Here is a 54,333-nt window from a genome sequence, read left to right as displayed (position 1 = left end):
ATGTTGAAGCCGGGCTCGACCCCGGGCAGGAAGATCAGCTCTTCGGGTTGCACGCGCCAGGCGTACTTGTTCCAGAGGTCGGCGACCACTGCCTGGCGCAACTCGTCACGGGCCACGCTGTAACCCAGCAGCGGGTGTTCCAGGCGCTGGCGCAGGGCCTGGAGAATGTCCTCGGCCACGGCGAAATCCATGTCGGCGACCCACATCGGCAGGACGTCCTCGGGGTAACGGCTCCACTTGGTGCTGCCGGTGCCTTGGCGGGGGTGCAGGGTATCGAAGTCGAAGCTCATGAGCGGGTCTCGTCGAGTCGCATGGGGAAGGTGCCGCTGATTCTAGCGTTCTCGGGCAGAGGCCGGCATGCCGAATGGGCGAGAGATTGATGGCGGGTGAAGATTGAAGCCGTTGCTTGTTCAAGCCTTTTGCTGTGCTGCTGGTTCGCGAACACCTGGCGCAGGCCCGCTTCGAAGCAGCTTTTCCCTTGCCTGTGCCTCATAAAAACCTCGTTTCGCAATGCTTCGGGTCGGGAAACAATGGCCCCCTGCATTCGCCTGCCCGACTGCCACGGGCGCTGCGGCGCGATGCACTGCCGATCGATTTGTTCTTCCTAGAAAAACAACAGGGAGCAAGCGATGAACTGCCATTCGAGCATGACTGCGTCCGCTTCAGCCGAAGCGCTCGCACACCGATCAAGCGAACGGGGCCGCAGAGCCCGCGACGGTGAGCATCCGCCTGCCCGGCCTGTGCCGCGCGGCAGCGTGCATCGCTGATCAGGATTGGTTGTGCCTGGTGCTGTACCGCCCGTGAACACGGTCGCGTCCAGGCTCCTGCTGTGCGGGCTCGTGCGGGCGAGCCGGCTTTCTTGAGGATGGGTTTCATGTCCAATACCTTGCGTTGCGGCGTTGCGTTGTCGTGGGTCTTGTTGTGCACCGGTGCGGCAGCCCAGCCGCAGAATCTCACTGTGATTTCCTTTGGTGGAGCCACCAAGCAGGCCCAGGAAAAAGCCTATTTCCAGCCCTTTAACCAAAGTGGCGCGGCCCGAGTGGTGGCCGGCGAGTACAACGGTGAGTTGTCGAAGATCAAGGCCATGGTGGATGTCGGCAAGACCAGTTGGGACGTGGTGGAAGTGGAGAGCCCGGAGCTGTTGCGCGGCTGCGACGAGGGGCTGTTCGAGCCCCTGGACCTGGCACGCTTCGGCGACCCTGGGCAGTTCGTTCCCGGCACCTTGAGTGAATGTGGCGTGGCCACTTATGTCTGGTCGATGGTCATGGCCTTTGCGCCGCAGAAGCTGGCCAGGGCGCCCGGCTCTTGGGCGGATTTCTGGAACCTCAAGGAGTTTCCCGGCAAGCGCGGCCTACGCAAGAGCGCCAAGTACACCCTGGAAATCGCCCTGCTGGCCGATGGCGTGGCACCGGCCCAGCTGTATCAGGTGCTGGGCACCCCCGAAGGCGTGACCCGGGCCTTTGCCAAGCTGGACCAGATCAAGCCCTATATCCAGTGGTGGGAAGCCGGAGCCCAGCCGCCGCAATGGCTGGTGGCCGGCGATGTGGTGATGAGCGCGGCCTACAACGGGCGTATCGCCATGGCGCAGAAGGAGGGCATGCAACTGAGCATTCTCTGGCCCCAGAGCCTCTACGACCCGGAGTACTGGGCGGTGGTCAAGGGGTCGCCGAACAAGGCCCTGGCCGAGGATTTCATCCTCTTCGCCAGCCAGCCCGAGGCGCAGAAAATGTTCTCGCAGAACATTCCCTACGGCCCGGTGCATCGCCAGGCCCTGCCATTGTTGCCTGAGGCGGTGCAGCAGCAGTTGCCGACCTACGCGGCCAATCTCAAGGGGGCGCGGGCGGTGGATGCGGCGTTCTGGGTCGACCATGGCGAGGAGCTGGAACAGCGTTTCAATGCCTGGGCGGCCCGCTGAGGGGCGTGGGCGCATGGGATGAACAAGGGCCTGGTACAGGCCCTTTTTTCATCTTGCGGTCAGGCGCTTTTGTGTAGTTGCCGCTCGCCTTGGTGCACGGCTTCGCGACACACCTGACGCAGCCAGGCACAGAACGCGTCGGCCTCGGTCGTGGGGTTCTGCTGGTGCAGCGCGTAGTGATAGGACGGCACGCTGCGAACATCGCCAAGTGGCAACAGGCGCCCTTGTTCCAGCCACGGACGAGCCAGGGACGGGCGCGCCAGGACCACGCCCTGGGCGTTGGCGGCGGCCTCGAGCATCATGCCCAGATCCAGCAGGGCCGGGCCCTGGGTCGGTTCCTCCAGGGCCAGTTGCGCTTCCCGCAACCAGGGGCGCCAGGGCTCCAGCGGTGAACGCAACAAGGGCAGGTGGACGAAGTCCTGCGGCAACTGCAGAGAACCGAAGCGTTGCAGGAGCGCCGGGGCGACCATGGGTTGCAAGCGCTCTTCGAGCAGTCGCTGCTGGGGCGCGACTTCAGCGCTGTCGCCACAGATACTGATGTCCTGCCGGTTGCTGCGGGTCAGGGGCGCGCAGAGCTGGATCTGCAGATCGACCTCCGGATGGGCCAGGCTGTGTTCGGCCAGGCGCGGCACTAGGATCTGCCGGGCGAAGGTCGGCGGACAACTCAGGACCAGACGATGCCTGCGTTGGAGCTGACGGCTGTGCAGGGGCACGGCCAGCAATTGCGCGAGTATCGGTACGATCTGGTCGAGGTACAACTGACCCTCGACGGTCAACGCCAGAGGGCCACCCCGGCGGTCGAAGAGTTGCAGCCCGAGCAACTGTTCGATGGTGAAGAGACGTTTGCGCAAGGCGCTGTTGGTCAGTGCCAGGCACTTGGCCGCTCCTTCGATGTTCATGCTCTGCGCGGCGGTGGCGAAAGCCAGCAGGGCGTCGAGGCTGGGCAGGCGATAGTCGTTGAGTCGCTGCAGGGCGCTGGGGGCCAGCCTGTGCAGGGTGGCTGCGCGGAAGCTTGGGTTGCTGTTCATCCATGACCTCAATCTTGAAAAATCTGACAGCGCCAGAGAAGGCTTGCAGTGCCTGATTGGAAAAAAGCTCCATGGAATGCCGCCTTTTATTCCACCTCCAGGCGCTCATGACTGACTAGGATTGCCGCTTTGGCCTGAGCAACAGGAAAGGATTCCATGTTCAAGACTTACATTTGGGCGACCACCCTGGTTTACGACCCAGAGGCCTTGCCCTGGGTACCGACTCACTGGTCCGACTTCTGGGACCTGGCGGCCTTTCCGGGCCAGCGCGGGTTGCGCCGCAGTGCCCGGCTGTGCCTTGAGCTTGCGTTGTTGGCTGATGGGGTAAAGGCGGGGCAGGTGTATGCCACCTTGCGCCAGGTGGCCGGGGTGAATCGGGCGTTTCGCAAGCTGGATCAGATCAGGTCGCATATCCAGTGGTGGGAGGCCGGGGCCCAACCGCTGCAATGGCTGGCCTCGGGCGAGGTGAGCATGGCGGCGGCCTACACGGCCCGCTCGGTGCATCTGCGTCAGCAGGCGCTGGAATTCCCGCTGCCATGGCGGGGCCGCCTGTACGACATGGACAGCTGGGGTGTAGTCAAGGGCGTGGAACACCAGGTTGCGGCGCAGACTTGCATTGCCTTCGCCGGCAGTTCCCAGCAACAGGCGCTGTTTGCCTGGATCATTCATGGGTGGCCCAGTCATAGCCGAGCCTTGCGGGTCGATCATGGCTTCTGGCTCGATCATGGCCAAGCGCTGGAGGAGCGCTTCAATCACTGGGCCGCCTATTGAGGCGCAATGAGGGTTGCAGGCCGGCTCACTGGATAAGTGCCGGACGCGCCTGGGTCAGCCAGTCGATGAACAGTGAAAACAGTTCGGCCTGGGAGCTGATATCCAGCTTGGTATAGAGGTTCTTGCGATGCATGCGCACGGTCTCTGGCGATATCTGCAGCACCTTGGCCGTGGATTTCACCGAGTGCCCGCGCAGGATCAAATGGGCGATCTCGCGCTCGCGCACGGTCAGCAGCGGGTTGCCGAAACTCATGAAGGCCGTTTCGATCTGCTGGTTGAGGTCGGCCGGGGCCATGCCGGGCAGTACGTTGCTCGGGGGCTGGCGGAACAGTTGCTGCAGACCGCCGGCATTGCCGAAGCGGCGCAGCAGTTCGCGCACCAGTGGTTCCACGGCCCGCAGCAGTTCAAGGGCCGCAGCGGCGAAGCGCCCGCCGCTCAGGCCCTGGAACATGCACAGGGAGATCTTGCTTTGCGGGTCGAGGTCGACGATGTAGTAGCTGTCCTCGGCGCCGCCGGTCTTGAGGTAGTAGGTCTTGTAGTATTCGCTGCTGAAGAAGTCGTCCGGAGCGATTTCCGAGAGATGGTAGAAGCCTTCTGTCAGTCCGTTTTCCACCGCCAGGCAGAAAGGGTCGAGCAGATAGCCCCGGGAGAAATAGCGGATGATGATCTCGTCGCGGTACTCGCCGACTATGCCTTGTTCGAACAGCAGCTGCGGCGGCAGGCCCTTGCGTTCAAGGCTGATCATCATCGATTCGATGGGGGTCAGGGCATTGAGCGCCGCCGCCAGGTGCTGCAGGAATGCACTGTCTTCGACACTGCACAATGCGCTGGCCAGGCCGGCATGCCAGTGCTGCAGGGCCTGGATGCAGAGTGAGGTGCTGGAGGGGCTAGCCGGTAGGGTCATGTGCGGCAGTTTAACTGCCGGGCACGGGCCGGGTAAGACCCGGCCGCGGGGTTTTTCCTGGCCAGGCCCCAGGTTCATCCGCACAGGTACTGACCATCGCGCCGCAGTTCGGCGGCGGCTTCGAGAATGCACTCACGCAGGGTGGTGACTATTTCGTCGACCTGCTGGCGGCTGATGATCAGCGGTGGCGACATCACATTGAGATGGCCGATGGGGCGGACCAGCAGGCCCTTGGCCTGGGCGCGCAGGTGTATGCGCTCGGCGATGTTCAGGGCCTCCGGCAGCAGCGCCTTGGTGTGCTTGTCGGCGACGAACTCGACGCAGGCCATCAAGCGCTTGCAGCGCACGTTGCCCACCAAGGGCAGCTCGGCCAGGGTCTGCAGGCGCTGCTCCATATAGAAGCCAACGTCCTCGACATGGGCCAGGAGGTTTTCCCGCTCGATGATCTCGATGTTCTTCAGTGCGGCCACGCAGCTCACCGGATGACCGCTGTAGGTGAAACCATGGGTGAAGCAGCGGCCCTTGCCCGGTTCGCCTATCACCTGCCAGATGCGCTCGGAGAAGATGCACGCGCCCAGTGGCAGGTAGCCGGACGTCAGGCCCTTGGCGGTGGTGATGATGTCCGGTTGCATGCCGAACACCTCCTGGGAGGCGAAGAAGCTGCCCAGGCGGCCAAAGGACGTCACCACTTCGTCGGCCACATACAGCAGGTCATAGCGCTGGCAGATTTCCCACATGCGCCGGTGATAACCCTCGGGCGGAATGATCACCCCGCCGGAGCCCATGATGGGTTCGGCGAAGAAAGCGGCGACCTTGTCCGGGCCCAGGGTGAGGATTTTGTCTTCGAATTCGGCCACCAGGAAGTCGAGGAACTCCGCCTCGCTCATGCCGGCTGGCGCGCGGTAGTAGTTGGGGCAGGAGATGTGGTGAAAGAGATCGCCCATAAAGTCGAATTCGGGTGCGCGATCGGCGGCCTTGTTGCCGATGGACATGGTCAGGTAGGTGGAGCCGTGGTAGGCGTTGATCCGCGAGATCACATGCTTCTTTTCATGTTTGCCCCGACTGTTCTGGTAGAACTGCACCAGGCGGTAGGCGGTGTCCACTGCGGTGGAGCCGCCGGTGGTGAGGAACACGTGATCGAGGTCGCCCGGGGCCAGGCTGGCGAGCTTTTCACAGAGGCGGATGGCGCTGACGTTGGCCATGTCGCAGAACGGATTGGAATAAGCCAGCTGCCGCACCTGGTCGGCGATGGCCTGGGCCATTTCCTCGCGACCCAGGCCGATGTTGGTGCACCACATGCCACCAACGGCATCCAGGTAGCGGTTGCCGGCGGTGTCGTAGATATAGGCGCCGCTACCGGCGGCGATGTTCAGCGAGCCTTGCTCACGGTGCTCGTCGAACATATGGAAGCCGTGCATGTAATGCGCCTTGTCGGCGGCCACCAGTTGCTGATCGTCGAACTGCTGGAAGAAACCTTCGGGTTGGATCGCCATGGGGGTTTACCTCGGGTCGAAGCGTTGGATAGAAGGTATGCGGAGCTAGGGCCGACAGGTCATTTGCCAATTTTCACCGTGTTCCAGGTGCGGGTGATCAGGCGGGTGCTGGCGGGGGTCTGGATCTTCTGGGTGAACAGTCGCTCGCGGGTCTGGGCATCGGGGTAGATCGCCGGGTTGTCACGAACCTCGGCGGCCAGTAGGGGCGTGGCCTTGAGGTTGGCGTTGGCGTAGCGAATATGGTCGCTGACTTCGGCCATCACCTGGGGCTGCAGCAGGTACTCGATAAAGGCATGGGCATTGGCCACGTTCGGTGCATCGGCGGGAATGTAGAAGTCGTCGAACCAGATCAGCGAGCCTTCTCGCGGAATGAAGTAGCCGAGCTTGATCGGTGCCCCGACCTCATCGGCCCGGGCCTGGGCCGTGGCGTAGTCGCCGGACCAGGTGGCGCTGACGCACAGGTCGCCGTTGGCCAGGCCGTTGAGGTAGCTGGTGGAGTCGAACTTGCGGATATAGGGACGCACGGCCATCAGCGCATCCTGCGCGGCCTTGAGGTCTGCGGGCTCGGCGCTGTTGGGATCGCGCCCGAGCCAGGTCAGCACCAATGGCAGGATGTCGGTGGGGGAGTCCTGCAGGGTAACGCCGCAATCGGCGAAGCGTGAGACCACCTTGGGATCGAACAGCATCGCCAGGGAGCCGATGGGCGCGTCGGGCATTCGTTGCTGGATTTTCTCGATGTTGTAGGTCACCCCGTTGCTGCCCCAGGTATAGGGCGCCGAGTACTGCACGCCCGGGTCGTAGCTTTCCAGGCTCTTGAGCACCTCGGGGTCGAGGTTGTGCCAGCTGGGCAGCCACTGCTTGTGCAACGGCTGGAACACCTGCGCCTTGATCAGCGGCGGCACCAGCGCGGCATTGAGCATCACCAGGTCGTAGCCGGAGCGTCCGGGAAGCAGCTTGCCCTGGACGGTTTCGTAGGAGTCGAAGGTGTCGTAGATCACCTTGATTCCAGTGGCTTTCTCGAACCCGGCGAGGGTGCGCTCGCCGATATAGTCCGCCCAGTTGTACAAACGCAGGGTCTTGCTCGTGGGCTCGTCGGCCTGTCCCGAAGTTGCCGCTACCGTCAGAACCACGCCAAACGCCGCCGATAATGCTGTACGCATGTTGGAATTCCGCCTTGAACCTGATGGAAGAGGCCCGGGTCGAGCCGTTGGCTGCACTGTCCAACAGCGGGTGCGGTGGCGCCATAACCCGATCGGGTAGGTGGGGCCAAGAGCGGGTGAGGGGGAGCTATCGGCCGGTATTTGTGCAATCATCCCGGGCGCTGACGATTTCGAGACGGTTTTCCCCGATCCGGAAACCTGTAGATACAGCCCGGTAGAAAAAATCTCGAATAGGAGTTGCCAGGAATGGAAAACACGTCCATAATTGCGACCATTCCTCAGCGAGGAAACGGAAAAACTCTTTAGAAATCAAAGAGTTACGTGATGAAGTTGATCTCGGAAGCCGTTCCAGTTTGTACGTGTGCAGTGTTGTTTTTCAGGCATTGGACATTTGGGGCCGAGTAGCAAAATGGTTATGCAGCGGATTGCAAATCCGCCTACGCCGGTTCGATTCCGACCTCGGCCTCCACCCTTGAAAACCCCGTAGATTAACGTCTACGGGGTTTTTTATTGCCTGCTTGAAAGGACTGGCGTAGCAAAACTTTCCTAGTGGGGACTTCGGCGGGCGGCTTGCTCTACACGTCCGCCGGCGTTCCCAGCTGTGTTCTTGCGTAGAGGCGGTCAGGCCCCACTCTCGGGCAATGCTGAATGCGTGAGAGAGAGGGTGATTTCTCGATTGGCCCGGACCTTGGCGGTTCTGGCATCGCGGTATTGGGCTATTACCTGGGGGAGCGATTCGATAGGCGCGTTTTCAAAGGTTCTCCTGAGCTCCTTGCGGTTGTCCGACTGAGTGCGGATCGATTTGCCGGGGATGATCTCTTTTTCGTAGCGGTCGAATACGCAGTTCATCAGGTGGTTGGGCTTGGGTGGCAGTCTGCGTTCAAGCCTGGCCCATTCCATCTTGGCCTGATCATGGTCGGTGCCTAGCGGGATTTCCTTGCGTTTGCCAGCGGCGTCCCAGCCGTCGTAGTAGTACGCCGTCCAAATATGGCCGTTCTTGCCCTTTCTGACACGGTGCGCCTTGCGCGGCGGCAGATCGCGGTTGGCTGTGGTTTTCTTGCGCACGGGTCAGCTCACATTCGCGAGGTTAAGGCGACCAGGCTTCAGTCACAGCATTAGCGGCAGAGGGTTTAACCCCGGTTAACTTCATTCTGGTGTAAACCCGGCCCACGATTGGGCTCCGGGCACCGGTCAGAAGAAACTCCCAATGGTGGCTGGTCAGCTAGGGGGCATCCCTCGTAGACGAGGTTTTTCAATGGAGTTTGTGAGCTATGGCGACGACATGCAGAGCGTCTGATGGGGGATCTGCTCGACACCCTGTGTCACCAGTATTACGGGCACCTGAATGGCAGTGTCGAAGCGGTGCTCGATGTCAACCAAGGGCTGGCCGATGAGCTCCAGTCATTCCGGGCTCGGGGCTGATCATGCTGCCGGAGTTGCCTGCCATAACCGAGGTCGTGGTGCCGTTGTGGGATTAGAGTGAATGCTTTGATAGCATTCGGCCGCCTATTTTTAGTATTACGCAGGGATGTGACTGAATGAATAAGAAAATGCTCGTAGGGCTATTGGTTGGGACTGGGATGTTGGGTGTGGCGCAGGCCGCCCCGGAAGGGGTCCGTATCAAAAATAAAAGTAATATCGAGTTTGTCGTGGTTGGGAATAACGCTGATGTTTTAGCACAGCATGACGCTAAACGTGTTGATGCTCGTAAGTATGTGGAAAAATTAAAGCAAGCGATCACGGAAATTCTGGAAATGAAGAAGCTGCCTGAGGGCCCTGCACTTCCGGCGCAACACAAAAAGATTGTCGCTTTAATGAAAGAGGGGGAGGTTTTTGGCCCGTTTTTAGGGCCCCTGGATAAATGCCGTAGAGCGGGTATCGACACGAACTCGTTCTGGGCCGTAATGTCTGGAGGTAACGACAGTTCGACTCCTGACGAGGCGTTAACCAAAGTCAGTGAAAGAATCCACGAGTGTGAGGTTGAGATCAAAAGTCCACCCACGTCAAAAGTTTCACTTGCCGGACCAGTTGATCAAACTAAACCTCCGTTCAAGGGGTGCTTGAGGGTTCTGGAGCTCGGTGACGAGCTTGATTATATTGAATGGACCTGTCCTGCGGCGTCTATTGATTCGTGAGTTAAACTTCTTGGTACCGAGCTGCAGGCGATAGGCTTGGGGTGCAAGAGTTTAGGGCGCTTTAAGAGTTAATTAGTTGCGTAACTGGAGATATAATTTCTATGGAGAGAGTTAGCGAAATCCGGCTTATACAGCGGGGTTTCTGGAAGGAGCTGGATTATCGGTCGAGCTGGCTTATATTCGGGGTGATAGGCTGTGTTTTTCTGACTTTCATTCCTGTTTTCGGCTGGCTGATAGCTTTCAGTGTGTTCTTGATAGTGCTTTGGAAGATATTTGGCTTTAGAGAAAAGAAGTTGGTAGGTGATTGTCCAGTCTGTGCTCAGGCGCTGTGCATTGAGCCCAAGGCAGAGGATATAGATTGCCCCGTTTGCCTAAGCTATCTTCAGGTCACTGATAGTCATTTGATTTTTGAGACCGACTGAACACTTGTGTTCGATATGCAATGTGAGCCCCGCCTTTGAGCGGGGCTTTGTCGTTTATGGGGGGCATATGACTCCAAGCTTTCGGATTGTTGCGGACGGTCGCGACATCGCGGCCTTGATCAATGCCCAGGGCTTCAAGGTCGGCCTCGATGGCGAGTACCTGGTGGACTCAATCGAGCAGGTGTTTACCCAGTCGGGATGGAGCACTACGGTCGAGTGCAACGGTGGCAAGAAGGGCAAGGCGAAAGCCAAGGGCAAGAAAAAGAAAGCAACCAAGCCGCTCAGGGTCGAGCAGCTCTAAATCCCATCACCACTGGAGAAATCACGCATGACCATTACCGCGCAGCAGCTGCTGCAGATACTCCCCAACGCCGGCGCTAAAGCCGGCGTTTTTGTTCCTGCTCTCAACGCGACCATGAGCAAGTACGCGATCATCACCCGGCTGCGGATGGCAGCGTTCATTGCGCAGATCGGCCACGAGTCCGGCCAGCTGCAGTGGGTCCGTGAACTGGGCGGCGATCAGTATCTGAGCAAGTACGACACCGGCACCCTGGCCAAGCACCTGGGCAATACCCCCGAAGCGGATGGCGACGGCCAGAAGTACCGGGGGCGGGGGCTGATTCAGATCATGGGTCGGGCGAACTATGAAGCCTGTAGCGAGGCGTTGTTCTGCGATTCGCGACTGCTTAACACCCCGGAGCTGCTGGAGAGCCCGATTTATGCCGCGCTGTCGGCCGGCTGGTTCTGGCTGTAGGGGCTTGTGATTCTGACACTTTATTCCGAAGATCCTGACCCACTCGCGCTGGTGATTCTGACCCAGCCACTCCAGCGGTTGTGCCCCTCTACGCTGACGATGCTGACCCACCACCCAAGCGCTAAACTGTCTGCTCCCCCTCACGACAGGTCACCGCAATTAAATGACGAAGGGGCCATCGCCCCTTCGTTATCGATGATTACGTCTTGGCAGCTTGTTTACGCAGTGAGTCGCCCTTGAGTCCTATTCGGTGTGACCGGTGGACGATACGATCGAGGATGGCCTCGGCCAGCGTGGCGTCGTTGAACATGCTGTGCCAGTGCTCAGTAGGGAATTGGCTGGTAATGATGAGCGAGCCTGTCTGCATCCGCTGATCGACAATATCCAGCAAGGTATATCCCACCGTGGGCTCCACCGGTGCCAACCCGAAATCATCGAGGATAAGCAGGTGAGCTTTGCTCAAGGCTGTTCGGTACTTAGGTAGAGAGCCGTCACCAATGGCGATTTGCAGCTCTTCATAAAGTTTCGATGCGCTTTTATAGATCACAGAGTAGCCCTGTCGGCAGGCCTGGCTGCCAAATGCGCAGGCGAGCCAACTCTTACCTGTGCCGGTGGCTCCGGTCAGCAGCAGGTTCTGTTGCTGAGCGATCCAGGAGCATCCCGCCAGACCGGCGATCACTTGCTTATCCAGGCCGCGACTGCTGCGGTAATCCAGATCCTCCAGGTGCGCGGCATAACGCAGTTTCGCCTGCTTCAGTAGTCGAGACAGCTTGCGGTTCTCGCGCTCGCTGAGTTCACGATCCACCATCAGGCCTAAGCGATCATCGAAGGGGAGTTCCTGCATGCGCGGCTGCTCAAACTGATCGCGGTAGGCCTTGGCCATGCCGGACAACTGCAGTTGCTGGAGCTTGCTTTGGGTCTGCTGATTCAGCATGTCGAGCGATCCTTTTCATCAGCAAAGTAGTGGGCACCACGCAGGTTCTCGTGAGCGGGTGTTGAGCTGGGCAGAGCTTTCAGACCAGGACGCTTGTCGGGCTGCTCGCGCAAGATGGATTGCAGGCTTTTCAGGGCGAAGGTATTAATGGTCAGCGCATAGGCACAGGCCTCCTCCAGTCGGGCATCGCCATGTAAACGAGCCTCTTTACGCAAAGCGCTGGCAGCCTTGTACCCGTTGGCCACATCGGTACGTTCGGTCAGGTGATATTGCAGGTGACGTAGCAGCGCAGGCCCGACCCTTTCGCCCCAGGCGAGCAATGCGGCGGGCTCACTCTCGGCGTAATACTGGTGGTTGAGCGGCCTGTGCTCCGGCTGCATGCTGATTCCAGAGACATACTGCCGGGGATGACTGCTGACACGCAGATGGTTGTGGAAGACCTCCACGACCTCGCCCGTAGCGCGCACATCCACTTGCTGCTGCACCAATCGGCTCGGTACGGAATAGTGGTGGTTGTCGTACTCCACTAGATAATCACTGCGCACCCGTACCTTGAAACGCCAATCTGCATGCTCATAGGCATGGGTTGGCAGTGGCTGGAGAGCAGGCTGCTCCCCCTCAACGAACAGACTGTGCCGGCTGCAACCAGGCTGTCGCTTGAATGGGCGCTGATTGAATGCCGGTAGCAATTCCAAGATGGCCTGATTGAGTTCTGTCAGGCTGAAGAAGTGACGGTGACGCAGGGCTGCCAGCAGCCAGCGCTGAACCAGTTTCACTCCGGCCTCCACCTTGCCTTTGTCTTTGGGTTTACGCGGGCGGGCCGGCAAAATGATGGTCTGGTAATGCTGGGCCAGTTGCTGGTAGATCAGGTTGAGCTGAACCTCATTCTTGCCATGCTTGATCACGGCCGCTTTGAGATTGTCGGGAATAAGCAGGCGGGGTACACCTGCGAAGAAATTGAAGGCCTGCACATGGCAGTGCATCCAGTCTTCAATCCGTTGACTCCAGACGGCACAGGCGAAGGTGTAGCTGGAGTAACCCAGCACTCCGACAAAGATTTGCGCCATCCGAGGTTCTGATTGACCGTCCAGATAGACCGGCATGGTCTTGCCTGAGAAATCCAAAAAGAGCTTGTCGCCAGGCTGATGCAACTGACGCATTGCCAATGGCTGCTGCTGTAGGAAGCGGCGATAGCTGGACGTGAATTGCGAATAGGCTATGCCGCCTGGCTCGGTAGCCCGCCATTCACGCCATAGCAGTTCCAAGGTGACGCTGGGGTTGCGCATCTCCGCATGCACCCAGTTCCAGTCGGGGCAAGCTTTCAAGCGAAAGCCGCTGAATGGCTTGATCCCCAAATGATCATAAAGCTGTTCGTCACTCCACTCGGCAAGCTGGCCCAAGTCCAGATCAATGCTCTCCAAGTGGCGTTGTAAGCGCTTGAGGCTGTTGCGTGAAAGCCCAGTGCTATGAGCAATTTCGCGCGTTGATAAACTTGTACCATAGTGCAAGCGCACTGCTTCGCGCAGGAGGCGCGGTTCAATCCGGACTCTCATCCATACTCCTTCGTACCCCGTGAGTGGGGCGCTGAACGGCAGGCAATACCTGCCCCTCGGCCTTGACAGCCGATAGAAGGACGCTGAGAATTCACAAGCGTTGAAGGTGCTTATGTCATCTAGAAAAAGGCTTGGAGTTGCTGCTTCGGGCCTTTTTTGCGTCCACAGTTTTTGTTTACCTGTACGACCTAATCGATAACCTGACTCCCTCTGTGAAGCTCAACTGCTGCGGTGATTCGATACGCCAGCCTGGGCTGCAAGCCACCGCTCTACCTCCTGCTTGAGAAATAAACGGCGGCGGCCGACACGGAACGATGGAGGCATCGGCAAGCCCATGCTCAGCCGGTTGCGCGCCGTATGCTCAGAAATCCTGAGAATCTGGCTCACCTCGATGAGTGTCATCGTTTCCACCGTTATCCCCTTGCCTGAGCTGTAATATCCCGATGCCGCATGCTAGGGACTAGGCAGATGCTTAACTACTAGCCAGATTGGACACTTGATTTGCCTCTTTACCTAGACGATGAATTTCTCAGCTCGCTCGCTTACGAGGAGGTAGCTGTTGCCCTCTGGGCGATTCGGCTGCACGCCGCTGATGAAGCAGTGACGCCTACTATCGCGCTGCGACTGATCAGGCAGTATCTGCAACCCCTGATCCCTCCCGAGCACTGCCATTTGCTTTATAAGCAGCGGGCACCGACGTGGAACGGCATTTGGGGGATTTACGCTTCGCTGGGATTTGCTGTTTGCGAGACCAACGACCATCGTTTGCTTGAGGTGACGAAGGCTGTGCAGTTAATACATGCCCACACCACGCTTCCTCCAAGGGAATACATCTTCCCTACAGTCATCGAGGTGACGTACTTCCTTAGCATGTGTGCGCAATTGCAAATCCCGGCTCAGGGTATGATTCGTGCAGAAGACGGATCCCAAATTGACCTTTTCAGCTTTTGCAATTTGTGCTGGCGACAACCACTGACAGGAAGAAAGCTCTGTGCACACCATGCACCGAATGCTCCGCTTCAGGACGAAGTCGGAACGCAGGCAGCTGCCGCGCGCTACAAGTCAGGTGTTCGCCAGAGAGAACGGTTCGATAAGGAAGTAAATCGCATCCTGACCAAGGAAGTGACCGAGTTCCATGAAGGGCTCTTCACGCCCGTCGTGCTGTTCCCCGAACAGGATAGAGTTATCTGGCTGACCGAACGCCGTCCTCTGCTGTGGCGATTGCTTGGTGAGCGGCAGCAAGAACTCAACGATGGAAACGCAGTTAGCATGCTGCTTGATCTACTGCACAGCCCTGACGGACTGCCGCCCAAGGCATGTCAGATTTACCGACAAATCAATCGGCACCTGCAGGGCCATCCGCTTCTGATTTGGCCAATGCTCATACGGGCCGAGGGGTGGTACCGATGTCGAGAAAAAGTGCGGGGGCAATGGGGCGGTAAACGCTCTGGTGCAGGGCGTCCCGTGCAACTAGCCACAGAACCGCCAGCTACCTCCCAGATGCCGGCTAAAACTGGACGCAGGTCACGGTTACGCGACCATGAACCCTGATGAAATGCTGGTAGGTCTTCACATCTGATCATCCCTAATGAGAGCGTTCGCTTTGGGTCTAAATCGCCCCCTCGCGACCGGCAGCAATCGGCTGTGGATTCAACCGGTGGACGCAACGGTCTAAAGGTAACCCAGTAAGAGGAGTGTTTCTTATGAAGCAACGGCCTCGGATCTACTACACCGAAACGCAGAAGGCCCTGATGTGGGATCGTTGGCGTGCGGGAGACTCTCTCCAAACCATTGCCCGGCTGTTTGATCGCAATCACTCTTCGATCCAGCAGATTTTGGCGGAAACTGGCGGCATTCGACCTGCTCCGCGACGTCGTTCCCGCTTGGCACTCAGCAACTCGGAGCGTGAAGAAATATCGCGATCGTTGGTTGCTGGGCGTTCCATTCGAAGTATTGCGGGCACGCTTGGACGGGCACCATCTACCATTAGCCGTGAGATCAAGCGAAATGGCGATTTAAAGTCTTACAGGGCCAATATTGCGGATCAGGCTGCGTGGGATCGTGCTCGCCGCCCGAAGCTGTGCAAGCTAGCGATGAACCCGGTCATTGCGCAAATCGTCGCCAGCAAGCTGAGATTGCTGTGGTCTCCTGAACAAATAGCGGGTTGGCTGAAGCGCGAATATCCCGACGACATGAGCAATCACGTGTCACACGAAACGATCTATCGAACTCTCTATATTCAGGCCCGCGGGGCTCTCAAGAAGGAGCTTTTGGCGCATCTGAGGCGTTCCCGAGCTATGCGTAGATCGAGGCATCACACGCAAAAAACGGATAATCACGGCAAGATAATCGACACCGTTTCAATCAGTGAGCGTCCCGCGTCGATCGCAGACCGGGCAGTCCCTGGGCATTGGGAAGGTGATCTGCTGTTCAGTAGCAAGAACAGCCAGATCGCAACGCTAGTCGAACGGCAGACGCGCTACGTTATGCTGGTTAAAGTCGCCAGCAAAGACACGGTCTCAGTCGTAGGCGCGCTGATCGAAAATGCCCGTCTGCTCCCTCACGAACTCTATAAAACATTGACTTGGGACAGAGGGAAAGAGGTGGCGGCACATGCTCGGTTTACGCTGGCCACAGATATCCAGGTGTACTTCTGCGACCCTCAAAACCCTTGGCAACGAGGGACCAATGAAAATACCAATGGCCTCCTGAGACAGTATTTTCCGAAAGGTATCGACATCTCAATCTACTCGCAGGAGCAGCTCAACGATGTAGCCAGGATGCTGAATCAACGTCCACGAGAGACACTAAACTATGAGACGCCAGCTCAGAGATTCAGCCAATGTGTTGCGTCCACCGGTTGAATCCACAGCCAAAAGCAGACGCTCAAAAGCATCTACGAAAGCAGGGACGATTCAGGGGGGATAGACGTCACTGAGTGCCGTTCACTACAAGAAGGGACGCTATTCCTACGCAGGAGCCAGGCCCAGCATCACCGGAATTTCTCCGGCCTTTTCTAAAATGATCGCTTCGCCCGCAATCAGTGGATATCCTGCTTCCGGCTAGCCCCTGCAAGGAATAAGGTGTCACGCTTTGTGCAGCAAATGTGCCCTGAGCAGCAAAAGGAGTTGCGTGCCGCTAATCCGGTCAATGCAGTCGCATGATTAAACTGAAAATGTACCCCGCCAAGAACGGCGACGCGTTTCTGATCAACGCAAATGATCAGTACATACTGATCGATGCCGGCTATGCCTCTACGTACGCTACTTATATCGCGGAGGAGTTGGCTGAGCTGGCGGTGCGGGGAGAGTCCCTCAAACTGGTGGTTTGCACGCATATCGACGCAGATCACATTGGAGGCTTGCAGGCGCTGTTCACCGCCAACAGTGGCCCCCAACGCCGATTGATTGAGATTGACGCGGTTTGGCATAACAGCCTTCGGTCATTGCCAAGCACGCCCGACCAGCTTAGTTCGCCTGCTAATGCTGGCGTGCTTGAGGCCATCAAGCGCCGCGGCTTCCCTGTGCCGTCAGGGCTTGCCCCGAACCCTATCGGGGCTGCGCAAGGAAGCTCCTTGGCCAAGCTCCTGAGGACACATGGTTACCTTTGGAATCATGGTGATGGTTCCTGCTCTATCGACAGCAACTGTGCTACCTACTCGTTACCCAGCCAGGTACGACTTGATGTTCTAGGGCCAACTCTCGAGCGGCTGGAAGCACTTCGAGCACTATGGTTGAGGGTAATTCGCCGGCTGGGTTACAGAGGCAAGCCGGTTAGTGATGACCTGGTTGATGATGCATACGAGATGTTGTGTAGCCATTCAGCGCAACAGCCCACTGTGCCGAGCGTTCGGCCCATTTCTGCGCGCCGCGATCTCACGCTTGCCGAAGTTTATTCCCCGGATACTTCAGTGGCCAACGGCAGCTCTATTGCCTTGATTCTCAGCGCTGGGTTGGCGCGTGTGCTGTTGCTGGGTGATGCATGGGCAGAGGATGTGTACGCCGAATTGAAACGGCGTAGCCCGGACGCCGAGCAGCTAATTTTCAGTGCCATCAAAATCGCCCATCATGGAAGCATTCATAACACTAGCCCAGCGCTTCTCACGCTAATTGATGCGCCTTGCTACCTCATTTCCACCAATGGTTTACGGCACGCACACCCAGATTTTGAGGTTCTGGCAGCGATCGTTGATCGGCCAGCGGACTTTGAGCGCAAGCTCTATTTCAATTACGAAACTGAGGCCGTCCAACGGATGCGGAGCTATTCGTCGAAAGCTGGGGCTCGGTTCAGTGTTCATGTCGTCAACGATGAATGGATTCAACTAGGAGACGTCAACTGTGACGGATGAAGCAGTCAAACAAGCGACATGCAGGGTGACCAATGTCCATGAAGTGGGCACCGGTTGGCTCGTCACCCCCACACTCGTACTAACCGCTTTTCACTGTGTTGACGCGGCTGTTGAATCAGGTGATGCCCTTACAGTTCAATTCAGTACTGGAGCGGCCGCGGCGCAGTACACCGCTGAGCTTCATGCCCAAGCTGAAGGACTGGACGTTTGCTTACTGCGCTTGCCTGAAGCTGTTCAAGTCGAGCCTCTCACGATTAATACCAAGCTCCCTCGGCCAGGCGAGAAATGGTCCGCTTTTGGCTATGCCGTACACAAACTCGACCTAGGACACGCCCTCAATGGTCTGATCCAGCAAACGTTGGATGAGCTCACTCACGGCGTGGATCTGGATCTCACGGTAAGCCCAGAAACTCATCTTACGAATTATAGCGGTCTCTCCGGAGCGGCCCTTGTGGTCGACGGGGAGTGCCGTGGGCTGTTACGGGTTAGTCTCGATACTGCCGTCGGTGCCATCAGTGCGTTCCAGCTGCGCTCGTTTCTTGAAACCAATGGAGTTCTGAACAAGGTCGAAGAGGACGTAACGCCTGGCGAGCTCTTTGGCACACGTCCGGAGTTTGATCAGCTGTTTGAAGAGCGCCTGACCTCACTTCAGCAAGGGTATCTGCTCCTGGAAGGGGCGCATGGCATCGGTAAGTCGACCTTTTGCAAACAGTATGAGCCTGTCAGTGAATCGGTCGAAGTCTTAGGGGTGTATGCGCTCTCTGAGCGCGGACGGGGGATTACACCCGCGCATCAGGCCCAGCCAGAGGTGTTCTATGACTGGGTCAATACGCTATGGTCGAACGAGGTCAGTGGGAAACCGGCTCGTTTACAGGAGCTCTCATATCCGGAGCTAATCCGGGCCAGCCATAAGCGAATCCATGACCTGGCCAAACGTTGCGCAGCGGCTGGTAAAGTTGGGTTGATCTTCATCGACGGCCTGAATGAAGCCACCGGCGCAGGATCTGAGGCTATTCAACGTCTAGTGGCGCTACTCCCGCCATCTGTGCCCAGCGGATTGATTATCGTAGTCACTGGTGCAGGCCTCACTGCCCATGCCGGGAGCATTGGCCCCGTGTTGCAGGCGGCCGTACGGTTGACGCTCCCTGCTCTGGAGGCGGATGTCCAAAAAGAGCTATGCATAGACCTGCTAGACCAGGAGCTGGTGACCTCAAGTCTCGTTTCACTGTTGTGTGACCGGGCGAAGGGGCATCCGCTGTACCTGCGTTACTTAGCAGACCTGGCTAACAACGGTGCCAGCGAAGCCGAGATCGCCCAAATGCCGGCGTTCAGCGGCAGTATTCGGGACTACTACGAAAGCTTGTGGGGGCAGCTACTGCCTGACCAAGACGCGATCAATCTGTTGGGCATATTGGCCCGGCTGCGCTGGGGAGTTCCTACCAAAGACCTCACCGTGATGCTGCAACCGGCAGAGAGCGCAGTCTATGTCCCTACACTCACCCGGATCCGTCATCTTCTCTCTGAAGCGGACAGCACTGAGATTTACCACTCCTCGTTCTCGGAGTTTATCGAGTACAAAACCTCGACAATAAATGAATCGCTGCATGAGCGCTTGGCAGCATTCTGCTGCTTGGCACAAAGCGGCGACTATGGGCAGTTGAATCGGGTGTATCACGGGTTGCTGGGTGGCGCCGACGCGCAGTTGCAAGCGATCAAACAATGCCAGCAGGCCTGGGTGGACACCTCAGTGATACTCGGGGCTGTGCCAGATGTGCTGCTCGGAGATATTGAAGCGACGCTCGCCTCAGCGACGCGGATCGGTTCTGCTCAGGATACGATTCGCTTGCTGCTGTTGTCGCAGCGCCTGACTTTCCGCTACGGGATCTTGTTTGCTCAAGCGGCAGAGCGAGTTGCTCAAGCCTTGTGTGCGCTGGGCCAAACTGACCAGGCTCTGCGTCATGTGATCCGTAACGGGCGCCTGATCGCCTCTCCGTTTGAGGCCTATGCTGTCGCCCATGTCTTGATTCGGATGGGCAACGCTGAACAAGCGCTACTGCTTCTGGATAAAGTCCAACTGTCTCTGGATTCAGTTTTCGAGCAGTTTGCAGCGACAGGAAGCATCGAGTCCGGTCTGCTTCTCCGAACCATAATGAAACGTCTTCATGGCTTTGCTCTGGAGCACGCAGCTGGTGGAACACCACCGGTAGCCCGGGTATTAGCGGCGGCAATACGGCAGATTAGATCTGCCCCTGAAGTTTTTGGCGAGGGCGATTCAGCTGACATTGTCTCCAGCCTGGTCGGTAGCTTTTATGGGGCCAGATTATGCTTAAGCGGAGTGTATACCCCCGTTGCACAACTGCCTCTTGCTGCTGCTCCAGCGGATTCGCTCCTGTCAATTTTGCTCGGCATCCTTACCCATGCTCAGGCAAGTACGCAGATTCATCAGATGCGTTTGCCTTCGTCTGTAGTTGCGTTGCTGCTGAAGGATCTCGAAGAGGTCAGTGAGCGTCTCGAGCAACCCGCTGAATTGAGATTTGTCGTGCTCAACACGCTAATCGAGACCGGAGCGTCATTGGACTTGATACGTAGGTGTGGAGGGGCCGATGTTGCTCAACCACCGCCACTCGTTATGTATTCATCCAATCGAGCGCAGCCGGATATCCAAGGCTTCCAGGATTCGTATGAGCTCTGGCGGGCTGCCGCCTTCTTTGATGAAAACCTGGCGCAACCGACAATTACCCCTGATCCAAACAACGACTGGGAGGCTTGGCTGGTCTCGCTGGCTGCTGCCGTCGCCTGGGCGGACGGTACCGCCCGAAGGGCGAAAGCAAACGCAGATGAAGTGACGCTTGGCCGAGTATGGGCGTTCCTGTCAGATCAGGTATTGCCAGTCACTACTCGTCCTTTGAGCGTTCGTGTCCAGTGGCAAGAGGCTTATGCCATACCGGAGACTATTTTCCCTCTAATATTCCAGCGCTTAGCCCAGCTTTTGCTGGACTGCCTCCCCCAAGAGGCCTGTCGACTTATAAAACTACTGGATAGCGGGTTTGCAGATCAGCTGGGGTTGTACAACGAAGGATTTCGTCTGGTCCTTGCCTTGGTTGTGACGGAGTTCGTAACGGCGGCATTGGAACCTGCGACAGAGGATGCATTGTTCGAGCTTGTGCTCCGTTGGCGCGACTATGTTCAAGCAAACGTGGAAAACCGCTACGAGCTCATTCCTGAGCTGTTGAGCATCGTCCCTTTGCTGGCGCACTTGGACGCACAGGAGGAGGCTGCGAGAACTTACCAGGCGGTATTGCGTTGTTCGATGGGCCCCAGCTGGTACAAGGAGGATCAGCTGTCATTGATGTCCAGCACCTTAGGGGCATTGCCTGCGGACACGCCGGTACCTACTGGCTCGTTAGTACAAATTGCGTCGTACCTGGAGCGTGCTAGCGGTGAGATGACTTTTCAACGCTATGTGCGAGCGGACAAAGGAACCTTCATTGGGCAACTGTGTCGGCGATCGCTTTACAGTCAGGCTGTTGGTTATTTCAAGCATCAAACGTGCGGGACGCTGTCTCAACTGTATGCCCAAGCGATAGCAGGGGGCTTGGACAGAGTCGCACCACTATCTGGTATGCATTTCCCTGGCGGGGCGCTTGAAGAGCAGGCTGCTTTGCTTGCATTGCTGGAGGAAGTTCCGGTCGCTGTTGATTGGAGGCTGCGTTGGGCTCTCCTTGAAGTCTTTTTGAATGGGGATGACCGCCACCTGACGGACTGGGGGAAGCAATTTGCCCACTTGATCGGTTCAATGGCAGAGGGCACCGATGAGCTCGTCTGGGCAGAGCGTCGAATCTGCATCATTTCGCAAGGGATAAATCCGGAGAGCGGCCGCAGTCTGCTGAAGGGCTTGGTGTCCTCCTTACCCGCGACGCACAAGCCCGCTTTTGAGGAGCTATACGCGTCCATAAAGGGACCGGCAGAATTAGACCTCTTTGAGCAGGTTGTGGCTGACTCGGCTCCCTCATCTTCAACTGAAGAGTCGTCTCCGGTCGACTCTGAGACGACGCCAAAAGCCGAGTGGCCTGGTGCAAAGTCCGTTGAGGAAATGCTGCACCACCCGGGAGTGTTCGGAAGCTTGTCGGTTGACGAGCAAGCGCGTCTCGACTTGCAGTCGGCAGTTGCCCTAAAGCGTCGTGGTAATACATCAGCCGCCGTTCAGGCAGCTGTCAACGTATTGCGGACGTTGCAGGAAGGCGGTTGGTCTATCTGGACGAGCAATCACACAGGCTCTCCCGCGGAGGAGATGATACAAGCAGAGATTCAAGAGGCTGACGCTGTAGCAAGGCTCTATGGCCCCCTAGCTTTAGAGGAGCGCCATGCGCCACGTTGGTTGATAGCGTCACACCTGATCGACAAGGTGGCCTGTAAGTTAGACGCGGAGCAGCAAAGCGCCTTACTCGAAATTGCGATCGAACACGTGGGCCATATGGTTGGACAATCCTCAATCCAGGGGTTCGATTACCTAGGAAGCTCCACAGCGAGTGCATCGGAAGCACTATTCGATTTGCTGCTTTGGTCGCTAGATCACCCTTCATGGGAGCGAAGGGATAGCGCTGCAGCGATGTTGCTGTGGTTAGTCGGTCATCGGGATGATTATTTAGCCCAAATGGCTCGGCTCGCGTTTTCCATGCTTCCCCAGAATCAGTCGGATCTCGCTGCCGCAGTCTTGGATATTCTGTCCAGGCGCAAACCTGTGGAGCTATGGGAGCGTCTTGCTTCGCACGTCGCGATTGGGGAGGTTCTAAGCGAGTGTAAGCACGTATCGCGTCTAGCCATTCTTTCTCGGATTGTCGATCGTGCTGCTGGAAAAAATTCCGCCACGGCAAAAGTCGCACAAGAAGCGCTAGATGCAGCTCTTAAGGACGATGGTTCTCAGCTCTCTGTCGAGGAAGTCGAGCCTCCTGAATATTTCCCTCGGGTTCTCCAATCGCAATGGCAGGAACTGGCTAAGCAAGGTTTGGTCACGCCAGCCATGCGGGACAAAGCTGATGAGGCGCTCGCGCTGATCTGCTTGCCTCTAACAACGGACGTTGTGCAGTTGCTGGAAGAACGCGTCGCAGAAAACTTCAGGCAACGAGTGAATTCCCCAACCGGCCGTTGGGCCAATTTGGGGCGCTTTGTACTTAACACCGCCTTACATCGGCCTATGCGCCGAGAGGATCTGTACGCGATCGAGGACGCGCTGCGCATCTATAACCCTAACAGTTGCTCGACACCTAAGAACGGCCAGCAACTACTTTCAGGCCTGATCGCCGCCTTGAAAAATGGATCGCTACAGGGGTTCCGACCAGAAAGTCAGGGTTTGGTATTTCTAGATGTTCAATGCGTAATTGAGCTCAATGGTGCGGCGACCGTCGTTGAGCTGCTTGCTCACCTTCGATCACATGATCCCCGGCAGCCCCCTTATCAATCCTATGTGGGGTTCACAGCCAACCAAGTCGCCCCAGAATCTCCTGACGGGCAGATGGCAATTTGTGTTCGAGCTGAGCCTACATCGGCGTATTTCGCATCGCTCACACCCGCCGTGCCATCGCGTAAATTCCTCCAGCTTATTGGTGGCAGCGAGTCTGCCACTGTTCGATATCACTGGCTTGATGGCAGCACCGTTACCAGAGGGGAAAACAGTCGTCGTGGCGAGGCCGTGATGCTTGCTATTCACAGAGGTGCATTGACGCTTCCACGTGGCTGGAATCTCGGGTGGGAGCTTCGACTGAACGGCCGTACCATGGCGACTATGGGCAGTTGAAAATACCGGAGATCACGTATGGCTTTTTTTGAAGCACCGGCCACACGGGCTGCTTTTGAAGAACGAATGGGGTTCTTGTTCGACCTGTGCAATACCGATCGGATGCGGTTTGGTTCTGGTGTGGGGGGAGGGGCGATTGAGAGCCTCCGACGGGTAAGAAAGTTACCCAACGGCCGTATCGACCTGCTGAGCATTGACGAGTTAGCTCGTGTGCAAGCGAACACGGCTCATCAGATGCAAAATTTCGCACCTTCGCTCGACTCCGGAGAAGACTGAATCAGGCAGACGGGAAAACTCATGGTGTAACCACGACAAAACTCGTTGCGCCGGTCGTGAAAGCTGACTAATCGGTTTGTAGTGCTGATTCGAACTCTGGTAGTCAATGTCTGCTTCTGGCCGATAGCTGCCCATCATCACCGACGGCAATCGCCCAGAAGCGACTCTCACTCCAACAGAGGTGCAAGGAAATTTCAACGTCTGCTGTCTATGGCTTGGTGGGGCAGGATCGCCGGCGCAGTGGATTACAACCACTGGACTAGCTAGGCAGGACCTGCGGCTCGGATGGCGCACAATCACTGGAATTGGTTGCCGCCATCACTGGAATACACACTGGCAGCGGGGGAGCTTGAATACCCTTGCAGATAAGGGCGACCTTCTCACCATCACCAAGCGCATTAATGGCGGGACCAGCGGCCTGGCGGATCGCGAGGCGCTGTATCAGCGAGCGTTGAAGGTGCTGCCTTGAAGGCCCCGGGCGGTTAGCTGGCCTGGACGTGGCAGACCAACGCCTACGGCAAGGATCTGGCGGACCAGGCCGATTCGTACAGCAGGGACCGCGCGCAGGCCGCGGCTGCGGTAATCAACTGGCAGGAAACCCAGCAGGACGCCCGCCGGGCGCTTGAGGATCGCCTGCAGTTGAACGACGAAACCCATTACAAGGAGCGGCGTGATGCTCAAACGAACCAAGCTCGCCTGCGTGATCGGATTGCTACTGCTGAGCAGCGACTGTCAGTCCTACTCAACACCGCCGCCTCGGGTGGTGGGTTGCCAGCCACCCCCCCGGCACCTGCGGCGTGGTTCATGGAGCGTCGAGCGCCGAACTTGACCCAACGGCTACTCAACGAATTGTCGCCATCGCCGGAGACGGTGACCAAGGATTGATTGCTTTGGCGGCCTGCCAGAGCTACGTCAAAAAAATCGTTTCAACGAAGTGAAAAGGAGCGGCCGGGCCAGATGCGTCAACATCTAGCCCGGCCGCGCTGCAAGGGTCGTGTGATGGTCAGCATCACCGACTATCCTGACATTCGGCGCGTGTTCGAAGGCTTTCATTTCGAAACCTGGGATATCAGATACACCACCACGAATCAGCGGCAGGGCAAGGCCGAAGTGAGCGGTGAATGGGTGGTTATGAACTGGGAGCCAGCAGCCCTAGGAGGGTTATTCTGATGCGGCTACCAGGAGGGTTTCTATAATCGAACCCGCCAGCATTCAACTCTCGGCTATCAATCGCCGATTCAGTATCTTGACCGCTGGAAGCGTGAGCAACATCAGGAAAAGCTGGCTGCATAAAATGCATCGGATGGCAGACGAAGTATCGAGGGAACCTCAGTTCCTATACTTTCAAAAGGAGTAACAAACATGCAAATAGCATTTCAAGAAATTTTTCTCGACAAAAAAAAGAATACGTCAAAGAAAAGTTGCAAGCAGCCTATCAAAACCCATTGCCGGTCGGGGTCCAGCTATCAGATCTGGATTTTGACAGTCTTTCTAACAATGTTGTCGAAAATCTTTCTAATGTGAAGCTACCAATCGCCAGCGCAGAAGAATTTTATGAGTTCACACCGAATCAGCTCATTGAAATCATGGAAAGAAAAAGATCTGCATTAATAATTCTGGAACAAAAATTTCCTCTTATCGAAGGCGAAATTATTGAAGAGGATTTTTTTTCCTATTTGATCGAGCAATTCGGCGATCTGCCTGTCAATACGCCAATTTTGAGGCGAAAAACCAATTATTCAAACCACTGCTATATATTCAGCGACTTGCAATTGAATGGTGGCGGTTTGGAACTGCTGTCACCAGCATTTCCAGAAGACACAGTTGAAATTCAGCTCAATGCTTCTAGCGATAAGGCGGCGACTAATATCGCCCAGTCACTGGGTAATGGATTAGTCTCCGGCTTCGGTGGCAAGATTGGTGCATTGATGTTCGATTCAATCTTCCCACCGGGTGTTCCAAACTATTTCGATCAGGTCTATGAGCAAATAAAAAAAATTGTCAATCAGGAGGTGACTGCAAATACGATCGACCAAATTAACGGCCGAATCAACGGGATGCAGGCCTGGGCGAAAAATACTTACGCGCCGAGAAAAATGCAGGGTATTGCCTCACGCAAAAGTCTGTTTGACGACGTAACGCCCTATGTCAATCTGCTCTATACCGAGGCGGTTCAAACCCTGATGCTGCCCAGATACGCCAAACCAGGATTCAGCGTCTTCATGGTAGCGGCTGGGGCTCATTTAGCATTGCTTCAGGAACAGGCATTGGTCGATCCTGATCACACGAATCCCGATGAATCGTCTTTCGCGACTTCGGTAAAACTCAATGCACAGCAATATAGTGATCATGCCGGAAATATATTCATTGAGTTAATTGACGATAGAAATAGCAAGGTGACGCTGAAGTGCGAGGAGTCCTACGAATGCAATGGCAACATGTGTATCACGAAAAGGTTTTATTTTTGGCATGATGATGTCACCGGCGAAAGCGGCAAAAGATTTAGAGGCAAGGACGCCAAAGAGGACGCACAATCTGATCTCGACAACCATGTGAGAGACGTAATGGGTGCATTGCTTATGACCCTTGGATTCCCGCAAACAACTATATGGAACTGGAAGAGGCTAACTCAAACCCCAATTCCTCAAAATATGCAGTAGTTAATATCTGTATATCACAACAAAAAGGAGGAAGTTTATGGATGAATCCGAACGGCTGAAATCCGTTGTTAGGACTTGCGCAAATTTCATTTTATGAAATGGGCTTTTTAATTGCTGGCGAAGACAGTCATCGAGCAAGCCATGTTTGACGCAATAAATGGTTTGTCCGGTCTTCCTTGCTATCTCAGTCATTCTTATCCAATCCAGCATGGCACACACTTCTTGTGTGTCATGCGTAGAGCCCTGAGTCAGGTCGTTGGTCACGACAAAGTCCGTGTAGTGCGGTGACACCTCAACCCGGAACAGTTTCTCCAGGTCGTTAACGTAGCGATACGGACGGGTCGCAGCGGAGTCATCCACGAGACGATTCGATTTGAGTGGGCAGTAATAGATTATGTGCAGCGAATCGATCAGAAACATGAGGGATTTTGTCGCGTACCAAGTGTCCATGAGAACGGTGCGGAACGGCAGCTGTTTGTCGGCGATGAGCGCAGGTGAAGGGAAGGCGCAAATCAGTTCCGGAATCAAAATCTTTCCCCGCATAGACCGTGGGTTCCAGCCTTCATAGAGATTCACACTTGCGGAACTGATATTTCGCTAACTGATTGAAAAAATTGAAGTTTTATCTGGATTGCGAATCCGCCTACGCCGGTTCGATTCCGACCTCGGCCTCCACCCTTGAAAACCCCGTAGATCAACGTCTACGGGGTTTTTTATTGCCTGGGATTTGGGCAATCGCTTCCGCAAATTTTTGGATCGCTTCCGCAAGTGGCCAGCTTTTAGCGTCGAGTGGAGAGAGCTTTCGCCGTTTTTGTTATGTACGTGACAGCAGCTATGTCTCACGTGAAGCAGCGGGTACTTACACGAGGCCGCAGAACGGGCAACTTGTGCACGCAGAATACTGGGAAGACGTGCAGCATTCAGGCAGTTGCGAAATCATTGTATTCGCCAGCAGCGCGCGACTGCTGCAGAAGGTGCGAACCAAAGGGAGTTGTATAGCGGTGGAGATGGCGCCGGCAGGGTAGGAATGGGCCACTGCTGAGGTCCGATTACGATAGGAAATTACAATTATTAGTGACGCCAATCAGGCTCAGCGGCTCGCACGAACAAGTACGCTGGCACCGTCCAAACCTCCGGACGCGCTCCACCAGCTCCGCCCTTAGACGTTCGGATGCAACTGGGGGCACCAAACCACGCTGCGATGTGCTCCTCGGGGACATTTGGATCCCCCTCAATGCCGACCACGACTGCAAGAAGGCCGTCTAGCTCGACTAAGTCACCACGTTGCCAATTTGTCATGCACAGCACCTTTGAAGGTCTTCGATTTTCAAGTCAGCTCGTTCGTCGCAAGCGCGACACTCAAGTCGGGGATGGCTGTCACCATCCAGCGATTCCGCCTTTTCCTTTTTCTGCTTAATTTTTGCGACAGCAATAGTATCTTTGAATCTAAAGATCTGAATTATAAAGTTTTTATTTTGTGTGCCCGATCCATCATCGGATCGACTGAGGGGGTGAGGGAGGCGGCGTTGCAGTTAGCCTTCGGGCCTCACAAACGACACAGGCCCGAAGGATTTGCAGCCTGCTTAGATCCGGTGGATCTGGGTGATGTGCGGCTTGCCATTGATTGGCGCGTAGATTTCTACGATCGCCTGCCAGCTACCCGACGAGCCTGGTAGGGTTGCTTTCGACAGGTAGCGATAGTTGGTGCCGTTGACTACTTGGGTCGAAACTTCTTCGGGTGCGTAGTTCACACCTACAAATCCGGCCAGGGCCTCTTTGAACACTTCCTTATCCTTTGGCGTGAGCTTGTGGTAAGGAGTCCATCCACCAACGAGATGTTCTTGGGCAGTCATGAATTAAATCTCCGTATTTAAATTCCTACTCATCTGGCTTTTCGGATTTCGCCCCGTCTATTCAATGGTTTCCGGAATCCATTTGCTGAATGGTTTTCCGAGCATCCCTACTCCTATTCCTGTGAAACCGGGTGCCTGGGAAAACACCGATACATGCTTACTGCTGGCTCGGGGGAGTGTAGGTCAAGGTCTTGTAGGAGCAAGATTGAAGACCGCCTCAGAACACGATCGAACGCTGGCACTGCGATGTCGCCACCAGGTTGCCGCGTTTGAACACCATCAGGCGTGTCGGGAGGTCGAGGATGATGTCGCTGACCGCCAGGCAGTCCAGCAGTACCAGATCGGCATCCTTGCCGGGTGCCAGGCCATGGTTGTTCAGGCCCAGGGCCTTGGCCGGGTTGCCGGTGAGCATGGCAAGCACCGTGGCCTGGTCATCGGCTCCGCCCAGGTGGCAGGCAGGCAGGGCCAGTTGCGCAATGTCCAGCAGGTCGCCGGTGCCGAATGGGGTAAAGGCATTGCGGATATTGTTGGTCGCCAGGCAGACATTCACGCCGCCGTCACGCAGTGCGCGCACGGGCGTCAGGGCTCGGCGCACATTGTGCCGATCGCCTCGGGCGCCCAGGTGCAGGTCGGTGGCGGGCAGGCACATGACGCTGATTTGCGCGTCGCGCAAAAGCCTGATGATTGGCGCCTGTCTTTCTGGCTCCAGGGCCCCCAGGCTGGTCAGGTGCCCGACGCAGACGCGCCCCTGGTAGCCTTCATCGAGGGTCTTGCGGGCCAGGTACTCGACGGTCATGTTGTCAGCGTTATCGGCAAAGTCCTGGTGCAAGTCGATGTCTTTTCCATAGCGTTTGGCCAGGTCGAAGACGAAGTCGATATGTTCCAGGGGCGACAGGTCGTTGTAGGGAATGCCACCCACCACGTCTGCGCCTCGCTCCATGGCCTCTGTCATCATTTCCCGCATGCCGGGCAGTTTCAGAATGCCTTCCTGGGGAAAGGCGACCACCTGGATATCGATGATGTGGCGCAGTTTCTCGCGCAGTTCCAGCACCACATCGAGCCCGGTAAAGCCTTGAGCGGGGTCGAACTCGGCGTGGGCACGGACATGGGTGCTGCCCGATTGCACCAGGGCACGCAGTACCTGGGTGGCGCGTTGGAGAATGTCTGCGCGAGTCAGTGTGGGCTTGAGCTCGGCGGTCACGGCGATGGCTTCCTGCAAGGTGCCTGAGCGATTGGCCCGACGCTGCATGAGGTTGGCCTTCTCCAGATGCAGATGGCCTTCGACGAACCCGGGAATCAGCACTTTGCCATTGCCCTGGATTTCATGTTTGGCAGATGCGGCGATACGCGGCTCGATCGCGATGATGGTGCCGCGGTTCACCGCCACATCCATCAGGGGTTGTGTGTCGTCGATGCGTACGTTGCGAAAGATCAGGTCCATGGAGTCGATTCTCGTCGTAAGCCCGCGGCCCGACTCGAACGGCAATGGCGTCCGTTCGGGGCGAGCGGGTTCGCTGTCATTGCTCGGCGTATCGAGCGACAGGGGTGGCAGCTGGGAGTGTGGGTTGAGGGTCGGAGCTCGATTGCCGGGCGCCGTGGCGCGGCAAGGCGCGCTGGATGTTCGCCGGGCTCAGCCGTTGGAGCAGCCGTTGCCCATGACGCGGTATTCGAGGATGTGCCGCTGGCCTGCCGAGTCTTCATAGGTCATGCGCACGGGCACCACCTCGCAGGTATTCGGCGTTTCGCTGATCGAGATGACGTGCGCCACGTCCAGCGTCTGTGAATAGCTGTAGTGCTCAATGGGTATCGGCTCGGCAAGGGTGACGGCGTCATCGGCCAGAGCCAGGTTGCAAAGGGTGCCTAGGAGCAACAACAAACAATTTTTCATCTTGGATCACCTGTCTGGGCGCTGCGACTGCGTGGGATTGCGCTTCTCGGTTGCCCGGCGCCATTGCGCGCCGGGCAGGTTCATCCCGGGGTCAGAAGGGTTTGGTCGGCAGGTACTTGCCGTCCAGGGTGATCACGGCGCGGGAGCCGCCTTCCGGGTCCTCGACCTTCTTGATATCCAGCTTGAAATTGATGGCGCTGATGATGCCGTCACCGAATTTCTCGTGGACCAGTGCCTTCAGCGTGGTGCCATAGACCTGCAGCATCTCGTAGAAGCGGTAGATAGTCGGGTCGGTGGGGACGCGGTTCTCGATGCTGCCGCGCATTGGCACGGTCTGCAGCAGGGCGATGCCGTCGGCATCCAGGCCGAGCTTGTCGCCGACCACCTGGGCGGCGCTAGCCGGCAGTGGATGCTGGCCCAGCAAGGCGGCGGTGACGAAAGCTTCGGACAAGCCAGTGCCATCGGTGATCTGGGCGAACGACAGGTCCTTGCGGGCCTTGGCGAGCAGGATGACCTCGGTCAGGGCGAGGCGGGTGGTCTGGCTGATTTGCGACTGGATCATGGGGTGATCTCCTGGGGTAGAAAGTGTTGTTCAGGCGACGAGCCTGGGTTGCTGGGAAGCGCGTACTTCAGGGTTGTCCACAAGGGACACGAACTGCCCGGTGCTGCCATTGAAGGCGTCGATAGCACCGCTTTCAATGTCGTAGACCCAGCCATGCAGGGTGACGCGTCCCTCCTCGAGGGCCAGGCGTACCGATGGATGGGTCTGGATATTGGCCAGTTGGGCGATGACGTTCTCGCGGACCATGGCCTCGACCTTGGCGTGCGGGTGTTGATGCTGGCGGGCCTCATTGACCACGCGGGCGGAGTCGGCGTAACGCAACCAGCCAGCCACGGCGGGCATGTGGTCGAGGCATTTGCAGGTGGCGATGGCGGTCATGGCGCCGCAGTCCGAGTGGCCGCAGATCACGATGTCGGCAACCCGCAAGGCGGCAACGGCATACTCGACCGAGGCCGACACGCCACCCGGCTCGGGGCCGTAGGAGGGCACGATGTTGCCGGCGTTGCGGATGACAAACAGATCGCCAGGTTCGCGCTGGGTCACCAGTTCGGGCACCAGGCGGCTGTCCGAGCAGGAGATGAACAGCGCGCGGGGGCTTTGCTGGGTGGCCAGGTCCTTGAACAGGGCGGCGCGCTCGGGGTATGCGTGGCGCTGGAATTTCAGGAAGCCGTCGATGATGTCTTGCATGGGTGAGTCCTCTGTGTCGCGGTGCGATGGAGCAAAGGTTATGCAGTGCATGGCATAAGGTAAAAGTCTCATTTATGATTGTTCTCATCAGAAAATCTTATGTGGTGAAGCATGCTTGCTCGGCATATCCAGTACTTTCTTGCTGTCGCGGAACATCACAGCTTCACGCGGGCGGCGGCGGCCCTGCATGTCTCGCAGCCGGCGCTGTCGCAGCAGGTTCGGCAATTGGAGGAGAGCCTGGGGGCGCAGTTGTTCGACCGCTCAGGGCGTATCACTCGGCTGACGGATGCCGGGTCGGTGTATTTGCGTTATGCGCGCCGGGCGTCTCAGGAACTGCAGGAAGGCAAGCGGGCGCTCAACGATGTGGCCGATCTCAGTCGAGGGGAGTTGCGGGTGGCGCTGACGCCAACCTTCACCTCTTACCTGGTCGGGCCCTTGGTGGAGGCATTTCAGGCGCGTTATCCCAAGATCAAGCTGAACCTGCGCGAGCTGGCCCAGGAGCAGATGGAAGCCTTGCTGTTGGCCGATGAGCTGGACCTGGGCATTGCCTTTGAAGAAGGGCACGCACAGGACATCGACACCCAGCCGCTGCTGGTCGAGACCCTGGCCCTGGTGGTCAGCCATCAGCATCGGCTGGCGGGTCGGAACAATATCGGGCTAGAGGTGCTGAACGATGAATCGCTGATTCTGCTCAGTGCTGAATTCGCTACCCGCGGGCAGATCGACCGCTATTGTCGGCAGCACGGGATTCGCCCCTGGGTGCAAATGGAGGCCAACTCCATCGGGGCGGTGATAGAGGTGGTGCGCAGGACCCCGCTGTCGACGCTGTTGCCGGCCGCCATCGCCCGAGCCTGCCCAGGCCTGGTGGCGATCGATCTCGATCCATTGCGCCTGCAGCGCACCGCGGTGCTGATGCAGCGAAAAGGTGGCTACCAGACTTCAGCGGCTCGCGCCTTTATCGAGCTGGCGCTGGAGGTTGCCGCAAGCTTGTAGCGCCATCGGTGATCCATGGTTGGCAGGGTTTCGGCCACTTCCGCGTTTGGCGGGCGGAAGCTGATTGAGCGTGGCGTGCGCGCGGGTGGTCTTGAGTTGGCGTTTGCTCATCAAGTGCCTGGCGCTCGAGAGCCGAGAGTTGCCGGGTCGAAGCTGTCGCGGGTGTCCATCCGCACGCCCCGCAGGCTGGCTGTTTGCTGATGTGAGGCGTAGAGCACCGTCGAAAAATAGCTGATCAGGATCGAGCGCCGGCGCGCGCCGCTGGAATTGCGACTGCCGGCGTGCACCAGGTCGACATCAAACACCAGGATGTCGCCAGCGCAGCCGCAAAGCTGCACGGATCGGGACTCGTCATTGAAGTCCAATGGCGGTTCTTGTGGACCCGGTCGATGACTGCCGGGGACTATCCGTGTGGCGCCATTTTCGGGACCGTAGTCGTCGAAAAAGGCCAGGGCGCCGACCATGTCGCCAGGGCGTTGCGCCGACAAGTCGCGGTGCAATTGCTGATGACCAGCACCGGCAACCGGCTCGCGGCCTTCCACCTGGGCGAGGAAGAAAGGCTCGCCGATCAACTCGCCCACCACTGCCAGCAACTGCGGCAGGCGACACACCGCCTGGACCTGTGGGTCGAGATCAAGCAGCGAATGACGCCAGTTCGCGCTACGAGGCACAGTCCACAGTTCCGATGGCAGCACACGGGCATCGAACTGGTTGCGCAGGCCCTGCAGCCACTCAGCGGGTATCGCTTTGCGCAGCAGTGCATAGCCTTGTCGATGGAGTTGTTCGCGGTCCGTCATTACATCCTCGCCTTTGTGTCCACACGCTTGCAGTACCCTGCGCCACTGAATCGCCCGGCCCATGCTTCGTTCGCTGGGGGGCGGCTGGGCGTCACGATAGCAGAGCGGGGCGCTTGTCAGCGGCTGCGGTTATACGAGTGGTGAGTACCTAGAAACTTGAATAAGGGTTGTTTATTCATTGGCGATCAATACCTTGTGCCTGGTTGTTATGCCTCTCTCGGTATTGGCTTGAGTGAGCCAAAAAAGTGACACAATCAACTCGTCCGGTTCCAGGGTTTAACGACTTTACATTGAAAGGGCCGGTGCTAGTCTCATGTTCCCGTTCGGGTGTTAGGGACGTAGGCGGGCAACTTGCACAAAAGGAGCATTGTGATGAAAGAAATCAGTGTATTGATTGTGGTTGATGTCGAGAACGCACTGGCAACCAACGACCTGGGTAGCAATGTTTATCTTATTGATAACAACAAGAACTCCGGCTCTACCGCCGAAGGGCAGGAAGAGTTGGTGACGGCTTGCGCCAATGGGCAGGTGATCAACTGGAGCGTGGTGCCTGTTGTGTCGCAGAATCAGGTCGAGATCAATAGTTTTTACGGTGATATGACCAAGGACAAGATCTGTGTGCCGACAAAGGTTCCTGGGCAGGGGCGAACCTATTGGCAGGGGCGTGTCAATGATACGCATATTGGCGATAAGGTCTGGTACAGCGTGGAACTGCTGATGAATGGTGCGCACACCATGAGTTTCGATCCGTTTCTACGTATTGTTGCGCAATGACAGCGGTGCGCTGCCTGAGAAATAAATCAGGGGTGCCCTGTAAGTAATATTAAGGTGGAAGTTGTGGGAAGCCCGGTTGCTAGACCGGGCTTTTTTATTGCTTTGGGTTTTAACAGCGCTGTATTGGCCTGGCTTTCGTAAATGCTCGCGCAGGCTGCACCGATGATTCTTCTGCAAAAATTTTTGACTTGTATCCTGGTGCTCTCTATAAAGGCGCAGCCTCTTTTCCCGCCAACAACTTAGGCCTTGCAACGAGCGCACTGCAAAGGATTGAAAACAGAGCATTATGGATAATCGTCACGACGCCAAGCGCGTTATCGTTGCCTTTCTGATCATCATCGTTGCCTTGGGCAGCATCGCGGTCATTACGTGCCTGGCCAATCCTCCTGGCCAGTTTCCTAGCCTGCTCAACGGGCTGGCCGTTATCGCCTTGGGCCTGACTTGCCTGTTGTGCTACCCACTGGTGTTTGCATACTGGATAGTCTCTGGCCGAACAACGGGAATGCGCGATCTGCTGATCTTGCATAGCGTCGTCGTTGCGGCATTTATTGGCTGGTATGTTGCGATTCTGTTTGATTGACGCTTGGCCGGCCCTTCGCTCCGCCCGAAAGGGTGTCTATTGCCAGTTCGCGCCAGCAAGCGTTGCTGGCGTCTTGAGTCAGCACAGGCTATCGGCTGGCGAGGGCAATGACAGGGGAGGTAGGCTCATGTCCCGGATGGCTGCCTCAAGCTTGTCCTGATAGATAGACAAAATGGAGTAATCCAGCTTCTGGGTGATATTGGCGCCGTCTGCAGCATTCATCAGCAGTTCATCCAGTGCGCCGGCAACCAGGTCTGCGGTGACTTGCAACACGGTCAATCCAAAGCGGCTATCGGCAATGACCAGATTCGTTAAATCGTACATACAGCTCCGGTGGTCACTGTCGTTATAAGTGGTGGCTATGAGCCATTATCATTTTAGCTAAACTGATGCCGCGTTGTCACCGGGGTGACGCGGCTTGCTGCTGCCAGTCGTCGCAGGTGTGCGGGAGGCATTTGCACTACTTCTGCCACCAGCCTGTGTAGTATCCGACCAGTGAAAAGAGCCGGGGCGATTTGCATGCTGATATTGAACAGGGGCGACAACCAGGGATTGCGCGTGGCGCCGCGCTGGCCATCGTCAAGGGTATTGATGGATCAGGACGTCTTCACCCAAGTGCTCAGGGCCCAGTCCCGGCTGCCCGGCAGTATTCGCTTGCTGGTAACCCGGGGTTACGAGCAGAAAAGCAGCTACCTGGGATTCTTCCGAAACCTGTCGCGCTGGCTGGGCGTGCGCCTGTTCTGTCTGTGTTATCCGCAGCGCAGGCAGGAACTGAAGGATATTTTTGGTTCCAATGGCCACGATGTGGACGGCACTCATATCGATGTGTCCATCGTCCTCAATGGCCAGCGCCTGCGTTTTCTGCCGCTGGGGGTATTCACCTCGCCGGCGCGCCAGCACCTGTTGCAGGCCCGTTATCTGGCGGTTGTCGATCAGGTCAAAGACAGCCTTCGGCAATCTGGCTTTGAGATTCATCGCAATCCGACTGAAAGCCTGCAGATCCATTGCGATTATCGAGCGGGTCGGCGGGCGAGCGATAGCGACTCCCTGGCGGAACAGGGGCAATGCCGTCTACAGCTGAATGACGTGTTGAACTGATCCAGGCGCCGAGGTTGCAGGCACCGCCTGCTGCAACCTCGGCGTTGCATCTGCCTAGGCCCAGCGCTTGAACAGCACGCTGGCGTTGACGCCACCAAAACCGAAACCATTGGACAGTGCGTATTGCATGGCCATCTTGCGCGCCTGGCCGCGTACCAGGTCGAGGCCTTCGGCGGCGCTGTCGGGGTGCTCCAGGTTGAGGGTTGCGGGGGCGATCTGATCGCGCAGGGCGAGAATGGCGAAGATCGCTTCAATCCCGCCTGCGGCTCCCAGCAAATGGCCAGTGGCCGACTTGGTGGCGCTGATGGCCGGGCCAGTGCCGGTGCCGAACAGGCTCTTGATGGCCGCCAGCTCACCCTTGTCGCCCACCGGCGTGGAAGTGGCGTGGGCATTGAGGTGCTGCACCTCGGAAGGCTGTACGCCTGCCTGGCGCAGGGCTTGCTGCATGGCGCGCCGCGCGCCATCGCCATCTTCCGGGCCGGCGGTCATGTGGTAGGCGTCGGCGCTGGTGCCATAGCCCACCAGCTCGGCGATGGGGCGAGCACCCCGGGCCAGGGCATGCTCCAGTTCCTCGATGACCAGCAGCCCGGCGCCTTCGCCCATGACAAAGCCGTCCCGCGCCTGGTCGAAGGGGCGTGAAGCGCGTTGCGGGCTGTCGTTGTAGTCACTGGACAGCGCCCGCGCGGCCGCGAAGCCGCCGAGGCTGACGCGATGGATCGACGCTTCCGCGCCGCCGCAGACAGCCACATCGATTTCACCGGCGCGAATCATCCGTGCGGCATCGCCAATGGCCTGGACCCCGGCGGCGCAGGCGGTCACCGGTGCCCCCAGGGGGCCTTTGAGGCCATGGCGAATCGATACATGGCCGGCTGCCAGATTGCACAGGAACGAGGGCACGGTGAAGGGCGACAGGCGTCGCGGCCCCTTGCTGTCGGTGATGCGCACGGCCTCGGCGATGGCCGGGAAACCTCCCACGCCCGAGGCAATGATGGTGGCGGTGCGTTCCTGGGCCTCGGCACTTTCGGGGTGCCAGCTGGCCTGGGCCAGGGCCTGTTCCGCTGCGGCCAGGGCGAAGAGGATGAAGCGGTCCATCTTGCGCTGTTCCTTGGGCGCCAGCAGTTGGTCCGGGTCGAAGCCGGCCTCTGGGTCCAGCAGCCTGTCGGGGACCTGGCCGCCGATGCGGGTGGGCAGGTCCTGGATGAACTCTTGCGGCAATTGGCGGATGCCGGACTGTCCTGCCAGCAGGCGCTGCCATACCTGTTCGACCCCGCAACCCAGCGGAGTGATGGCACCCATGCCGGTGACTACGATGCGTTTGCTCATGCCGATCCTGCTCCTTCAACGTGTTTGGGTGGGGAACAACGAAACATGGACGATACTATCATCATGAAAGTAACATCCCGATCCATAAATATCGCCAGCCACCGCAGGAACCAGCCATGCAACGAAAAAGCCTGATCGACGCCGAATGCCCAATCGCCCGGGGCCTGGAGCGGGTCGGCGAGTGGTGGAGCATCCTGATCATGCGCGATGCCTTGCAGGGCCTGAGGCGCTTCGACGAGTTCTCCCGCAGCCTGGACATTGCCCCGAACATGCTCACCCGGCGCCTGAACTCCCTGGTGGAGGCCGGGATGCTGGAGCGCCAGGTCTATAGCGAGCGACCCTTGCGTCATCAATATGTGCCCACGGCCAAGGGCGAAGATTTTCGCGTGGTGCTGATGGCCTTCGTGGCCTGGGGCAACCGCCATTTCGCCCCCGAAGGCGAGAGCGTGCAGTTGGTCGAGCGTGCCAGCGGGCGGCCGGTACAGCCGATGATGGCGGACCTTGCCGAGGGTTATGCGGTGCCCTTGCAGGCATGCGGGGTACAGGCCGGCCCCATGGCCAGCGCCAGCATGCGCCAGCGGCTGCAGGGTGGCAGCGCTGAGTGAGCCGGTCCGTTACTGCGGGTTTTGCAGCGCGGGTGCTGGCGCTTGCTGGTCCGGTACAGGGGGCGGGGCAAGGGGGGCGGTGATGCTGCTGGGTATCAGCTTGCCCACCACATAGCCGCCATGGCTGATCAGGGCCAGAAGCAGCAAGGTGTTGTGCAGTTGCGGCAGTTCTTTCAGTACCCAGGCGCCAGAGCCCAGGCTGTGCCCCACCGCGGCGCCATACACCAGCACCACCAGCAGCGTGATCAGCAGCATCTGCAGCCGAGGCAGGTCGACAATGGTGCCGTTGGTGACATCCTCGCCGCGGATCAGGTCGGCCAGGCGCGCATCCTGTGGCGCGCTCTTGGTCAGCACCTGGCCGGCGGCCGAAGGCATTGCCGTGAGGTTCTGGCTGGCCAGCAGTTGCTGGCCGGTGCTGGCCAGCGCGCTGTTGTCTGCAGGCAGGTCGGCTTTGCGACTCAGGGCCATGGGCGCGCTGACGAAGCTGGCGAGGCTGAAGCCCATCAGGGCGATCAGGTTGTAGTCCAGGTCCACCATCAGCGCACTGATGGCGTCGCCACGAACGATATTGGCGATATACAGCGCATACAGGGTGCCCAGCACCAGCAGGGTCCACAGGCTCATCTGCAGCCGCGACAGCGAGTAGCGGTTGCGTTCGTCGATCAGTACTCCCAGCACCCGGCCACGGATTCTCAGGCCCGCCAGGACGAACAGCGCCAGTAGCCCCAGCAAGCAGCAGGCCCAGGCGCTCAGGCGTGGCCAGTCCAGAGGTGCGGCCGCGGCCAGGTCAGCGGATTGATGGGGCTGGCGCAAGAGGATAACCACCGGAGCTACGGCCGCCAGCAGCACGGCCAGGGTACGCAGCAAATAGCCATTGAGCTTCATGGTGGCAAGCCTCTCCCTGTAGGGCGGCTCAGGCGTTGATCAGCCTGAGCCGCTGCGATCCTTGTGGGGGCGTGGTCGGCAATGGGTGCGAGCGCGCTTGCACTTGGGTATAGCGAATCTTCCTTGCTGCACCGCGCCGTTGGTCGGCGGCGTGGCCGGCCCTGCCTGGAGGCTCAGCCTGGCCAGCGGCCACGGCGCCAGGAGGGGTGGAAGTAGCGCCAGTGGGCATCCTGCGCCGCCGCCAACAGCTCGCGATCGCCCCGGGTATCGCCCCAGGCCCGCAGGCGATACTGGCTCAAGGGGCCATAGACGCCTTCCAGGCGCAGCACCTTGTTTTCACAGCGGCAGTTGTGGCCGAGGATTCGCCCGCTCAGCACACCGTCGACGACTTCCAGTTCGGTGCCGATCAACTCGACCCCCAGACGCTTTGCGAAAGGTTGCAACACCAGCGCCGGCGATGCCGAGCACAGGGTCACCCGCGCACCGGAGCGCAGCTCGTCCGCCACCCCCAGCAGGCCGTTGGGGCGCATCAGGCGGGTCCAGAATTGCTCGCAGTAGGCCTGTGCCTGCTGCTGCAGCCATGCCGCCTCGACGCCGGTGAGAAAGTGGCCGATCAACTGTGCCTTGAGCTGGTCCCGGTCCACTCGGCGGGCCAGATAGCCCAGCCCGGGCAAGGCCAGGTTGAGCAGGCGGCGGTTGAACTGGCGTGGTCCGAAGGCGAAGCGCAGAAAGGGCACGAAGCTGTCATGGCGAGTCAAGGTGCCGTCGAAGTCGAAGACCGAGAGCACCCGATGCGTCTGGACGTCGATTGCGTCGGCGGGTTCAAGCGCGGGCTCTTGTATCAGAACGGTCGGCCGCGTCTGGCCTGCAAGCGCCTCGGGGGAGTGGGGATGGGACGGCATGGAGGTTCTCGGTGATGGTGGCGGGCAGCTGCACGGGCTGGAAATAGCGGCGTTGAGGGCAGTTTACCGGTTTCGCTGCACGACGATGGCAGGATCCGTACAGGCGTTTCATTGGGGGCTGGCGGCGGTGTTTTTCCGGGTTCTTTCAAGCATGGCGACAATAGTGGCGTAGAGCTCCTCCTGGGCCTGTTCGGCACTGATTTCCTCCATGGCCGCAGCATGGGACAGCGCTTCGGCGGCGCCGAGCATCGCGCGCAGGCTGGCCACGCTGAGTGTGGCGCCAGCGGCAAAGGGCTCGAGGTTCTGCCGGCACTTTTCGAGAAAGGCCGCCTCATAGTCACGCTTGATGATTTGTAGCTCGGGGGAGCTGGCCAAGGCGGCAATGACTCCGGGTATCTCCCGACCTTGCAACATCACGCAATCAACGTAGGAGGTGGCGATGATCCTGGCGCGAGAGTCCAGGGTTGCTTCGCTGCTGCACAGGGCTTGGTCCATCAGGGCGGTCTGGCGCTGGTCGAAGTCCGTGTACAACGCTGCCAGGAGTACCGCCCGAGTGGCGAAATGGTCATAGACCACGGGCTTGGTGACCCCGGCCTGTTCGGCCAGGTAGCCCAGGGTCAGTGCCTCGGTACCGTGTGAACGAACAATCTGCCAGGCGACCGTGATCAATTGATGCAGTCGCTGCTGGCGTGACAAGCGCCGTCGCGGAAGGGCGCCGGGATCGGCGGGTGGATGGCTTGACATGCTTATATACCAAAAGTAACTTAATGGCCTTAACTTACCAAAAGTATATAGATCCCTGCTTGTTCCCTGCAATCCATTCCCTGGAGTCACTGCCATGCACGCTCTGATCGTTGTCGCCCACCACGACCCCAAGTCCCTGACCCAGCACATTGCACGGCAGATTGCCGAAGGCCTCGATGCCGGGGCGGGGCAGAGTTTTGAAATTGCCGATCTCTGGGCCGAGGGTTTCGACCCGCGTTTTGCGGCGGCGGATATTGCCGTGCATCGAACCCAGGCACCGGCGCCCGAGGATGTGCGTGCCGAACAGGCGCGTATCGAGCGCGCCGATGCCCTGGTGCTGGTCTATCCGGTGTATTGGTGGTCAATGCCTGCCTTGCTCAAGGGCTGGATCGATCGAGTGTTCTGCAATGGTTGGGCCTTCGATTTTCGCGCGGATGCCAAGCTGGTGAAGAAACTCGGCGGACTGCGAGTGCACCTGCTGGGGGTTGCCGGGGCTGATGCCGGTACCTATGAGCGCCATGGCTATCTTCAGGCCATGCGCACTCAGATCGATCATGGGATCTTCGATTATTGCGGGGCGCGGGTGGAAACCTCGCAATTGCTCTTCGATTCGGAAAGCACTGACCCGCAGCCAGGCTTGCTGCAGGCGCGTCGGATCGGCCAGGAGTTGTTTACCAGCGTCAGGCTGGCCGAGCCGGTGTGAGGAGTGAAGTTGCTTGTTCAAGGATGCGGGCTGCTGCGGAGTCGGTAGGCAATGTCCGTTTCAACCCAGGCAGCACCAGGCAAAGGTGGTCAGGCAAAGCAGCAAGGGCAGGGCATCGAGGAGCTCATTCATACCGTCACATTCCATTCGGGCGAGTGCCGGCAATTTAAGGGCGCCTTTGTTGCCTGTCTGTTGCGATTCTGTGAATTTTCAGTGCGCTTTCGTTTAAAGCCCTGGCAGAGGAAAAGGCCGCGCCGTAGACGGCCAGGATCGCCTTCCGGAAAACCAATGTCTCAAAAAAAGTGTGGATATTTAATGACTTAGGTGATTTTATTTACGGTTTTTTGCGCAAATTATCTTGTTACAGAATGTACCATTCCGTTACTATAGCCCTGCGTTCACCTACCACGGTTTATGCATTTTTAGCCCCAAGTGTCCATCAGCTACTTGGGCTTTTTTTTGCCTGGAATTTGCCTGGGCCGGCAGTTTCAGAAGGTTTTTCGTGGCCTGGCCTGTCGGCCAGGCGACCTTTCTCTTGGCTCAGTGCTCGATGAGCTCGAGCCCTTCCTCTGCCCGTGGCATCTCAAAATAGCGACAGATCAGCTCGAACTGCTCTTCGCTGGTGTTGAAGGGGTGCTCGCCCAGAGCGTTACGTTGTCGCAATCGTGCGCGGCAGGTGTCTTCATCGGCGTTCAGCACATGCAATTGATGGGCGACGCCGGCCTGGTCGGCCAGGGCTCGCAGCCAACTGCGCTGGGCTGGGGTGTTTGCCGGGAAGTCCAGCACCAGGCTGGTTCCGGCGCGCAAGGTGGCGATCACCAGGGGTTGTAGGGCGTTCTTCAGGCGCTGGGCGTGCAGCAGGTAGTCGGCGAGAGAGTGGATAAGGTCCGGATAGAGTTGCGCCAGCCACTGGTCTTCGCAAATCAATAGCGTGCCGGGAGCTTGCGCCAGTTGCTGGGCCAGGGTCGACTTGCCCGAGGCGATCTTGCCGCACAGCAGATGCAGCATGGCGGAGGAGGGTGGGTTCATGGAGTTCTCCTGGGGTGAAAGCCTCAGAAGAGTGGTCGTCAACCGCGCCTCCGAGGCGGGTTGGTGACGGTTGAAACGACCGCTAGCCCACCCTGCCGTTGAGGATGGTAATAATCGCGGTGGAGTGCGGCTGAAGGTTCATGCTTTGGAACTTACACTGCGGCTGGAAAAAAACCTAGAGGCCCTGTGTGGGGTGGCCTGGGGTGCAGCAAATCGATTATCGCGCGGCTGGGCGAAACTGTGATTCAGTTGGCATTTTGGGTGTTGTATTCGACACTAATTGGCAAATGCTGGCCTATCCTCAACCGGCAAAATCCTCACTCTCACCTAAAGGCAGGATGCCATGCTCTCCACCCATGAGCTTTGCCATATTCTGGAGTCCGGCTTTCTCCCACTGTCCTGCGCCTGTGGGGTGAATCCCAACGGTTCGCTGACCATCAAGATCTACGATGCCGAGTCTGGCCGAGTGGATCTGCTGCTGCCGGGGGTTTCCACCCTCGAACTCACCAGCGTGCGGGAGATTTCCAACCTGATCGGCGAGCTGCGCACCGAACTGCGGGCCGGGCGCAGGGCCTTTGCTGGTGGCTTCAACCACTATTCCGGTTAAGCGGCGCAGGGCCATGATTGCTGACAGTTGAACATGTTATTTCCAGCGCATAGTTTGGTGCGGTTCGCCCAGTATCTATGACTCTTTACCGGTTCATGGATGGCGAGGTCATCTGTACTGGGCGAACACCACAGAGGTTGCCGCGCTTATCAATGGCCGTGGCCCCATTCCCCTTGCTTGGCTTGCCCCGGGTCGACGACCCGAGCGGTGTTACCTGTCCTTTTCCATGCTGATCACCGCTCGAACTGCTCCCAGGTTTCAGGTAAATCCTTGAAAATCAGTTGGTTGCGGCATTTCCTCATGTTAGCCTTGGCGCCGCTGCGCGAGCTGGCAAAGTGCTTGAGCCTGCTTTGGGCGTGAATTGGCTCGATGCTGTAGCTCTCTGATTTCTCGTGATTTTTAGTTGTGAGAGTCGCCAGGGCAGGGGCGTTTTTTGCCCGCTTCGACCTTGCTTCAGAGGAAGTGGATGTATATATTCCACACCCTGCTTCAATCACCGGATGCTGATGCCGTTTGGCTGGCTCGGTGTTGCGTGATCGCGCTACCGCCCGAATGGCGAAACTGGTAGACGCATGGGACTTAAAATCCCCCGCTCGTAAGGGCGTGCCGGTTCGATTCCGGCTTCGGGCACCATTTTCGATTATCAGGCCTTACCAAGCCTTCTCAAAAATCCCCGCAAGGCCAATGCCTGCGGGGATTTTTGCTTTCAGCCTTTGCTATCTCTTCTCACCCCTTCTCAATATTTTTAGTACATTGCTCAGCACATCTGAATTAGATAGCTCATGGTGATGTACTAATGCCCCTCACTGACACGGCGGTCAGGCAAGCAAAGCCCAAAGACAAGGACTACAGCCTCAGCGATACCGCGGGCCTTTCCTTATTCGTAGCCGCCAAAGGCACGAAAGCGTGGCACTTCCGTTTCTCATGGCATGGAAAGCAGCCTCGCATATCCCTGGGCACCTATCCCGAAATCACACTGAAAGAAGCGCGCGAGCGCCGCGACCAAGCTAGAACCCTTGTCGCGAAGGGCATTGACCCTCGGGCGGAGCGACGCGATGAGAAGCGCATGGCCACCACCGGAGCCGTGAAAACGTTTGAGGTCGTTGCGAACGAATGGCATGCATTCAAGTCGCCCCGCATGGTTGCCGCAAAGAAAGGAGGTGTTACCCAATCTCGCCTCTACCTGGAAAAAGACCTAATTCCATCCTTGGGCAAGATCCCGGTGGCCGACGTAAAGCGTTCCGATGTACTAAGCGCCATGCGGCGCATTGAAGCCCGGGGCGCCTTGAACGTGGCGCGCAAGTGCAGGTCTTGGCTGAACGAGATCTTTCGTTTCGCGATCGCTTCCGGGTACATGGACACGAACCCGGCATCCGACCTGGACATCGTTGCTGTCAAAGAGCCGCCGGAGAAGCACAATCCGATGCTGCGCCAAAGTGAGCTCAAGGACTTCCTGGTGGCTCTGCGGCAGTTCAACGGTGCCGCGTACACGAAAAGTGCAATACGCATCCTGCTACTGACTGGCGTGCGTACCGGTGAGCTGCGCAATGCGACATGGAGTCAGTTTGATTTGGACAATGCGCTCTGGACCATTCCCGCAGAGGGTGTGAAGCAACTGCAGAAGGTGATCAGAGCAAAAGGAGGGGATAAGGTACCGCCGTATCTGGTGCCACTGTCGCGGCAGGCGGTAGAGGAAGTGCGCAATGTCCATCAGATGACCGGCCGTTACAAGCTGCTGATCCCGGGTCGAAGCGACCCTAGCAAGCCGATCAGCGACGGCACGGTCAACATGGCATTGAAGCGCATGGGATATGAAGGCCGGCTAACCGGGCACGGAATCCGCGCAACGATATCGACGGCCTTGAACGAGATGGACTACAACGAGGACTGGATCGAGGCGCAGCTTTCGCATGCAAGCTCGGGGAAGGTCCGCAAGACGTACAACCACGCTGAGTACGTCGAGCAGAGACGTAAGATGATGCAGGATTGGGCCGACTACCTGGATAGGTTGGAGGGCGTTTAGCAGAAGCTACGCCTGCTTGCGTGCTGATGCGCGACTGGCCGCCCACTGCTCCACCTCCGAGCGAACCCAGGCTACAGCCTGTTCTCCAACCTTGGCCTGACGCGGGAATTTTCCACCGCCTGCCATCCGGTAGATGGTTGATGTGCTAAGGCCTGATATGCGTCGGACTTCAGGTAGGCGGATGAATTCAAAGTCTTCGTTTTCCCGCGATTGCGGGTTGTGCATTGGGGGTTGCATAGGGATTCCTCGCCCGAGGTCATGGGCAGGCAGAGTTGTTGAGGGGAGGGGTTACTCGCTGTATTTCTTGCGGATGCGGCGGGCGATAGCTCGTAGTTCGTAGTCCATCTCGAATATCTCGTTGTTGTCCCGACGCGAGACGACCCCGGATCTTGTTACGTTGCGCGAGCCCAGAATCCAGGCAGCCAGAAGGATTAGTGTGGATTCGAGCTGCCGCCGGATCTGGCCTGTATGCGGGATCATCGCGGCCCCTTGTAGATCAGGTAGGCCATGTAGGGGATGGGGATGATCATCAGTAATCCCCCCAATCCAAGCCCTGGATGTAGTCGTTCGGGATAGTCACGGCCACGGTCGGAATCGTGCTTTCGACTTCAAGATTGCCGAAGTACCCGATAGCTGCCTGGGCGCGCTCCAGAGACAACTGGACATGCCGCATCTGCCAGGACTTGCGTGCTTTGTACGAGCGCAAAGCAAGCGCCTTGTCGGTATAGGCGAAGCGCCGCCCCCAGGTGCCACCTTCCTTCAGTACGCGCTTACGGCGCTTCTTCACTGCGTCGTCGGTCCAGCTGTATTGCGGGCCTTTGACGAGGTCGCAGGTGTGCTTGTCGCCGATGTAGTAGCACTGTGCGGTTTCGCCAATCACCTGGTAGGTGATGCAGTGGACCTCAAGGCCATCTGGTCCGATTGTGTCGATGTAGCGGTAGTGGTCTGGCCACGCTTTCTGCATTTCTTCAGGCATGACTTGTCCTTGCCGCTGCTGCGGCTGACTTGAAAGTGGGGAAGGGGTGAGGTTTTTGCGGGAGGAGTACAAATGTACTCCTGTCAGAATTTGGCGCTCAATCGGGCGCAGCGCTTGCGGAACTCGTAAACCATGCTGCGCAGATCTACCAGAGACTCCTGCAGATCGCCGCGGGCGTCATCAATCGCTTCGAATAGCTCGCCTTCACCGTCGTCGCCACCCTCATCTACGGCCATCAGAGCCAGGCCGTATGCCTGGAACTTCTCCAACACGTCATCAGCTGACTTGGCCATGTACTCGGCATGCTCGATGGCATAGTCCTTAGGCGATCGCTCAGCCGGCGCGCTCGGCGGACTGTCTTTTTCCAGCTGACAGCCACTGATGCAGCCATTTGCGCAGGCGCCACACGACTTCGGCTCTGCGCTGGCGGATAGGGCGGCGTCGATTCGCTCGTTGTAATCCTTCAAGAGCTGAATAATCTTTGAGCGGCCGACCGCAGTCATTGCCGACCGAACCTGCGAATCAGTTATGGCGAGCGTCAACTCGGTTGCGAATCCTTCGAGCAGCGCATCCCGCTCGGCCAGGGACTTGACGCCCAGGGCGACAGTGTCGTTGGCGATGCGGAGATCAGACTTCAAGAGCCGGATATCGGCCTTCAGTCCTTCGCACTCCTTCTCTAGCCGCTTCGCTTCATCGAACCAACTCCGGCGAGACAGCTCGCGGTCGTTGTCGCTGAAGGTCAGAGCGCCTATCTGCTCGTCCTTCTTGTTCAGGTCTGACTGAAGGGCAGCTACTCGCTGCTCCAGGTGTTGGGTTTCTGTGGGCATGGGGATACCTATGAATTTTATGGAGGTTGTTTGGCGCCATTAATTTGATATCGTTAATGGCTGAAAACAGGAGGCTCCATGACTGGTAAGTTCATCACTCAGTGGTTCTACGCATCGTTGACAAGCGAAACTAAACCCGCAGGCTTTTTTGGCACTAAGAGCAAAGAGGTTTATAGCGACAGGCATGTCGACTTCGATGAATACGCATCACTGCTGCAGCAGATGTACGAGCGGTACGATGAGGCGGGCTATGACGTGATTAACGTCGTGCCCATCGCTATGGGGCAATCAGAGAATTGCACCCGTAAAAATGGTGATTATGTCGGTGATGTTGGTTTTTCGATCACGCGCGGCGCTGTAGTAGTAGGTAAGCGGCGGGATGGTTAATCGATTCGACTGAGCGTAACTGCGCTTTCCAATGGCCGTTTGCTTTAGCTAGCGCTGCTATAGGTGGCGGCCTCACTCTGTTGCCGCACATGTGAGCTACTGGGTCTTGATGAAAGGCTTGCCCTGGTGGTTAGTTGCGCAACTTTCGCGGTTGATGGGTGCCAGTCAGTCCACTCGACCACAGGCGCCTTGGTCTTGGGGTTGATCACGGGCTTGCCCTCGGCATCTGTAAGCACGGCCTTTGCCCTGATCCGCAAATCTCGGCAGGGGCCGGCCTTCCTGGCCAGTTCTATGAACTGCTGAGAGTATTGAGGTGCATCGAACAGCTGACTGAGCTGCTTTACCTTCTCGCCGTCGAAGATGGCCGCGGCCTGCTTTTCTACGGCCTCATTCCACTCTGCAAGCGTCAGCTCCAGGGGGGGGCGCCAGCCTTTCCGCTTGGCTTGGTGGTCTTGGTGATCTTCCTGGCCTCAGTCAGCGCTACACCGGCTGTCATGCCGAAGACTGCGAATGTGCTCATGAGGTTTCTCCGGGCAGCCGATGGCCGTGGCCTGGCTGGCGTGATTCGTTGAAGTAGGGGATGCGGACAGGCGGCCTTAGTAGGTACTTGGAATGACCTACCCTTCAGGGGCGGTTCCCATATCCAAGGAGGTCATCATGTCCAAAGGTGGCGGCGGTAAAGGTTCTGGTAACTCTGGAAGTGCAGGCAAAGGCTCTGGCGGTTCCTCTCGCGGTCCTTCAAGTCATCCAGGCCCAGGCGGAAACTGGCCCAGCACAACAGGCAAAGTGTCTGGTGGCGATCGAGGTAATGCGCCGGCCGGTAAGAAGGGGTAACTGAAGAAGGTTAACTGCCTGCTGGTAATGCTGGCGGGCAGCACCGGAGGGTCAGGCGAGGCGAACCCTGAAGCCGAACATGTATTCGATATCGTGGTACTCGCACTGCTCATAGGCCCTGTACTTGGCCTGTGATGGCGTGCTGGCGAACACCTGGACAATGGTTCGATTGGTGATGTCCCACCAGCCTCAGCCAGAGACGAGCACCTGGTAGCTCTTCAGCGGTAGTTTGTCCGCCATCTCGCCGTACTGCATTTCCCAGGTCGGGTGGTAGTTCCTGATGCGCTTCTTCGAGTCGCTGTCGAGGATGACGCCGATGTAGTGGCCGCGGTCAGCCATGATCACGCCAGGCTCGCCGTTGGCGATCACTCGGCGCCCGACCTCGGCCGGCACCTTGTAATGCTCACGCACATACGCGCAGTTGTAGTTGCTCATGGCTTTCTCCATGCATGCGCTGCCCTCCGTGCTGGTGGCGGCATGGTGGCAATTTGGGGGCGGATGGGGGTCTACTAGCGGCTTTACATCTGGGATGCCGTCATGAAGAGATCTTTGAAGAAACTCCTGAAGAAAATCTATGCTTCCAATTCAATGACGGCCATGGAATTGGTTAAGCACATTGAAGGCGAGACTGGCGATCACCGAGACTTTTATCCTGTGGTCGCATTGGTTGATGCAGGATATCTCGGATTTACTGGCCCTCAGCCCAATCCTGATGAGCCGTTCCGAGAGACGATAATTGCCAAAACTCTTCAGTGCTACAGGCAAGGCCCCGGTCACCAGTCATATGAAAACGTGACTATTCTCGGAGACGGTGATCATGAGGGGACCTATTTCTATATAGGCCCAAAATGCATTGAGTTCTTCGAAGCACGATGGTCCGATACCAAGAGGTTGCTCACATCCGCGGGGCTTAGCTTTGTTGCTGCTGTGACGGTAGCTTTGCTCTCGTACTTTCTTAAGAGCACTTGAGTGGCTATTCGAGCTAGGGCCGACTGGTGCCTGCTACGCCTCTTCGGCGTCGAGCCGTGATGCTTGGCGCTGCCCGGCGGCCTGAATCATCCGCGCCACGTTTTCGCTAACCGTTACTTTGTGGCGCGGACATTCGATTGCTTGGTATGAGAGGCTGGGGCCCAGGGCGTGAGCGTTGATGATCAGATTCTGAATTGCTTCGCTGATCTCTTCGATACCGTTCCAGGCCATCAACTCTTCAAGCTTCTGCCGGGTACCCAGCCGGAGCCTGTGCCGCAACTCCTTCTCGTCGTACTCGATCCGCTTCTCGGCGGTTTTCGCTGATCGCTCTTTTCCAGTCTTGGCCATGGCCTACCTCTTCAATTCCGCTGGCCGGCAACTCCAGCCATGCCTGTCGCCGGCGCTTGCGGACTTGGTTGTTGATCCGTTTCAAGCACGCTTCTCCCAACGCTTGGGAAAGCTGAACTCATAGGTGAGTTCCAGGCGGCGTAAGAGTGAGTCTGATATGCCAGCCTTCCTGCAGGCAGCGATGCGCGACTCTCCAGCGTCCCGTAGAGCGGTCAGACGCTCAATGAGCTTCAAGTCGCGCTCCCTGTCCACGGTCTTGCTCTTGAATATGAAGCCGCCCTCATGGGCTGCCCGGCGCATGGCCGATTCTGACTTTCCAGTGGCGGCCATGGCCTGGTCGATGGTCATGGTCTTGGCTAACTCGTGGATTGTGTCGACGTAGGCCAGGCGCCGCTTGAAGTGGCTTTCGCTGGTGCGTTTGAATTTGCCTCGCGAGCCATGCTTGCTAAGCGGGCTATCAATGTCTTTACGCGGGTCTCGGGGCTTGAATTTGAAGGACTCAAGCACCTCGATCTTATTCCCAGACATGAAGAAGGCAGCCTTAGCTGCCTCGAGTTCTTCCTGGCGCTCAGAGCGGACCAGGATGTAGTTGTTGGTCATGATTGCCTCATTTGATGCGAATCGAGCTTTCGCCGCGCTCCAGGTGGGCCCAGTTTGGTTCTTCCAAAAGCTCTGCTTCCGCGTCTTCGCCCGCGTCCATGCGCTTGCGTACCGCAGCGTTATGCTCACGTACTTCCTTGAGCTTGGCGGCGATCGCACGCTTGTCTGGCGAGAAAACGGTCTTCGTGTCGATGAAGTCGTCCGGGATGTCGGTCTCCTTGTCGACGATCACCTTCTCCGGCGCCAGGGCCAGCGTGATGGTGAACAGCGGCCGTTTGATTGACTTAATGTTGGCGGCCTCCATGTTGCGGCGCAGATATTCGTCGAGCTTGCCGACGGTGTTCTTTCTGATGCGTTTCAGCTCATTCAGGCGATCGACTTCTTTGTCGATGGCGTCAATGTCGCCCTGGATGTTGCGGCACAACATGACGACGTTCTCGGCCTTCACTTCGAATTCGCCTTGGATGCCGTCCATGGTGTTCTGAATGGCCTGGCGTAATCCTTCGTCGTCGGTATCCTCGAGGGCCGCGAGCTCGGCCATTTGAGCGCTCAAGGCGTAGAGCAGGGTCATGCTGCTTCCTCCTTGGCTGCGGCATCTGTGAGGCGCTTCCACTCCAGCGAAATACGCTCGGCGCCCTTGGTGTCTTTGCGCGTGGTTAGCTTGCGCACTGCAACGTCGTGGATTTTTTTCAGCTCCTGGGCCGACTGAGCGCCACCCATGGTTTCGATCACTGACTTGAGGTAATCCAGGCGCTCTTGTTGCTGGCGGTCGATCTCTTCCTGCTTGTCTTCTGCCTTGGCGATCGCGACCTCATCGCGCACCGTCTCGACATAAGCGGCGTCGTCGAACAACCCCATGTGGATGTCCGCGGCAAATCCGAGCGGCTGGAGGCATTTGCCGATGGCGTCCGTGAGCGACTTCTTTGCCGCTTCCCAGTCGGTGATGATCTTGCCTTGCTGCAGGAGAACGAACGGCGTGTGCCCGTAATGCGTCACAGTGCATTTCTTTCCGCCTTCGCCTTGGTACCAAAGCTCAATCCTCACGGTGTGGACTTTCGCGTTGATGAGGGGCGCGGTGGGCCATTCCTTAGTTGGCGCTTGCAAAGGACCGCCCTCGTCGAATCGCTCTTCAAGGATGGTCCATCCCCAGCCTTCACCACATGGGCCGAAAATTTCGGTGGCTTTGCGCATCAGATAGGTTGGTTTGATGGCCGTGCCCTTGAAGCCGCCCATTCCTGTGAAGCTCTTTGTGGCACTCGGATCAGTCGTGTTGACTTGATCCCAGATCCGCATATTCGTGGACATGAGTGTCTCCCGCGCCATCCTTGAGGGGCGCTGTGAAATTCGGTGAGGGGATGCTGCGGAGATCTATCTGAGATAGACGTAGGAAAACCAGGCGATTGCGAAAACGGGGATCATGGCGATTCCTCCAGCGAAAGAAGCCGCTCACCCAGCGTTACCTTGGCGTTGACCTGCTCTTTGTTGATGCTGGTGAGGCGTGCTATCTCAGATAGCGACACGCCTTCGCGCTTCAGTTTTGCGCAGCGGATCGCCAGTTGCTGCCCGCGCTTGTGTGCGCCGGCGCCGCTCATTGCCGTTGCTCCAGTTGGGCCACGCGATAGCGCAAAACCTGCAGCATTCGCCCGCGGTATCCTGGCTCTGCATACTGCTCAACGGGTGGGCCATAGAACCCCCGGCGTTCGGCCAGGCTGTAGGCATCGCGCAGGTTATGAGCGGTGATGTCCTCGAGCTGCTCGTCTATCAGGGTTTTGACTGGGGAAGTGGTCATGCTGCCTCCTTGCGCTTCTGACAGGCATCCATCAAGCGCTTGCAGTAGTGATTGAACTCGTCAGTGGTGATCGCGCCATCGGTGAAGAGGCGGGTGATCAGGCCTTGCACCAGGACATCGATGTCCGACTCGCTGCTGGGGTCGGCAACGCCTTCGAGGGCCTGGTCGATGAGGATGTGAGGGCTCAAAACCCGCACTCCCGCTCTAAGCGTGCCCGCTCCTGTTCGAAGGCTACGGCAGCCTCGGCGTGGGGCTTCAATAGCTCGAGCGCGATGTCCTTCAAGGCTGACTTCTTACCAAGCAGGTACACCGCCAGATCCATCAGGAGCCCCGAGCTGCGAAAGCCCATGGCGCCGATCACCAGTTGGCCGAAGGCGTCTTGCTGGTCCTCACCATCGATCTGACGCTGGTTCAGGTGGTCCTGCACCGCCCTTGCAAAGTCCGCCTGGGTGACCTCGCCACGTTCTGAAGGCTGGTAGCCCCAGGAAATCCGGTAACCCATCAGCAGGCGTTCGGCGTTTGCTTCAAGCCATTCCGATTCGGCCAGGTCGTCATCGCTTACCGGTGGCGGCATACGGTTGTCGTATTCGAGCTGTGCCTTGCGTAGTGCTGACATGATTGCCTCCAGAGTGGCGGGTGCTGGTCCAACAAAACTCGGATGCACTCATCCGCTCCGCTGGTTGCCGTTGGGCGCGGAGGGGAGTGCATTCGGGATTAGTCGGGGAAGGGTAAAAGTAAAAAGGACTGCTAAATTTCAGGAAGCTCTACAAGAAAAGGAGGTCAACATGAGTTGGTCAGATAGCAGTCGTAAAGCGACATGCAGGGATTGCGGTCACGAAGGTGTGCAGGTCAGCAGCTCGGATGACCTTGGCAGAACAGAAGAGCACTGGCAGGGCTTCGATACAGTTCCAGAAAGCGATTATGAGTATTATCGAGGGCGATCCGAGGCTCGAGTTCCCGTGTGCAAATGCGGAAGCAAGAACATCATTATCGGTGGCCCTGCTCAGGCTTAGATAAATGGTGCCGCATCGGGGTGTGATCTAGCCGGTGCTGATCTCCGACTTCTTAGTCTGGTTGCTCTACAGACTTTTAAACGGCGTCTTTTCAAGAGTTTCCCGAGCAACCGGGGCTGCTGTAGCCGCTATCAGCGCATCAGCCTGCGCATTCAGATCACACCCCGATGCGTCCTGGTTGCCCAGGGATCGGGCAGTTAACGACAGGCTGTCGTGGCGCTGGTTGTTCTATGCAATTGAATTGCTAGGCAGCTTCGCTAACCGCTCGCTGGAGCTTGAGGAGTAGTGCTGTGGGAAGGCTGATCTCTGGCCCTGAACTATCAAGGCAACCATCGGGTAATGCTTTGAAGATTTCCTGTGCTGCTGCTTGGATGGCCTCGAGCCGCTGACGCGGTGTTGTAGGTCCGCGCATCGATCCAGCGGTTACCTTTGACTTGCCGGTGGCCTTGGCCTTTTGCAGCTCGCCGCCGAGCACCTTGCCTGCTGCCTCGCCATGCTGGCGTACTACCTGCACTGCTGTTGTTGCGGACACCTGGCCGGAAGCAACCAGCTGCTGGACATCGGTGTTGGAGTTGCCGAGCGTCATCACTTGCTCGACGTGCTGGCGGGTTTTGCCGACCTTCTTGGCGATCTGATCGGGCGTCCAGCCAAATGCAGTGAGCCGCTTGTAGCCGTCGGCAAGCTCAAGAGGAGAGAGCTTCTTTCCTTCCTGGCTGGTGATGACCCTGGCCACTCGTTCCGCGTCGTTGCCCTCGAAAGGAACAATCGAGATCCAGGCCTCCAGGCGTTCGGGGTCATCCTTGCTCGGAATCCTGGGAAGCCGGCCTGCTTGATCGAGCTTCAGGTAAGCGCGACGACGGCGATGACCATCGACGACCCACATTCCTCCTTCAGCGCGAGGCCGGACTTCAAGCGCCGGAATCTGGCCGCCGGCGAAGATGAACTCCGCCAGTGCGTTGATGCTTTCTTCCAGTTCTTCACCTTCGGCGCGAAGGTTGAAACCGGGCTCTTCATGGAGATCTTCCAGGCGAGCCTTCATCGCGTCAGCGCGCTTCAGGTCCCCGTCTTTGATCATTTGCTTGAAAGACTTGGCCATGCAATTTATTTCCAAGTGGTTGTCATCCCAAGCAGCCCTCGCGAGAAGGCTGCTCAGTGATGCTTTCCGTATTGCTCGCGCCTCCTACCGGGTCATTCGCCAGTTCGGTCAACTCATTGCTACTATCGATATCACCCAGCGGAAGGGCTTGAAGATGGACGATGACTGGTTGATTCGAGAGCTGAGAAAGGTCTTTTCTCAGATCGACATCACTGCTGCCCAAGAGGCAGACAAAGAGGCAAAGCGAGTCAAGAAAGCGGAGCGTGCCGCCAGGAGAGCGGCTAAAAGAAAGAATCCAGCAAAAAACTCACCCCCTCCTGTGATGGAGCGAATGGTTAAGTGCCGGGATTGCGGTAAGCCTACGAAACCAGACAAGGAGCTCTATTTTGTGCCAGTGCAATGTGATCACTGCAAAGAGCTATCTGAAGCCATTGACCTGGGAATTCATCCGCGGAAGTCGGTTTCGTTTTCTTCGGTGCACATTGTGCAAGGCGGTGCCCCTGGGCTTGGCAAGCGGAAGTGAATGCAGGAGAGTGAAAAGGCATCCGACCCCATGCCGATCAAGTGCCCTTTCCGAGACCGGTCCCGCCGCCGCGAACAACCTGAGCTGGGGTGGTGCTTGTACTTCTATCCTTTGTTTTTATTCCAAGGTCTGGCGCGCCAAAGTATTTGCTTGATGGGTCGTCTTGAGTTGCTCTTTGGGCTTTTCGCCTAGCCTTTTCTACATGCTTCAGCGCTGAAAGCGCTTCCTCGATCTGCTCGACCTTCGCTCTCACCTCGAAATCATCGGGAGCCTTGAGCATGAATTCCTTGAGAACCTGCTTTCTAGTCTTTAACAGTCTTGTGCTATCTGACTTCGCTCCACAGATGAAGGCGTCCTCCAGCTTCAAGAGCTCGGCTTTCTTAACGGATACACCACGGAAGGAGTGTGATTTCTTCCAGCGATTTCCACTGTTGTGTAGCCTCGGCGTATTCATGGCTATCCACCTGTTCTATTGCTACAGGCAGCGTAGTTCGAGCTGATGCTTTCCGAGAATCCCTCGAAGAAGAATTCTTGGAGAGCATCCGGCCCACACTCAACGGGCCGGTAAACTCTTTCCTTTTGCATAGGCCAACGGTCGCTTTCCCGTCGATGTCTTTCAGCGCGACACGGGGTCAAGGCCCCAAAGCCAAGCGCTTACTTTCCACCACGCAGCCTCTCCAGCTACGCCCTCCGAATGAGGTCTCCTATGCCCAGCGCCGACATGAGGTCGAATCGCTGCGTACCGTTGCGCGGTACGTCCGCTGGCTATGC

Annotated in this window: 55 protein-coding genes, 2 tRNA genes and 6 pseudogenes (1 of these 63 running past the window's edge); 27 read left to right on the top strand and 36 right to left on the bottom strand. The window is 57.8% G+C overall.

What is annotated here, in order from left to right:
* Nucleotides 1-290, bottom strand: partial view of a MalY/PatB family protein gene (locus J4P02_RS23045; protein WP_426194563.1) — the start only. It extends 859 nt beyond the left edge of the window; the window shows 290 of its 1,149 coding nt (coding positions 1-290); the start codon lies at nt 288-290; its stop codon lies off the left edge, out of view.
* A 584-nt stretch (nt 291-874) separates the two neighbouring features.
* Between J4P02_RS23045 and J4P02_RS23040 the strand changes: the two genes are divergently transcribed.
* On the top strand, nt 875-1,915 hold the full coding sequence (locus J4P02_RS23040; protein WP_426194561.1) for an ABC transporter substrate-binding protein: 1,041 nt from the start codon (nt 875-877) through the stop codon (nt 1,913-1,915).
* Between the two features lie 59 nt (nt 1,916-1,974).
* Here J4P02_RS23040 and J4P02_RS23035 read toward each other — a convergent pair whose 3' ends face one another.
* Entirely contained in the window at nt 1,975-2,943 is a 969-nt protein-coding gene (locus J4P02_RS23035) for a LysR substrate-binding domain-containing protein (RefSeq protein WP_426194559.1), read from the bottom strand.
* A 156-nt stretch (nt 2,944-3,099) separates the two neighbouring features.
* On the opposite strand from J4P02_RS23035, the gene J4P02_RS23030 reads away from it, so the two are divergent.
* Nucleotides 3,100-3,714, top strand: a complete 615-nt coding sequence (locus J4P02_RS23030) for an extracellular solute-binding protein (protein WP_426194557.1) — start codon at nt 3,100-3,102, stop codon at nt 3,712-3,714.
* A gap of 25 nt (nt 3,715-3,739) precedes the next feature.
* Here J4P02_RS23030 and J4P02_RS23025 read toward each other — a convergent pair whose 3' ends face one another.
* The 3 genes from J4P02_RS23025 to J4P02_RS23015 form a co-directional block, all read right to left on the bottom strand.
* Nucleotides 3,740-4,618: a LuxR C-terminal-related transcriptional regulator gene (locus tag J4P02_RS23025; protein ID WP_426194555.1), complete on the bottom strand. Its 879-nt coding sequence runs from the start codon at nt 4,616-4,618 to the stop codon at nt 3,740-3,742.
* Nucleotides 4,619-4,692: 74 nt separating this feature from the next.
* Nucleotides 4,693-6,111 (bottom strand): aminotransferase, encoded by a 1,419-nt coding sequence (locus J4P02_RS23020; RefSeq protein ID WP_426194553.1) that lies wholly within the window; start codon nt 6,109-6,111, stop codon nt 4,693-4,695.
* A 59-nt stretch (nt 6,112-6,170) separates the two neighbouring features.
* The gene (locus J4P02_RS23015) at nt 6,171-7,271 is read right to left on the bottom strand and encodes a polyamine ABC transporter substrate-binding protein (RefSeq protein WP_426194551.1); all 1,101 of its coding nucleotides are present in this window, start codon (nt 7,269-7,271) and stop codon (nt 6,171-6,173) included.
* 395 nt (nt 7,272-7,666) lie between these two features.
* Between J4P02_RS23015 and J4P02_RS23010 the strand changes: the two genes are divergently transcribed.
* Nucleotides 7,667-7,740, top strand: a tRNA-Cys gene (locus J4P02_RS23010).
* A gap of 152 nt (nt 7,741-7,892) precedes the next feature.
* On the opposite strand, the gene J4P02_RS23005 is transcribed toward J4P02_RS23010, so the two are convergent.
* Nucleotides 7,893-8,336 carry a hypothetical protein gene (locus J4P02_RS23005; RefSeq protein WP_426194549.1) on the bottom strand — a complete coding sequence of 148 codons (444 nt, stop codon included), beginning with the start codon at nt 8,334-8,336 and terminating at the stop codon, nt 7,893-7,895.
* Between the two features lie 206 nt (nt 8,337-8,542).
* Here J4P02_RS23005 and J4P02_RS23000 point away from each other — a divergent pair.
* The 4 genes and pseudogenes from J4P02_RS23000 to J4P02_RS22985 form a co-directional block, all read left to right on the top strand.
* Nucleotides 8,543-8,749 (top strand): annotated as a pseudogene (locus J4P02_RS23000) (tail protein X).
* Between the two features lie 60 nt (nt 8,750-8,809).
* Nucleotides 8,810-9,406, top strand: coding sequence for a hypothetical protein (locus tag J4P02_RS22995; RefSeq protein ID WP_426194547.1), 597 nt, complete (start codon nt 8,810-8,812; stop codon nt 9,404-9,406).
* A gap of 540 nt (nt 9,407-9,946) precedes the next feature.
* Nucleotides 9,947-10,129, top strand: a pseudogene (locus tag J4P02_RS22990) (phage late control D family protein); the annotation flags it as partial.
* A 27-nt stretch (nt 10,130-10,156) separates the two neighbouring features.
* A pseudogene (locus J4P02_RS22985) lies at nt 10,157-10,576 on the top strand (glycoside hydrolase family 19 protein); the annotation flags it as partial.
* A 205-nt stretch (nt 10,577-10,781) separates the two neighbouring features.
* Here the strand turns inward: J4P02_RS22985 and istB are convergent.
* The 3 genes from istB to J4P02_RS22970 all read right to left on the bottom strand — a co-directional run bounded on the left by istB (nt 10,782) and on the right by J4P02_RS22970 (nt 13,471).
* Complete coding sequence (gene istB, locus J4P02_RS22980) at nt 10,782-11,516, bottom strand: IS21-like element helper ATPase IstB (RefSeq protein ID WP_426194545.1); 735 nt, start codon at nt 11,514-11,516, stop codon at nt 10,782-10,784.
* A complete protein-coding gene (gene istA, locus J4P02_RS22975) occupies nt 11,510-13,069 on the bottom strand; it encodes an IS21 family transposase (protein ID WP_426194543.1) in 1,560 nt (519 codons plus the stop codon). Before istA ends, istB begins: the two co-directional genes overlap by 7 nt.
* Nucleotides 13,070-13,288: 219 nt before the next feature.
* On the bottom strand, nt 13,289-13,471 hold the full coding sequence (locus J4P02_RS22970; RefSeq protein ID WP_426194541.1) for a helix-turn-helix domain-containing protein: 183 nt from the start codon (nt 13,469-13,471) through the stop codon (nt 13,289-13,291).
* A 99-nt stretch (nt 13,472-13,570) separates the two neighbouring features.
* Here J4P02_RS22970 and J4P02_RS22965 point away from each other — a divergent pair, with 99 nt between their 5' ends.
* From J4P02_RS22965 to J4P02_RS22930, 8 genes and pseudogenes are all read left to right on the top strand, one after another.
* Entirely contained in the window at nt 13,571-14,620 is a 1,050-nt protein-coding gene (locus tag J4P02_RS22965; protein ID WP_426194539.1) for a hypothetical protein, read from the top strand.
* A gap of 152 nt (nt 14,621-14,772) precedes the next feature.
* Nucleotides 14,773-15,933 carry an IS30 family transposase gene (locus tag J4P02_RS22960; protein ID WP_426194537.1) on the top strand — a complete coding sequence of 387 codons (1,161 nt, stop codon included), beginning with the start codon at nt 14,773-14,775 and terminating at the stop codon, nt 15,931-15,933.
* Nucleotides 15,934-16,229: 296 nt separating this feature from the next.
* Nucleotides 16,230-17,417: an AVAST type 1 anti-phage system MBL fold metallo-hydrolase Avs1a gene (gene avs1a / locus J4P02_RS22955; RefSeq protein WP_426194535.1), complete on the top strand. Its 1,188-nt coding sequence runs from the start codon at nt 16,230-16,232 to the stop codon at nt 17,415-17,417.
* Nucleotides 17,407-23,211, top strand: coding sequence for an AVAST type 1 anti-phage system protease Avs1b (gene avs1b, locus J4P02_RS22950; protein WP_426194533.1), 5,805 nt, complete (start codon nt 17,407-17,409; stop codon nt 23,209-23,211). Before avs1a ends, avs1b begins: the two co-directional genes overlap by 11 nt.
* An 18-nt stretch (nt 23,212-23,229) precedes the next feature.
* Nucleotides 23,230-23,487, top strand: coding sequence for an AVAST type 1 anti-phage system protein Avs1c (avs1c, locus tag J4P02_RS22945; protein WP_426194531.1), 258 nt, complete (start codon nt 23,230-23,232; stop codon nt 23,485-23,487).
* 334 nt (nt 23,488-23,821) lie between these two features.
* Nucleotides 23,822-23,956: pseudogene (locus J4P02_RS22940) on the top strand (glycoside hydrolase family 19 protein); the annotation flags it as partial.
* A 512-nt stretch (nt 23,957-24,468) separates the two neighbouring features.
* Nucleotides 24,469-24,657, top strand: a pseudogene (locus tag J4P02_RS22935) (DNA adenine methylase); the annotation flags it as partial.
* Nucleotides 24,658-24,908: 251 nt separating this feature from the next.
* Nucleotides 24,909-26,147, top strand: coding sequence for an insecticidal delta-endotoxin Cry8Ea1 family protein (locus tag J4P02_RS22930; RefSeq protein WP_426194529.1), 1,239 nt, complete (start codon nt 24,909-24,911; stop codon nt 26,145-26,147).
* On the opposite strand, the gene J4P02_RS22925 is transcribed toward J4P02_RS22930, so the two are convergent.
* The 6 genes from J4P02_RS22925 to J4P02_RS22900 form a co-directional block, all read right to left on the bottom strand.
* Nucleotides 26,148-26,690, bottom strand: a complete 543-nt coding sequence (locus J4P02_RS22925; protein ID WP_426194527.1) for a hypothetical protein — start codon at nt 26,688-26,690, stop codon at nt 26,148-26,150.
* A gap of 1,040 nt (nt 26,691-27,730) precedes the next feature.
* Nucleotides 27,731-28,000 (bottom strand): hypothetical protein, encoded by a 270-nt coding sequence (locus J4P02_RS22920; protein ID WP_426194525.1) that lies wholly within the window; start codon nt 27,998-28,000, stop codon nt 27,731-27,733.
* 217 nt (nt 28,001-28,217) lie between these two features.
* Complete coding sequence (locus J4P02_RS22915; RefSeq protein WP_426194523.1) at nt 28,218-29,441, bottom strand: amidohydrolase family protein; 1,224 nt, start codon at nt 29,439-29,441, stop codon at nt 28,218-28,220.
* 189 nt (nt 29,442-29,630) lie between these two features.
* Nucleotides 29,631-29,888, bottom strand: a complete 258-nt coding sequence (locus J4P02_RS22910; protein ID WP_426194521.1) for a DUF2790 domain-containing protein — start codon at nt 29,886-29,888, stop codon at nt 29,631-29,633.
* 91 nt (nt 29,889-29,979) lie between these two features.
* Nucleotides 29,980-30,450: a cyanase gene (cynS, locus tag J4P02_RS22905; RefSeq protein WP_426194519.1), complete on the bottom strand. Its 471-nt coding sequence runs from the start codon at nt 30,448-30,450 to the stop codon at nt 29,980-29,982.
* A gap of 30 nt (nt 30,451-30,480) precedes the next feature.
* A complete protein-coding gene (locus J4P02_RS22900; protein WP_426194517.1) occupies nt 30,481-31,137 on the bottom strand; it encodes a carbonic anhydrase in 657 nt (218 codons plus the stop codon).
* 111 nt (nt 31,138-31,248) lie between these two features.
* Here J4P02_RS22900 and cynR point away from each other — a divergent pair, with 111 nt between their 5' ends.
* The gene (cynR, locus tag J4P02_RS22895) at nt 31,249-32,130 is read left to right on the top strand and encodes a transcriptional regulator CynR (protein WP_426194515.1); all 882 of its coding nucleotides are present in this window, start codon (nt 31,249-31,251) and stop codon (nt 32,128-32,130) included.
* Between the two features lie 110 nt (nt 32,131-32,240).
* Here the strand turns inward: cynR and J4P02_RS22890 are convergent, their stop codons facing one another.
* The gene (locus J4P02_RS22890) at nt 32,241-32,927 is read right to left on the bottom strand and encodes a phytanoyl-CoA dioxygenase family protein (protein ID WP_426194513.1); all 687 of its coding nucleotides are present in this window, start codon (nt 32,925-32,927) and stop codon (nt 32,241-32,243) included.
* 372 nt (nt 32,928-33,299) lie between these two features.
* On the opposite strand from J4P02_RS22890, the gene makC reads away from it, so the two are divergent.
* Together makC and J4P02_RS22880 are read left to right on the top strand one after the other, a co-directional pair.
* Nucleotides 33,300-33,701 carry an alpha-pore-forming tripartite toxin MakABE regulator gene (makC, locus tag J4P02_RS22885; protein WP_426194512.1) on the top strand — a complete coding sequence of 134 codons (402 nt, stop codon included), beginning with the start codon at nt 33,300-33,302 and terminating at the stop codon, nt 33,699-33,701.
* A gap of 286 nt (nt 33,702-33,987) precedes the next feature.
* Nucleotides 33,988-34,281 carry a hypothetical protein gene (locus J4P02_RS22880; RefSeq protein ID WP_426194510.1) on the top strand — a complete coding sequence of 98 codons (294 nt, stop codon included), beginning with the start codon at nt 33,988-33,990 and terminating at the stop codon, nt 34,279-34,281.
* 78 nt (nt 34,282-34,359) lie between these two features.
* Here the strand turns inward: J4P02_RS22880 and J4P02_RS22875 are convergent, their stop codons facing one another.
* Nucleotides 34,360-34,605, bottom strand: coding sequence for a hypothetical protein (locus tag J4P02_RS22875; RefSeq protein ID WP_426194509.1), 246 nt, complete (start codon nt 34,603-34,605; stop codon nt 34,360-34,362).
* A gap of 195 nt (nt 34,606-34,800) precedes the next feature.
* On the opposite strand from J4P02_RS22875, the gene J4P02_RS22870 reads away from it, so the two are divergent.
* On the top strand, nt 34,801-35,379 hold the full coding sequence (locus J4P02_RS22870; protein ID WP_426194507.1) for a hypothetical protein: 579 nt from the start codon (nt 34,801-34,803) through the stop codon (nt 35,377-35,379).
* Between the two features lie 54 nt (nt 35,380-35,433).
* Here the strand turns inward: J4P02_RS22870 and fabF are convergent, their stop codons facing one another.
* Entirely contained in the window at nt 35,434-36,702 is a 1,269-nt protein-coding gene (fabF, locus tag J4P02_RS22865; protein ID WP_426194505.1) for a beta-ketoacyl-ACP synthase II, read from the bottom strand.
* 116 nt (nt 36,703-36,818) lie between these two features.
* Here fabF and J4P02_RS22860 point away from each other — a divergent pair, with 116 nt between their 5' ends.
* Entirely contained in the window at nt 36,819-37,307 is a 489-nt protein-coding gene (locus tag J4P02_RS22860; RefSeq protein ID WP_426194503.1) for a winged helix-turn-helix transcriptional regulator, read from the top strand.
* Between the two features lie 9 nt (nt 37,308-37,316).
* Here J4P02_RS22860 and J4P02_RS22855 read toward each other — a convergent pair whose 3' ends face one another.
* The 3 genes from J4P02_RS22855 to J4P02_RS22845 form a co-directional block, all read right to left on the bottom strand.
* Entirely contained in the window at nt 37,317-38,192 is an 876-nt protein-coding gene (locus J4P02_RS22855) for a hypothetical protein (RefSeq protein WP_426194501.1), read from the bottom strand.
* A 173-nt stretch (nt 38,193-38,365) separates the two neighbouring features.
* Nucleotides 38,366-39,094 (bottom strand): HAD-IB family hydrolase, encoded by a 729-nt coding sequence (locus tag J4P02_RS22850; protein WP_426194499.1) that lies wholly within the window; start codon nt 39,092-39,094, stop codon nt 38,366-38,368.
* A gap of 108 nt (nt 39,095-39,202) precedes the next feature.
* Nucleotides 39,203-39,838 (bottom strand): TetR/AcrR family transcriptional regulator, encoded by a 636-nt coding sequence (locus J4P02_RS22845; RefSeq protein WP_426194497.1) that lies wholly within the window; start codon nt 39,836-39,838, stop codon nt 39,203-39,205.
* A gap of 94 nt (nt 39,839-39,932) precedes the next feature.
* Between J4P02_RS22845 and J4P02_RS22840 the strand changes: the two genes are divergently transcribed.
* A complete protein-coding gene (locus J4P02_RS22840) occupies nt 39,933-40,541 on the top strand; it encodes an NAD(P)H-dependent oxidoreductase (RefSeq protein ID WP_426194495.1) in 609 nt (202 codons plus the stop codon).
* 540 nt (nt 40,542-41,081) lie between these two features.
* On the opposite strand, the gene J4P02_RS22835 is transcribed toward J4P02_RS22840, so the two are convergent.
* Complete coding sequence (locus J4P02_RS22835; RefSeq protein ID WP_426194492.1) at nt 41,082-41,570, bottom strand: AAA family ATPase; 489 nt, start codon at nt 41,568-41,570, stop codon at nt 41,082-41,084.
* Between the two features lie 343 nt (nt 41,571-41,913).
* Between J4P02_RS22835 and J4P02_RS22830 the strand changes: the two genes are divergently transcribed.
* From J4P02_RS22830 to J4P02_RS22820, 3 genes are all read left to right on the top strand, one after another.
* Nucleotides 41,914-42,177 carry a DUF1652 domain-containing protein gene (locus J4P02_RS22830; RefSeq protein WP_426194490.1) on the top strand — a complete coding sequence of 88 codons (264 nt, stop codon included), beginning with the start codon at nt 41,914-41,916 and terminating at the stop codon, nt 42,175-42,177.
* 546 nt (nt 42,178-42,723) lie between these two features.
* Nucleotides 42,724-42,810 (top strand) — tRNA-Leu (locus J4P02_RS22825).
* Between the two features lie 163 nt (nt 42,811-42,973).
* Nucleotides 42,974-44,200: a tyrosine-type recombinase/integrase gene (locus tag J4P02_RS22820; RefSeq protein WP_426194488.1), complete on the top strand. Its 1,227-nt coding sequence runs from the start codon at nt 42,974-42,976 to the stop codon at nt 44,198-44,200.
* 6 nt (nt 44,201-44,206) lie between these two features.
* Here the strand turns inward: J4P02_RS22820 and J4P02_RS22815 are convergent, their stop codons facing one another.
* The 3 genes from J4P02_RS22815 to J4P02_RS22805 all read right to left on the bottom strand — a co-directional run bounded on the left by J4P02_RS22815 (nt 44,207) and on the right by J4P02_RS22805 (nt 46,003).
* Nucleotides 44,207-44,425 (bottom strand): helix-turn-helix transcriptional regulator, encoded by a 219-nt coding sequence (locus J4P02_RS22815; protein WP_426194486.1) that lies wholly within the window; start codon nt 44,423-44,425, stop codon nt 44,207-44,209.
* A gap of 304 nt (nt 44,426-44,729) precedes the next feature.
* Nucleotides 44,730-45,176: a hypothetical protein gene (locus J4P02_RS22810; protein WP_426194485.1), complete on the bottom strand. Its 447-nt coding sequence runs from the start codon at nt 45,174-45,176 to the stop codon at nt 44,730-44,732.
* 83 nt (nt 45,177-45,259) lie between these two features.
* Nucleotides 45,260-46,003, bottom strand: coding sequence for a hypothetical protein (locus J4P02_RS22805; RefSeq protein ID WP_426194484.1), 744 nt, complete (start codon nt 46,001-46,003; stop codon nt 45,260-45,262).
* A 78-nt stretch (nt 46,004-46,081) separates the two neighbouring features.
* On the opposite strand from J4P02_RS22805, the gene J4P02_RS22800 reads away from it, so the two are divergent.
* Nucleotides 46,082-46,390, top strand: a complete 309-nt coding sequence (locus J4P02_RS22800; protein ID WP_426194482.1) for a hypothetical protein — start codon at nt 46,082-46,084, stop codon at nt 46,388-46,390.
* A gap of 885 nt (nt 46,391-47,275) precedes the next feature.
* Here J4P02_RS22800 and J4P02_RS22795 read toward each other — a convergent pair.
* Nucleotides 47,276-47,659: pseudogene (locus J4P02_RS22795) on the bottom strand (hypothetical protein).
* 102 nt (nt 47,660-47,761) lie between these two features.
* Here J4P02_RS22795 and J4P02_RS22790 point away from each other — a divergent pair.
* Nucleotides 47,762-48,193 (top strand): hypothetical protein, encoded by a 432-nt coding sequence (locus tag J4P02_RS22790; protein ID WP_426194480.1) that lies wholly within the window; start codon nt 47,762-47,764, stop codon nt 48,191-48,193.
* A gap of 33 nt (nt 48,194-48,226) precedes the next feature.
* Here the strand turns inward: J4P02_RS22790 and J4P02_RS22785 are convergent, their stop codons facing one another.
* The 9 genes from J4P02_RS22785 to J4P02_RS22745 all read right to left on the bottom strand — a co-directional run bounded on the left by J4P02_RS22785 (nt 48,227) and on the right by J4P02_RS22745 (nt 53,039).
* The gene (locus J4P02_RS22785; protein ID WP_426194478.1) at nt 48,227-48,541 is read right to left on the bottom strand and encodes a hypothetical protein; all 315 of its coding nucleotides are present in this window, start codon (nt 48,539-48,541) and stop codon (nt 48,227-48,229) included.
* 81 nt (nt 48,542-48,622) lie between these two features.
* The gene (locus tag J4P02_RS22780; RefSeq protein WP_426194476.1) at nt 48,623-49,141 is read right to left on the bottom strand and encodes a hypothetical protein; all 519 of its coding nucleotides are present in this window, start codon (nt 49,139-49,141) and stop codon (nt 48,623-48,625) included.
* A 7-nt stretch (nt 49,142-49,148) separates the two neighbouring features.
* A complete protein-coding gene (locus J4P02_RS22775; RefSeq protein WP_426194474.1) occupies nt 49,149-49,712 on the bottom strand; it encodes a siphovirus Gp157 family protein in 564 nt (187 codons plus the stop codon).
* Nucleotides 49,709-50,446 (bottom strand): hypothetical protein, encoded by a 738-nt coding sequence (locus J4P02_RS22770; RefSeq protein WP_426194472.1) that lies wholly within the window; start codon nt 50,444-50,446, stop codon nt 49,709-49,711. The genes J4P02_RS22775 and J4P02_RS22770 overlap by 4 nt, the downstream gene beginning before the upstream one ends.
* 110 nt (nt 50,447-50,556) lie before the next feature.
* Complete coding sequence (locus tag J4P02_RS22765; protein WP_426194470.1) at nt 50,557-50,733, bottom strand: hypothetical protein; 177 nt, start codon at nt 50,731-50,733, stop codon at nt 50,557-50,559.
* On the bottom strand, nt 50,730-50,930 hold the full coding sequence (locus J4P02_RS22760) for a hypothetical protein (RefSeq protein WP_103407569.1): 201 nt from the start codon (nt 50,928-50,930) through the stop codon (nt 50,730-50,732). The genes J4P02_RS22765 and J4P02_RS22760 overlap by 4 nt, the downstream gene beginning before the upstream one ends.
* A complete protein-coding gene (locus J4P02_RS22755; RefSeq protein WP_426194468.1) occupies nt 50,927-51,118 on the bottom strand; it encodes a hypothetical protein in 192 nt (63 codons plus the stop codon). Before J4P02_RS22755 ends, J4P02_RS22760 begins: the two co-directional genes overlap by 4 nt.
* Nucleotides 51,115-51,546, bottom strand: coding sequence for a hypothetical protein (locus J4P02_RS22750; RefSeq protein ID WP_426194466.1), 432 nt, complete (start codon nt 51,544-51,546; stop codon nt 51,115-51,117). The genes J4P02_RS22755 and J4P02_RS22750 overlap by 4 nt, the downstream gene beginning before the upstream one ends.
* Before the next feature lie 641 nt (nt 51,547-52,187).
* The gene (locus J4P02_RS22745) at nt 52,188-53,039 is read right to left on the bottom strand and encodes a ParB/RepB/Spo0J family partition protein (RefSeq protein WP_426194464.1); all 852 of its coding nucleotides are present in this window, start codon (nt 53,037-53,039) and stop codon (nt 52,188-52,190) included.
* Between J4P02_RS22745 and J4P02_RS22740 the strand changes: the two genes are divergently transcribed.
* Nucleotides 53,038-53,562 (top strand): hypothetical protein, encoded by a 525-nt coding sequence (locus J4P02_RS22740; RefSeq protein WP_426194462.1) that lies wholly within the window; start codon nt 53,038-53,040, stop codon nt 53,560-53,562. The genes J4P02_RS22745 and J4P02_RS22740 overlap by 2 nt on opposite strands.
* Before the next feature lie 37 nt (nt 53,563-53,599).
* On the opposite strand, the gene J4P02_RS22735 is transcribed toward J4P02_RS22740, so the two are convergent.
* Nucleotides 53,600-54,016: a hypothetical protein gene (locus J4P02_RS22735; RefSeq protein WP_426194460.1), complete on the bottom strand. Its 417-nt coding sequence runs from the start codon at nt 54,014-54,016 to the stop codon at nt 53,600-53,602.
* Between the last annotated feature and the right edge of the window lie 317 nt (nt 54,017-54,333).

Source organism: Pseudomonas sp. NFXW11, from assembly GCF_049887815.1.
GTDB lineage: Bacteria > Pseudomonadota > Gammaproteobacteria > Pseudomonadales > Pseudomonadaceae > Aquipseudomonas.
This window is presented reverse-complemented; position numbering and strand designations above follow the sequence as displayed.

Bases quoted from the DNA above. Each gene is read 5' to 3' on its own strand.
- J4P02_RS22880 (WP_426194510.1), top strand. From the start codon at position 33,988: ATGGATAATCGTCACGACGCCAAGCGCGTTATCGTTGCCTTTCTGATC.
- J4P02_RS22765 (WP_426194470.1), bottom strand. From the start codon at position 50,733: ATGAGCGGCGCCGGCGCACACAAGCGCGGGCAGCAACTGGCGATCCGC.
- J4P02_RS22900 (WP_426194517.1), bottom strand. From the start codon at position 31,137: ATGCAAGACATCATCGACGGCTTCCTGAAATTCCAGCGCCACGCATAC.
- J4P02_RS22815 (WP_426194486.1), bottom strand. From the start codon at position 44,425: ATGCACAACCCGCAATCGCGGGAAAACGAAGACTTTGAATTCATCCGC.
- J4P02_RS22915 (WP_426194523.1), bottom strand. From the start codon at position 29,441: ATGGACCTGATCTTTCGCAACGTACGCATCGACGACACACAACCCCTG.
- J4P02_RS22850 (WP_426194499.1), bottom strand. From the start codon at position 39,094: ATGCCGTCCCATCCCCACTCCCCCGAGGCGCTTGCAGGCCAGACGCGG.
- J4P02_RS22835 (WP_426194492.1), bottom strand. From the start codon at position 41,570: ATGAACCCACCCTCCTCCGCCATGCTGCATCTGCTGTGCGGCAAGATC.
- fabF (WP_426194505.1), bottom strand. From the start codon at position 36,702: ATGAGCAAACGCATCGTAGTCACCGGCATGGGTGCCATCACTCCGCTG.
- J4P02_RS22920 (WP_426194525.1), bottom strand. From the start codon at position 28,000: ATGACTGCCCAAGAACATCTCGTTGGTGGATGGACTCCTTACCACAAG.
- J4P02_RS22790 (WP_426194480.1), top strand. From the start codon at position 47,762: ATGAAGAGATCTTTGAAGAAACTCCTGAAGAAAATCTATGCTTCCAAT.
- J4P02_RS22780 (WP_426194476.1), bottom strand. From the start codon at position 49,141: ATGACCAACAACTACATCCTGGTCCGCTCTGAGCGCCAGGAAGAACTC.
- J4P02_RS22745 (WP_426194464.1), bottom strand. From the start codon at position 53,039: ATGGCCAAGTCTTTCAAGCAAATGATCAAAGACGGGGACCTGAAGCGC.
- avs1a (WP_426194535.1), top strand. From the start codon at position 16,230: ATGATTAAACTGAAAATGTACCCCGCCAAGAACGGCGACGCGTTTCTG.
- makC (WP_426194512.1), top strand. From the start codon at position 33,300: ATGAAAGAAATCAGTGTATTGATTGTGGTTGATGTCGAGAACGCACTG.
- J4P02_RS22810 (WP_426194485.1), bottom strand. From the start codon at position 45,176: ATGCCTGAAGAAATGCAGAAAGCGTGGCCAGACCACTACCGCTACATC.
- J4P02_RS22785 (WP_426194478.1), bottom strand. From the start codon at position 48,541: ATGGCCAAGACTGGAAAAGAGCGATCAGCGAAAACCGCCGAGAAGCGG.
- J4P02_RS22740 (WP_426194462.1), top strand. From the start codon at position 53,038: ATGCAATTTATTTCCAAGTGGTTGTCATCCCAAGCAGCCCTCGCGAGA.
- J4P02_RS23020 (WP_426194553.1), bottom strand. From the start codon at position 6,111: ATGGCGATCCAACCCGAAGGTTTCTTCCAGCAGTTCGACGATCAGCAA.
- J4P02_RS22875 (WP_426194509.1), bottom strand. From the start codon at position 34,605: ATGTACGATTTAACGAATCTGGTCATTGCCGATAGCCGCTTTGGATTG.
- J4P02_RS22840 (WP_426194495.1), top strand. From the start codon at position 39,933: ATGCACGCTCTGATCGTTGTCGCCCACCACGACCCCAAGTCCCTGACC.
- J4P02_RS22860 (WP_426194503.1), top strand. From the start codon at position 36,819: ATGCAACGAAAAAGCCTGATCGACGCCGAATGCCCAATCGCCCGGGGC.
- istA (WP_426194543.1), bottom strand. From the start codon at position 13,069: ATGAGAGTCCGGATTGAACCGCGCCTCCTGCGCGAAGCAGTGCGCTTG.
- cynR (WP_426194515.1), top strand. From the start codon at position 31,249: ATGCTTGCTCGGCATATCCAGTACTTTCTTGCTGTCGCGGAACATCAC.
- J4P02_RS23040 (WP_426194561.1), top strand. From the start codon at position 875: ATGTCCAATACCTTGCGTTGCGGCGTTGCGTTGTCGTGGGTCTTGTTG.
- J4P02_RS22750 (WP_426194466.1), bottom strand. From the start codon at position 51,546: ATGTCAGCACTACGCAAGGCACAGCTCGAATACGACAACCGTATGCCG.
- J4P02_RS22760 (WP_103407569.1), bottom strand. From the start codon at position 50,930: ATGACCACTTCCCCAGTCAAAACCCTGATAGACGAGCAGCTCGAGGAC.
- J4P02_RS22775 (WP_426194474.1), bottom strand. From the start codon at position 49,712: ATGACCCTGCTCTACGCCTTGAGCGCTCAAATGGCCGAGCTCGCGGCC.
- J4P02_RS22970 (WP_426194541.1), bottom strand. From the start codon at position 13,471: ATGACACTCATCGAGGTGAGCCAGATTCTCAGGATTTCTGAGCATACG.
- cynS (WP_426194519.1), bottom strand. From the start codon at position 30,450: ATGATCCAGTCGCAAATCAGCCAGACCACCCGCCTCGCCCTGACCGAG.
- avs1c (WP_426194531.1), top strand. From the start codon at position 23,230: ATGGCTTTTTTTGAAGCACCGGCCACACGGGCTGCTTTTGAAGAACGA.
- J4P02_RS22820 (WP_426194488.1), top strand. From the start codon at position 42,974: ATGCCCCTCACTGACACGGCGGTCAGGCAAGCAAAGCCCAAAGACAAG.
- J4P02_RS22960 (WP_426194537.1), top strand. From the start codon at position 14,773: ATGAAGCAACGGCCTCGGATCTACTACACCGAAACGCAGAAGGCCCTG.
- J4P02_RS23025 (WP_426194555.1), bottom strand. From the start codon at position 4,618: ATGACCCTACCGGCTAGCCCCTCCAGCACCTCACTCTGCATCCAGGCC.
- J4P02_RS22800 (WP_426194482.1), top strand. From the start codon at position 46,082: ATGACTGGTAAGTTCATCACTCAGTGGTTCTACGCATCGTTGACAAGC.
- J4P02_RS22890 (WP_426194513.1), bottom strand. From the start codon at position 32,927: ATGACGGACCGCGAACAACTCCATCGACAAGGCTATGCACTGCTGCGC.
- J4P02_RS22910 (WP_426194521.1), bottom strand. From the start codon at position 29,888: ATGAAAAATTGTTTGTTGTTGCTCCTAGGCACCCTTTGCAACCTGGCT.
- J4P02_RS22805 (WP_426194484.1), bottom strand. From the start codon at position 46,003: ATGCCCACAGAAACCCAACACCTGGAGCAGCGAGTAGCTGCCCTTCAG.
- J4P02_RS22925 (WP_426194527.1), bottom strand. From the start codon at position 26,690: ATGCGGGGAAAGATTTTGATTCCGGAACTGATTTGCGCCTTCCCTTCA.
- J4P02_RS23015 (WP_426194551.1), bottom strand. From the start codon at position 7,271: ATGCGTACAGCATTATCGGCGGCGTTTGGCGTGGTTCTGACGGTAGCG.
- J4P02_RS22870 (WP_426194507.1), top strand. From the start codon at position 34,801: ATGCTGATATTGAACAGGGGCGACAACCAGGGATTGCGCGTGGCGCCG.
- J4P02_RS22770 (WP_426194472.1), bottom strand. From the start codon at position 50,446: ATGTCCACGAATATGCGGATCTGGGATCAAGTCAACACGACTGATCCG.
- J4P02_RS22735 (WP_426194460.1), bottom strand. From the start codon at position 54,016: ATGAATACGCCGAGGCTACACAACAGTGGAAATCGCTGGAAGAAATCA.
- J4P02_RS22855 (WP_426194501.1), bottom strand. From the start codon at position 38,192: ATGAAGCTCAATGGCTATTTGCTGCGTACCCTGGCCGTGCTGCTGGCG.
- J4P02_RS22845 (WP_426194497.1), bottom strand. From the start codon at position 39,838: ATGTCAAGCCATCCACCCGCCGATCCCGGCGCCCTTCCGCGACGGCGC.
- istB (WP_426194545.1), bottom strand. From the start codon at position 11,516: ATGCTGAATCAGCAGACCCAAAGCAAGCTCCAGCAACTGCAGTTGTCC.
- J4P02_RS22995 (WP_426194547.1), top strand. From the start codon at position 8,810: ATGAATAAGAAAATGCTCGTAGGGCTATTGGTTGGGACTGGGATGTTG.
- J4P02_RS22830 (WP_426194490.1), top strand. From the start codon at position 41,914: ATGCTCTCCACCCATGAGCTTTGCCATATTCTGGAGTCCGGCTTTCTC.
- J4P02_RS23035 (WP_426194559.1), bottom strand. From the start codon at position 2,943: ATGAACAGCAACCCAAGCTTCCGCGCAGCCACCCTGCACAGGCTGGCC.
- J4P02_RS23030 (WP_426194557.1), top strand. From the start codon at position 3,100: ATGTTCAAGACTTACATTTGGGCGACCACCCTGGTTTACGACCCAGAG.